Source organism: Nonomuraea sp. NPDC001831 (genome assembly GCF_042892035.1).
Classification (GTDB): Bacteria; Actinomycetota; Actinomycetes; order Streptosporangiales; family Streptosporangiaceae; genus Nonomuraea.
The window spans coordinates 54331-109613 of sequence record NZ_JBIATU010000022.1 but is presented as its reverse complement, the minus strand read 5'-3'; the positions used below and the strand labels follow the sequence as shown (position 1 = coordinate 109613).

Genomic DNA, 55283 nt, shown 5'->3' with positions numbered 1-55283 from the left:
GCGGCCCGGTCGGGTGGTACGGCGGGGTGAGGCGGATGGGACGGCGTGGCCGGGCGCGTTGCAGGCTCGCGCGTTGCCGGATTAGACCGTGACCTCGATAGGCCGTTGCTGGGGCGGGCCGGGCTTCGGTGTGCGGCGTCCTGTGGGGGCAATGCTCCCGGGCCCTCGCTCCCCGGCCCCGGTTTCTGGCTGCGGCCTCGGCCCGGGGCCGGTTCCTGTCTCCGTCCTCGGTCCCGGGTCCGTGCGCCCGGGTTTGTCCGCTCCTGGGACGCTCGGACTCCAGGCCCCGGACTCCCGGGCCCTCAGGACCCCGTCCCCGGACCCCCGGACCAGGGCCCCCGAACCAGGCCCCTCGGACCAGGACCCCCGGACCTCCGAGCTAGCGGGGGCGCGGGGCGAGCGCTCGGGTGCGGGGGCGGTCTTGAGGTAATTGGGCGCCGTTGTTTGTTCGGGAACAGAACTTGTGGATTGTTCGCTTTGTCGAGGCGTTCAGTGAAGGGGCGACTGATATTCGAGGGAATAGCTTCAGTGTGAAATAGGGTTGGGAAATCGGTTCAGGCGTTCGTGGGTGGTGTGGTGGGGGGATTGTTGGAATTCAGGAGGGTGGCCAGTCGGTCCAGGCCGCCTTTGATGAGCCGGCCGTACCCGTCGTCGCCCAGTGCGCCGATCCCCGCTCGGGCCTGGTCGAGGTGGTCGCGGGCGCGGTCCAGGTCGCCCAGTTTGCGGTAGCACTCGCCCAGGTTCAGGTGCAGCGACGGGTACAGCGCCACCACCGGGAGCGCCACCCCGGCCTGCGCCACCTGTTCGTCGGTGACCCGGTCGGCGGCGGCGAGCGCGCGCAGGTCCCACATCAGCTCCTCGTGCACGTCGTCCTGGACGTCGGCCATCGAATGGGCGAGGACGCAGACGTGCAGCGGGTCGCCCTGCTCGCCGCCGATGTCGTCCCAGATCTGCGCGAACAATTCGCGAGCGGCTTCGGGGCGGCCTTGGTGGTGATGTAAGTCCACCCCTTGGCCGATCCTGGCCATCGTCGGATCGGCGGTGGTCATCGGTGCTCCTTCACTGTCGCGTGAAACAGCGGTCAGCGTGCTTGTCCGGACCGATCCGGAGGGCCGTCGAGCCGTGATCGCGGTAATTCGGCGGGGTTCATCCGCGCCGGAGACGTTCGAGGTGCGGCAGTTCCGCCGTGCGCGGGCGGCCGGGCCGGGTGTCCAGGAGCCGCCATCGGGTGATGACCCCGTCCGGGCCGTCGAGCGTGCCCCGCGCCAGTGCGGCGTCGATGCGGGCCCGCACGTCGGCCTCGGCCGCCGCCTCGGCCGCGAACAGGACCCGCACCCGGACGACGTCGCCCACGCGGTCGGCGACCGTGTGGTGCGCCGCGATCGGGCAGGGCGGCTCGTGCTCCCAGTGCCCGCACAGCGCCACGGTGATCGCCGCGCCGGGCGCGCGCACATCGCCGTCCGCGTCCATGACGATCGTCGCCTCATGGGCGAAACCCGTACGCACCCTTCCATGATTCACGTACGCGGACGACGGGTCCAGCGCCCGGCGCCGGTCTCACTCGGGCGCGTACTGGGACGCGTACTCCTGCGAGGGCGGGATCGGGGTGATCACGTCCACGAGGACGCCGTTGGGGTCGGCGACGATGAAGTGCCGCTGGCCGAAGTCCTCGTCGCGCAGCGCCAACTCCGGGGTCAGCCCCTCGCGCCCGACCAGGCGCTCCCACTCGGCGTCGACGTCGGCGACCTCGAAGTTGATCAGCAGCCCCGCGACCGGACGGCGGTAGGCGGCGGGCAACGTCGGGTGACGGTGGTCGAGCAGGGCCAGCTCGTACGGCCCGCGGCGCAGGCTCACGTACCAGTCGGCCTCGAAGGTCACCTCATATCCGAACAGCCGGACGTAGAAGTCCTTCGACGCGGCGAGATCGGCCGTGCACAACACCGGATACACGCTGCTCAGCTCCATTGCGTTCCTCCTCATCAGTTTCACGTACCAACGGTATGTGGGCGTACACTATTTGGGATACCGCCGGTATGTCAAAGGGGACGCAGTGACCAGGACGGAGCAGAAGGAACGCACCCGCCGCACGTTGCTCGCCACGGCGCGGCGCCTGTTCGCGACCAGGGGTTATGCGGGGGTGGGGCTGGCGGAGATCGTCGGCGAGTCCGGCGTCACCAAAGGCGCCCTTTACCACCACTTCGAGGGCAAGCCCGACCTCTTCCGCGCCGTGCTGGAACAGGTGCAGCGCGAGGTGGCCGACCGGGTGGCCGCGGCGGCCGACGCCGAGGACGACCCGTGGGCGCAGCTCAAGGCGGGCTGCGCGGCGTTCGTCGCGGCCGGCGCCGATCCCGACGTGCAACGGATCATGCTGATCGACGGCCCCGCCGTGCTCGGCTGGAACGAGTGGCGGGCGATCGACGAGGCCACCAGCGTCCGGCACCTGACCGAGGCGCTGGCCGCGCTCGTCGCAACCGGCGTCATCCCGGCTCAGCCGGTCGCGCCGCTGGCCCGCCTGCTGTCCGGGGCGATGAACGAGGCCGCGCTGTGGCTGGCGCAGTCCGCCCCCGACGAACTGGCCGACACGCAGGCGGCACTGTCCCGCCTCCTCGACGCCCTGCGCGCCTGAAGCGACGCACCCCCGCCACCGAGCGCTCGCGCTCGCGCTCGCCAAGAGCCTGGCCCACCGGACGGGCGAGGCCGGTCACGCTCGCCACGGTGGCCGATCGGGCCGATGCCGGTCGTGGTCGGTGTCGCTCGCCATGGAGGCCGGTCGGGTTCGGCGAGGCGGCCGGTCGGGCTCGGTGGGGTGGCCGGCTGGGCTCGGCGGGGTGGGGCTGGTGGTCGTTGTGGTCGTCCCCGCCGAGCCGCTGCGGGCCGGAACGTCAGCCGGTGGCGCAGGTCTTTCCGTTGAGCGCGAAGCTCACCGGCGCAGGCAGCGCGCCGCCGCCGTACGCGGCGGTGAACCCGACCTGCGTCTGCGAGCCGACCCCGATGACCTTGTTCCACTGCTTGTTCACGCCGGCCACGCCCGCACCGGCCTGGGTCCAGTTCGCGGACCAGCCCGAGACGAGGCGCACGGCGGCCGCCGCCGGATAGTCGACCGTCAGCGTCCACCCGTCGACCGGGGTCGTGCCGGTGTTGCGCACGATGAGCTCGGCGTCCAGCCGCGGCCCTCCCGTCGTGGCCCGGTACGTCACCGTGCACGGCGCGTCCGACGACGGGGTGGGCGACGGCAGCCCCTCCCTGGCCAGCGCGGACAGCGGGTCCGAGGGCACGCTGAGGTTGCCGCCCGCGTCCTTGGCGACCACGACGTACGTGTAACGCTGCCCGACGACCAGGCCGGGTTCGGCGAAGTTCAGGCTCGGCGGTAGGACCGTGCCGACCCGGCGGTACGCCGTCGCCGTCTCCCGGTACACGTCGTACGCCGTCACCGCCACGTTGTCGGTCGACGGCTGCCAGCAGAACGTGACGCCCGGATAGTCCTGGAGGCAGGCGTCGCGCAGGCCGGTGGGCCTGGACGGGGGCACGTGGTCACCCGGCAGCGGGCTCGGCGAGCCGGTCGGGGTCATCCCGAGCGTCGCCGGCACCGTGATCAGGGCCGACGGCGGGCTGAGGTGCCCCGCCAGGTCCCTGGCCACGACGTACATCGTGTAGAGGCGGTTCAGCTCGCCGGAGAACCCGCCGATCGTGCTGGTCGTGCTGCTGGCGAGGACGAAGCCGTCCGGGTCCAGGCGGTACAGGTCGTACCCGGCGACGCCCGTGTCGTCGGAGGAAGGAGACCAGCAGATGGACGCGTAGCCGGTCGGGTTGGCGGCGAACGGCACCGGGCACGGCCGCAGCCCGCCGGGCCGGGTCGGCGGCGCGTCGTCGGCCGGGCCTGAGACAGCTGCGACAGCCGCGCCGGAGAGGGCCGCCGCGGGGACGGCCGCGTGCGCGACGTCGTGCGCCGCCGGGACGGAGGCCAGAGCCGTCCTCCCGGTCGGGCCGATCGCCAGCGCGGCGAGGAACAACGCCAGAGTGAGGAATCCGAGGGTGAGGCCAACCGCTCCCAAGGATCGTCTGCCAGGCCGCATAGGGCCCCCTTCTGATCGAGCCTGCACCCCCTCGCAGTGATCGTGAACGAGTTTTCAGGTTCCGTAAAGCCGGCAATCCGCCGGGCCGGAGCGGCCGTGTTACCTTTTCCCGCCGCCACTCGTCATGGGGGTGACGACCGAGAACGAACGGTCGTCAGACCCACGAGTGAATCGAGAACAGAATGCTGACCGCCATCATGTACACCACGATCTACGTCACCGATCAGGACCGCGCGCTGGAGTTCTACACCGCAGGGCTGGGCCTGGAGAAGCGCATCGACGTCCGGGGGCCCGACGGCCGTTTCCTCACCGTCGGCGTGCCCGGCAGCCCGGTCCAGATCCTCCTGTGGTCGTATGCGGCGGCCGCCGGGCAGCCGGGCGTCGCGGGCGGGAACGGCGCGCCGGGCCCGCTGATCCTGGAATCCGACGACCTGCGCAAGGACTTCGAGGCCATGCGCGGGCGGGGCGTCACCTTCGAGGAGTCCGAGCCCGTGGACTATCCGTTCGGCGTCCGCGCCGAGGCGGTGGATCCGGACGGCAACCGGATCTCGCTCCGTCAGCAGCGCAGGCCGTGACCGTGCACCCGGCCGGCCCGATGGCCGAGGCGTTCGAGGCCCAGCGCGATCGGCTGCGCGCCGTCGCCTACCGCGTGCTGGGCTCGCACGCCGACGCCGAGGACGTGGTCCAGGAGGCCTGGATGCGGCTGGTCCGTCAGGACGTGTCGGCCATCGGCAACCTGGCGGGCTGGCTGACCACCGTGGTCGGCCGCATCAGCCTGGACCTGCTGCGATCCCGCCAGGCCCACCCCGAGACGGCGTACGGGCAGGAATCCGCGGACCTGCTGGGGACGCCCGGCGACGAGCCCACGCCGGACGAGCAGGCGGCGCTGGCCGACTCGGTCGGCCTCGCCCTCCTCGTGGTGCTCGACTCGCTCACCCCGAACGAGCGGCTGGCGTTCGTGCTGCACGACCTGTTCGGGGTCCCGTTCCAGGAGATCGGCCACATCCTGGGCAAGTCAGCCGACGCCGCCAAGATGATCGCCAGCCGCGCCCGCCGCAAGGTCCGCTCCACGGACCGGGCGGCGGGCCCCGCCCGCGAGCACCGGGAGGCCGTGGACGCCTTCCGCGCCGCCGCGCTCGGCGGGGACTTCGAGGCGCTGCTGCGGGTCCTCGACCCGGACGTGAAGCTGACCGTGGACACCCCCGGCGGCGTGGTGGTCACCCTCGGCGCCACCGCCGTCGCGGCCGGAGCCCGCATGTTCGCCGGCGAGGTCGCCGGGCAGCGGCCCGTGCTGGTGGACGGGCTCCCCGGCCACCTGTCCTGGCGCGCCGACGGGACGCCGCTGTCCGCCATCGCCTTCACCGTCGCCGGCGGCCGGATCACCGGCATCCACATCGTCGTCGACCCGGCCAAGCTCGCCGCCCTCGACCGGCCCACCCCGGCCTGACCCGCCGCCGTCAGGGCCACCCCGGGCCCGGCAACGGTGCCGCCCCGGGCCCGGCAACGGTGCTGGTCGGGGCCTGGGGAAGGTGCCAGGCCGGGCTCGGGAAAGGTGCCGGCCCACGCCTGGCAAAACCATGCGGGCCCGGGCCCGACAGGGTGCTGGCCCACGCCTGGCAAAACCGTGCGGGCCGGGCCCGACAAGGGTGCCGGTCCGGGGCTGGCAAAACCGTGCGGGGGCGGGCCCGGCGAGGCGGTCCGGGCCAGGCCGTCGGCGCTGTGAATGTCGCGTCTGGACCGGTTGACAGGTGCCCCCTACCATGGGCGCGTGCGGCTGAACGTCCTCGGGCCCATGGAACTCGTCGTGGCCGGGCGGGCCGTGCCGGTCGGGCCGCCCAAGCAGCGGGCCCTGCTCGCCCTCCTCGCGATGCACGCCGGCCGCGTGCTCCCCGCCGACCTGCTGGCCGACCGGCTGTGGGCCGGCGACCCGCCGCCGAGCGTCCAGGGCAGCCTGCAGGTGTACGTCTCCAACCTGCGCCGCCGGCTGGAGCCGGACCGGCGGCCGGGCACGACCCCGGCCGTCCTGGTCAGCGCCGCCGACGGTTACGGCCTGATGACCGACGGGCTCGTCCTCGACACGACCGACTTCGGCACGCTCGTGTCGGCCGGCTCCGCCCACCTGACCGCGGGACGGCACGAGCAGGCGGCGGCCGACCTCGCCGAGGCGCTCGGCCTGTGGCGCGGTGACCCGTACGCGGACGTGCGCGCGCAGGAGTGGGCGCAACCGGAGATCGGCCGCCTGGAGCAGGTACGGCTCGACGCGGTGGAGGCGCTGGCCGCCGCCCTGCTGGAACTGGGACGCCACACGGACGTGGTCGCGCGGCTGGACCCGTTCGTCCGCGAGCACCCGCTGCGTGAGCGCGCCTGGGAACTGCTGGTGCTGGCCCACTACCGCGCCGGCCGGCAGGCGGCGGCCCTCGAATGCCTGCGCGGGGTGCGTGACGTGCTCGCCGGGGAGCTGGGCATCGACCCGGGGCCGCGGCTGCGCGAGCTCGAAGCCGCGGTGCTGCGCCAGGACGCCACGCTGTTACCGTTTGGCCGTCCCGCCACCCCGCAGCCCACCCCGCCGAAGTCCCCACCGCCGCCCCCGCCGGTGCCCACGGCGGCGCCCGGCGGCGGCGAGCCCGCGCCGGACCAGCCGGTGTTCGTCGGCCGGGAGAGCCCGCTCGCGTTCCTGACCGAGGCGGCCGCGGCGGCGTCCGCCGCCGGGCAGGTCGTGCTGGTGGACGGCGAGCCGGGCGTCGGCAAGACGAGCCTGCTGAGGCGGTTCCGCGCGAGCGCGGGCGTGCCGGTCGGCTGGGGGGCGAGCCCCGACCACGAGACCGCGCCCGCCCTGTGGCCCTGGGAACGCGTCCTGCGCGACCTCGCCGCCGCGGCCCCGTGGGCCGCCCTGCCCGGCGAGGTCGGCACGTTCCTGTCGGGCGGCCCGCAGGCGGTCCCGGCGTCCGACGCGCAGGGGGCGCGGCTGCGGTTCTTCGAGGCCGTCGGCACGTTCCTGGCCGCGGTCGGCCCGGCGGTCGTCGTGCTGGAGGACCTGCACGCGGCCGACGACGCCACGCTGCGGCTACTGGTCCACGTGGCCGCCACCGCCCGGCCGGGCCTGCTGCTGGTGGCGACCTTCCGGCGGCACGAGGCGTCGGCGCTCACCGCCACGCTGTCGGCGCTGTCCCGGCTCGGCGCGCGCCGGCTCGGGCTGGACGGGCTCGCCGCCGAGGAGGTCCGCGCGCTGGTCAAGGAGCTGTCCGGCCGCGATCCGGGCGGTGACGGGGCCGAGGAACTGCGCCGGCGCACGGCCGGGAACCCGTTCTTCCTCGCCGAGCTGGCCAGGGCCGGCGACGGGCTGCCGCAGGGCGTCCTGGACGTCGTGCTGCACCGGGTGGCGGGCCTGGGGGAGGAGGCGGCCCGCGTGCTGGAGCTGGCCGCCGTGATGGGGGACGAGTTCGAGGCGGTCGTCCTGGCCCGGGTCGCCGGCGGCACGGTCGGCGACCTGCTGCCGTCGCTCGACGCGGCGCTCGGCGCGGGGCTGGTCCGGGAGTCGTCGTACCGGCTGGGCGGCTACGAGTTCGCGCACGCCCTGGTGACCGACGCGTTGTTGTCGCGCCGGTCGCGGCTGTGGCGGGCGCGGGTGCACGAGCAGGTGGCGGCCGCCCTCACCGCCGTGCACGGCGACCGCGACGAGCGCGACGAGCGCGCGGCGGTGATCGCGCGGCACTGGCTGGCGGCGGCGGAGCTGGGCGCGCGGCCCGCCCGCATGGCGATGGACTACGCGGCCCGCGCCGCGCGGGCGGCCCTGCGGCGGCACGCGCCCGACGACGCGGCCGTGTCCTGGCAGGAGGCGCTGGCGGCCGCCGAGCCGGCCGGCGCGAGCGCGGCCGAGCGGTTCGAGCTGGCCGTCGGGCTGGCGGAGAGCCGCTACGCCGCCGGCCGGTTCGACGAGGGCTACGAGGCGGTCGAGCAGGCGCTCGCCATGGCCGGCGACGACCTGGACAAAGCCGTCAGAGCCGCCGACATCGCGATGGGACACGGCATCTGGGTGCCCTTCCGGTACGGCGTCGACGTGGCCGCCGTACGCGACGCGGCGGACCGGGCCGCGCGCGGGCTGCCGCCGTCCACGCCGGCCTGGGCGACGGCGCAGGCCGTCAGGGCCGTCGTGCTCGCCCAGACCGGCCGCGAGGACGAGGTCGGCGCGGTCTCCTCGCAGGCCGTGGAGGCGGCCGAGCGCCTGGACGACCCCGCCCTGCTGCGGCGCGTCCTGCACCTGCGGCTCATCGCGCTGCAGGGACAGGACTTCGTCGAGGAGCGTGCCGGGACCGCCCGCCGCCTGCTGGCCGAACCGGACCTGTCGCCCCAGCTCAGGGTGATCGCGCAGCTGCACCTCGTCGGCCACCACGTGGAGCACGGCAGAGTCTTGCAGGCCCGCGACCTGCTGGCGGAGATCGGCACGCTGCTGCGCGACCTGCACAATCCGACGCTGGCGCTGCAGGCCGCGGTGGCGCACGTGGGGCTCGACCTGTTCCAGGGCGCGCCGGACCCGGCCCGGCACTTCGAGCCCGTCAGGGCGATGTTGTCGTTCGCCGACCTGGCCTACTTCGAGCTCAGCATGCTCGGCGGACGGGCCGAGACGATCATCCAGGAGGAGCGCCTGGGCGAGGAGGCGGCCTGGATCGAGGAGATGGCCCGGCACACCGGCCTGGCGGGGCCCGCCTACGCCTTGGCGTACGCGCTGGCGGAGCTGGGCGAGCCCGAGCGCGCCCGGCGGCTCCTGCGCGAGACGCCCATGCCGCCGCGCGACTACCACTGGGCGATGGCCGCCATGTGCCGGCTGCACGCGGCGATCCGGCTCGGCGAGGCGGACGTCGTCCGGGAGGTCTACGACGCTTTCCGGCCGTTCGCCGGGCTGCTGCACGTCAACGGCGCCTGCACCACCGTCGACGGCGCGTACGACGGCCACCTGGGCGAGGCGCTGCTGGCGCTCGGCGACCGCGAGGGCGCCCGGGCGCACCTGACCGCGGCGGTGCGCCAGCTGGAGCGGGCGGGAGCGGCCTACTGGCTGACAAGGGCCCGCCAAGCCCTCGCCAAGTGCATATAGAGGCCCGGCGCGCACGCTGTTCCCGACACGTGAGGGAACAGACTGATGATCACACCAGAACACCTGACCGGCTTCCTGATGATGCACGCCGGTTTCCGCGCCGAGTTCGGCCGCCTGGCCGAGGCGTGCGGCGACCCGCGTGACGACGCGCACGAGGAGCTGCTGGAGGAGCAGCTCGCGCTCGTGCTGGACATGCTGCACGCCCACCACTCGCACGAGGACGCCACCCTGTGGCCCAAGCTCACCGTCCGCGCTCCGCAGGCGGCGGACGCGCTGGCCGAGCTGGAGTCCGAGCACTCGTTGCTGGACCCCCTGATGGAGGCCGCCGCCGACCGCGGGGTGCCCCTGGCCGGCCGCGCGCCCGTCCTGCGGCGGCTGCACGAGCTCGTCAACGAGCACCTCGACCACGAGGAGCGGGTCGCCGTGCCGCTCATGCTCGCCCACCTCACCCCCGGCGACGTCGAGGCCGACCGGCGTCAGGCGATGGACGACTTCGGCCGCCGCCGGGTCCCCGTCATCCTCGGCTGGCTCGCCTCCGGCGCTGACGCCCGCCTGCTCGCGGCGTCGTACGCGGACCTGCCGGTCGTGGCCCGGCTGATGTTCCGCCTGTTCTGGTGGCCGGCCTACCGGCGGCGTTACACCCGCCTGTACGGCACCACCCCCGCCGACCTGATCCTGGAGCCGTGATGACCGCATCCGCACCGACCGTCTCGCCGCGCCTGGCGGCCGAGGTCTTCGGCCGCGCCCTGGTCTGCGAGTACGCCTCGCTCACCCGCGACGGCCGCCCCGTCACCTGGCCCGTCACGCCGTACGCCGGCGCGGGCGGCACGATCGACGTCAGCACCGGGCTCACCTACCCGGACAAGGCCGAGCGCGCCCGCCGGGACCCGCGCGTCGCGCTGCTGTGCTCCGGCGCGGAGGGCGGCGGGCCTGACCGGGCGCCCGTGGTCCTGGTGCAGGGCCGGGCGGCCGTGCGCGACGCGGACCTGCAGGCCGGCACCGACCGGTACGTCCGCGAGTCGCTGGCCAAGACCGGCGTCGGGTTCGCCGGGATGCCGTGGTTCCTGGTGAGACGGCTGGGCTGGTACTTCGCCCGCATCTGGGTGGAGGTCACCCCCGAGCGGATCGTCTGGTGGCCCGAGGGCGACCTGTCCAGGACGCCGGAGATCTGGACGGCCCCTCCGGACGTCGCCGTGCCCGCCTCCGATCCCGCCCCGACCGGCCCCCGGCTGCCGAGCCGGTCGGCCCCGCCGGCGGACTGGCGGCCGTTCGCCGTCCGCGCCGCCCGTCTGGGCGAGCCCGTCGTCACCATGGTGGCCGACGGCATGCCGCTGGCCGTGCGCACCCGCTCGGCCGTACGGACCGAGGCCGGCTTCGACCTGCGGCTGCCCGCGGGCGTCCAGGCGGCCGACGGGCCGGTGTGCCTGACCTTCCATCGGCACGGCCCGGCCATGGAGTGGCAGGAGAACGTCGTGCTGGTCGGGCGGGCCACCGGCGCGGGCGACCGGCTGGGCGTGCGGGTGGAGCGGGCGCTCAACGACTGGAGCCTCGCGGGGAGCCGCCGGGAGCGCAGCCGTTCGTTCCTCGGTCAGGGCAGGCTGCTGCGGAAGCGGCTGGAGGCCGAGGCCGCCCGCCGCGGCCAGCCCGTTCCCCGCGTCCGCCGCCCACGCGACTGACGCCGCCCACGCGATCGGCCGCTGCCCCCGCGATCGGCCGCTGCCCCCGCGATCGGACGCTGGACGCCGCCCGCCGGTCCCGGCCGGCGGCGGCCCTACGGGGTGAGGATGCTGATGCCCAGCATGCGGGCGCCCGTCTCGGTGCGCGGGCGATGTGTGCTGCCCGGCGCGAACACGACGTAACTGCCCGGCCCGAGCCGGTGCCCCCGGTCGATGAACTCGCCCGAGATCACGTAGTAGCGTTCCTCGCCGTCGTGCACGTCCACCTCGGGCCATTCGGCGCCCGGGGCGAAGTCGTACATCCAGCCGCGGGCCCGGTCGGTGGCGGGCAGCCGCCGCCGGACGATCCCGGGGACGACCTCGACGGCTTCCACCTCGTCGACGTGCAGGATCTGGACGTCGTTCGCGTCTTGCGTCATGTCCCCATCGTCGCGGCGGACGTCCTGCCCCGCCCAGTGTCTGGATTGACGCGTGGCGGTATTTTCCTGCCATGAGCGTTCAGCGAGTGGTGGCGCTGGTCCTGCCGCCGCAGTCCACGTTCGAGCTGGCGTGCGCGGCGGAGGTCTTCGGCGTGCGCCGGCCGGGTCTGCCCGCCCGCTACTCGTTCCAGGTGTGCGCCGAACGTCCGGGCGCCGTGCCGACCCTGGCCGGGTACGACATGGCGGTCAGCTCGGGCCTGCCGGCGCTGGAGGCCGCCGACACGGTGGTGATCCCCGGCTGGCACCGCCGCGACGACCCGGCGCCGCCCGCCGTGATCGACGCGATCCGGCGGGCCCACCGGCGAGGCGCCCGGATCGTCGCGATCTGCTCGGGGACCTTCCTGCTCGCCGCGACCGGACTGCTCGATCACCGCAGGGCCACCACCCACTGGCGGCTCGCCGCCGAGCTCGCGGGCCGCTTTCCCGACGTACAGGTCGAACCCGACACCCTGTACATCGACCTGGGCGACCTCGCCACCAGCGCCGGCACCGCCGCCGGCATCGACCTGTGCCTGCACCTGGCCCGCGCCGACCACGGCGCGGCCTACGCCGCGCACATCGCCCGCCACATGGTCATGCCGCCGCACCGCGAGGGCGGCCAGCTCCAGTACAGCACCACGCCCGCCGCGGACCGCCGGCCGGAGTCGCTGGCGCCGCTCCTCGACTGGGCCGCCGAACGGCTGGACGAGCCCCTCACCCTCGACGACCTCGCCGCACGGGCCGGGGTCTCCCCGCGGACCCTGGCCCGCCGGTTCGCCGGCCAGCTCGGCGTCAGCCCCGGCCGATGGCTGCTCCAGCAGCGCGTCACGGCGGCGCGGGCCCTGCTGGAGGAGACCGACCTGCCCGTGGAGACGATCGCGGTCAGGGTCGGCCTGTCCTCGGCCACCAACCTCCGCAGACGTTTCCACTCCCTGGTGCACACCACGCCCGCCGCCTACCGCCGCTCGTTCGGCGGCCACGACGGCAGCCACGACGGCGGCCTCTCCTCGCGGCCGTCCCCCCGTCAGGGGCGGGGCTCGTCGTCCCAGGCCACCGGCGTGACCTCGCCGGTCTCCCAGTCCGAGCGCAGGATTCCGTAGGCGACCGAGTCGTACAGGCGTCCGTCGCGTCCCGGCCAGGCCCGGCGGTAGTGCGCCTCCTTCACGAAGCCCGCGCCGCGGAAGACGGCCCGCATGGCCAGGTTGTCCTGCCGGGTGGTGCCCTCGATCCGGGTGATCCCCGGCAGCTCGGTGAACAGGTGCCCGGTCAGCCAGCGCACCGCCTGGCCGCCGAGGCCGCGTCCCCGGTGGGCGGCCCTGATGCGCAGGTCGAAGACGGGCCCCTCGTCGGCGAGGTCCTGCAACCTGATCAACCCGGCCCGCTCGCCCTCGGAGACCACCCAGAAGGTGCGTTCGTCCGCGTCGTCGTAGTGCCCGTCGGCGGCCCGCCGCCGGACGGCCTCGGCCTCCGGCCGTCCGACGTGGAAGGGCCAGTCCTCGCCGGTCAGAAAGGCGACCAGGTCGTCGACATCGTCAGGGACGAACCTGATGAACGCTGCTGTCATGATCCAGCGTTCTACCAGATCGCCGCGACCGGCCGGATCACCGGCCCCGCGCCTCCTCGGCAACGCGGTCGACGGCCTGGACGGCGACGGCGGGCTCGTCGACGTAGATGTAGTGCCCGCTGCCCGCGGCGGTGCTCAGCCTGCTGCGGCCGGACAGCGCCAGCCACTTGCGCTGGCCGGCCGCCCACGCCCGCTCCAGGCGCGGCCCGTACTCGGGCAGGGCCTCCAGGTACGGCTTGCCGTGCCGGACGACCTCGACCGGGATGTCACCGGCGGAGCGGACCGCGCCGTCGGCGATGACCAGCTTCTCCGGGTTCTGCCCCTGGAAGATCGCCAGGTTCTGCGCGCGCAGCTCGGCGGCCGGACCCTCGGCGGACTTCGGGATCGCCTTCTCGATGTCGTTCATCATGGTGGGCGGGGTGGCGTCCAGCAGGACCAGCCCCTTGACGCGGTCCTGGTGGTCGGGGGCGTACCGGGTGGCGATCAGCCCGCCCAGCGAGTGACCGGCCAGGACGACCGGGTCCTTGCCGGCGACGCGGTCGAGCACGCCGGTCAGGATCCGGCCACTGGCGGCCAGGTCCTGCGGGCCGTCCGGCGGGTCGCTCTTGCCCGCGCCGAGCCGGTCGTAGGAGCAGACCCGGTGCTTGTCGCTCAACGTCTTCTGCAGGGACGCCATCTTGTCCAGCCCGTCGCCGCCGCCGTGCATCAGAACGACGACCGGCCCGCCCTCGACCGGTTCGCCCGAGCAGGACACGTTCACCGACCGGCCCGCCACGGTGATCTTCTCAGTGCCGGAGATCGGCGCGGCCGCGGACGCCTTCGCGGAGGGCGCGGCGGGCGTGGAGGGCGTGGAGGCGGCGAAGGGGTCCCAGTTCTCCATCGCGTCGCCGTCGCAGCCGGCCACCCCCACGCCGAGGCCGACGCAGCACAGCGCGGCGGCGAGGGGTGTCCTGATCTTGGCGAGCATGAGGTCCTCCAGGGAGCCGGCCGCCGCGAGGGCGATGCGCACGGCGGGGATACGAGCGGGAAGGGCCGGCGGAACGCCGTGGCCGCCCCGCAACGTTACGGACCGTGCGGCGCCGGGATCGTCACCGCACGGTGGACATTCCCCGGTAGCTCGCACGGGGGACAAAGCAGGCTTATCGGCGCCCGCACCACCGCTGTCCCGCTACGCTCGCCCGGTGATCGATCTGCGGCGGGCCACGGAGTTGTGGCGGCGGTGCGACGTCGTGGTCCGGGATCTGCCGTTCGGGCTGCTGGTGGCCGTCGCGTCGCTGCTGCCGGGCCTGCACGACAAGGGCACGCAGGTGGGCGACCTGCCCGCCCGTCCCTTCGACGCGGTGGCCCTGGTGGCGATCGCCCTGGAGTGCCTGCCGCTCGCCGTCCGGCGGCGGTGGCCGGCGGTGTGCCTCGTGCTGGTGTCGCTCGGTTTCGTCCTCGACCAGCTGCGCGCCTACCACCTGTTCGCGAGCAACGTGCTGCCCGTCGCGCTCATCAGCGCGGGCGCCCACCTGGAGCGGTTCCGGCGCGCCACCGTGGTCCTCCTCTCGCTGGCGTACCTGCCGCTGGCCCTCACGCTCGACCGGCTCGGCGCGGACGAGCGGGTCGAGGGGTACGTGGTGTTCTACCTGGCACTGGCGCTCACCTGGGGCATCGGGGCCTGGCTGCGTTCGACCCGGGCCGCCGAGGAGGAACGCCGCCGCCACGTCGCCGAGGCCACCCGCGCCGCCGAACGCACCCGGATCGCCCGCGAGCTGCACGACGTCGTGACGCATCACGTGACGGCGATGGTGGTGCAGGCCGAGGCCGCCCGCTACCTGACCGCCGTCCCGGAACGGCTCGACGCGACGCTGGACGCCGTCACCGACACCGGCCGCCGGGCCATCGCCGACCTGCGGCACATGCTCGACCTGCTCAAGGCCGACCACGACCCCGACGGCCTGCCGTCCGCCGCCGACCTGCACACCCTCGTGGAGCGGACCCGCCGGGCGGGGCAGCCGGTGGAGTTCGCCGAGGAGGGCGGCCCGGCGGAACCGGCGGGCAGCGCCGAGCTGGTCGCCTACAGGGTCGTCCAGGAGGCCCTGACGAACGCCCTGAAACACGCCCACGGCAGCCCGACCACGGTCCGGGTGCGTCACGGCGAGAAGGAGATCAGCGTGGTGGTGAGCACCCACGGGCCCGGCTCCCGGGCCGCCGCCCCCCGCGGGAGCGGGCGGGGCCTGGCCGGGCTCCGCGAGCGCGTGGAGGCCCTGGGCGGCGAGTTCAGCGCCGGCCGGCAGGCGGGCGGCGCCTTCGTGGTGCGGGCCCGGGTCCCCGCGGGCGGCCCGTCGTGAGCGCGCCGATCCGGGTCCTGGTCTGCGACGACCAGGCGCTCATCCGCACCGGCTTCGCGACGATCATCGACGCCCAGCCGGACCTGGAGGTGGTGGGGGAGTGCGGCGACGGCCGCGCCGCGGTGGACCTCGCCCGCCGGCTGAGCCCCGACCTCGTCGTCATGGACGTGCGCATGCCGGTGCTCGGCGGCATCGAGGCCACCCGGCTGCTGGCCGGCGCGGGGGTCGACGACCCGGTCAAGGTGCTCGTGGTGACCACGTTCAACCTCGACGAGTACGTCTACGAGGCGCTGCGCGCGGGGGCCAGCGGATTCCTGCTCAAGGACGCCCCGCCGGCGCAGCTCCTGCACGGCATCCGCACCGTCGCCTCGGGCGCCGCGCTGCTGGCCCCCGAGGTGACACGTCAGCTCGTCGGCCGGTACGCGGCCCGCATCCGTCCGGCCGAGCCGCCGTCCGGGGAGACCGTGCTGACGCCGCGCGAGCTGGAGGTGCTGCGCCTGATCGCCGACGGCCGGTCCAACAGCGAGATCGCCGCCGCGCTGGTGATCAGCCACGAGACCGTCAAGACGTACGTGTCACGCATCCTGGCCAAACTCGGCCTGCGCGACCGGGTGCAGGCGGTGGTCTACGCCTACCGCCGGGGCCTGGCGACCTGACGCCTCACAGCGGCGCGGAGTCCAGGGGGATCGGGCGGAACATCTCCGGCTCGTCCTCGGGGGTCAGCGCCGTCGGGCCGAAGATCCAGTCCACGAACGAGTAGTCGTGGACGTCGCGCTCCCGCAGCAGGGCGTTGCGCTGCAGTCTCCGGACGCCCTCCAGGTGCCACAACGCGCCCCATGCCCGCGCCGTGCCGACCACCCGGCGGCAGTGCTCGGGCCGGACCGCCTCGTAGGCGGCCAGCGCCCGGTCCCAGTCCAAGACCTGTCCGCCCTCGGCGCGCTGGGCGGCGACGTGCTCGCCGAGCACCCAGCCGTCCTCGATCGCCATGATCGCGCCCTGCGCCATGTACTGCAGCGGCGGGTGCGCGGCGTCGCCGAGCAGCGCGATGCGCCCGGTGACCCAGGTCATGATCGGGTCGCGGTCGAACATCCGCCACCACCGGTCGCGCCACATCAGCGGCAGGCCCTGCTGGACCTGGTCGCAGGTTCCCGCGAACGCCGCGTCCAGCTCGTCGGGGGTGCCCCAGTCGTCCTCGCCGGCCAGGGCCTTCGGCGACTCGAACACGGCGACCTGGTTGAACGTCTCCGCGCCCCGCAGCGGGTACTGCACGAAGTGGCAACGCGGCCCGACGTACACGACGACGTCCTTGTCGTGCACGTCGTTGCCGGCGACCTGCTCGAACGGCACCGCGCAGCGGTAGGCGACGTATCCGGAGTTCACCGGCTCGTCCTGGACCAGCAGTTCGCGGGCGATCGAGTGCAGGCCGTCGGCGGCGATCACCACGTCCGCCTCGTCCACGACGCCGTCGGCGAAGCGCACCCGGGCGCCGCCGTCGACGTTCTCGTACCAGGTGCATCGGGCGTCGGTGAGCAGTTCGACGCCCGCCCGCTCGCAGGCGCGCAGCAGGATGCCGTGCAGGTCGCTGCGGTGGATCACCAGATAGGGGTAGCCGTAGCGGCGTTCGACGTCGCGCAGGTCGAGCCGGGTCAGCTCGGCGGCGTCCAGGGCGTCCTTCATGACCATGCTCTCGGGCAGCACGCCGAGCGCGGACGCCTCGGCCAGCAGGCCGTAACGGTCCAGGATGCGGGTGCAGTTCGGGGCGAGCTGCAGGCCGGCGCCGACCTCGCCGAACGCCGAGGCCTGCTCGTACACCCGGACCCGCAGGCCCTGGCGGACCAGGGCGAGGGCGGCGGACAGACCGCCGATGCCGCCCCCGACGACGATCACGTCGGCACGGGTGGAGGGGAGGGTGCCCATAGGATCTTCCTTCTCGTCACAGCCACGGGGGCAGGGTCGGTGGGCGTCCGCCGCCGGCGACGGTCACTCCGCCCGCCGGGCGTCCGGCCAGGTAGGCGGTCACGTCGGGCAGCGACCCCTCGACGTCGGGCACCGCGCCGGGCCCGCGCTTGGCGCGGATGTCCTCCCGCAGCTCCCGCAGGAAGCCGTCGGGAAGGTCGGCGAAGGTGAGCCCGGCGGCCAGGTCCACCGCGTGCACCATGACCTCCCGGCTGCGCATCCAGGGGATCTCGCTCGCCGGCACGGTCCGTCCCTGCGCGGTCACCACCTCGGCCCGCCACGCCTCCTCGGGCAGGGCCGCCATGGCGGCGGCCAGGGTCGCGGCCGACTCGGTGAACCACCCGGTCAGCTCGACGGCGTCCAGCAGGGAACCCCGCTCGATCCCGGCGGCGCGTTCCTGCGGCGAGGCGTACATCGGGCTCGGCTCGCCGGTGCGCGCCCAGCGGACCAGGTTGCCGATCGCCTCGGCGTTCGCCGCCAGGTGCGCCACGACGTGCTTGCGCGTCCAGCCGGGCAGGGCCGAGGCGGCGCCGTACTCGCGCTCGGACAGACCGGCGATCGCCGACGCGCACAGGCCGGTGCCCGTCTCGGCCCACGCGAGCGTGGTGGCGAGGTCGCGCGCCATCACGCGCCCTCGCCGACGACGCGGTTCTCCAGCCGGCCCAGCCCCTCGATCTCGGTCACGACGAGCTCGCCGCCGCGCAGGAAGACCGGCGGCTTGCGGGCGTGGCCGACGCCGCCCGGCGTGCCGGTGGCGATGACGTCGCCCGGGTTGAGGCGGACCATCGTGGAGACGTAGCGGACCAGGTGGACCGGGTCGAAGAGCAGGTCGCCGGTGTTGTCCGACTGCATCACCCGGCCGTCCACCTCGCATCGGACGTCGAGCGCCGGTCGCGGGCCGGTCTCGTCGGCGGTGACCAGGAACGGGCCGATCGGGGTGGTGGAGTCCCAGTTCTTGCCCTGCAGCCACTCCCGGGTCCGGAACTGCCAGTCCCGGCAGGTGACGTCGTTGAGCACGGTGAACCCCGCGATCGCGGCGACCGCCTGCTCCTCGTCCGCCCGCCGCACCGGCCGGCCGATGACCACGGCGAGCTCGGCCTCCCAGTCGAACTGCTCGGTCTCCGCCGGACGCCGGATGTCGTCCGCGGCGCCGATCAGCGTGTCGGCGAACTTGGCGAAGAGCGTCGGGTACTCGGGCAGGTCACGGCCCATCTCCTTGATGTGGTTCTGGTAGTTCAGCCCCACGCAGACGACCTTGCTCGGCCGCGGCACGACCGGGGCCAGGTCGGCGCCGGCGAGCGGGTGGCGCGGGCCGTCGGCCGCCGCGGCGCCCTCCAGGCCGCCGGGCGCGGCCAGCACCGCGCCGACGTCGGCCCGGCCCAGCTCGACGAGCTCGTCCCCCTCGACGCGGACGGCGGCGGTGCGGTGGTCGTCCAGGCGGACGGTGGCGAGCTTCATCGGCTGTTCTCCTCGGTGTGGCTGCGGTACAGGCCGAGCCTGGTGAAGATCGGGGCGTCGCTGAACTGGAACAGGTCGAGCGCGCCGGAGTCGGAGTCGGAGGCCGACGCCTCCGAGCGGATCGACAGCGGCTGCCAGGACGGCACGACGAACAGGTCGCCGCGGCTCACCCGCCAGGACCGGTCCCCGACGGTGACCTGGCCGGACCCGTCGAAGACCTGGTAGACCGACGAGCCGGTCTCCCGGTACGGCGCGGTCTCCACGCCCGTCGTGATCCGGTGGAACTGCGCCCGGATCGTCGGCAGCACGTCGCCGGCGGTCGTCGGGTCGATGTAGCGGACCAGGGCGTGGCCGGGCTCGATCGGGCCCGCGTGCCCCTCCCGCTCCAGCGCGAGCTGGTCGGTCAGCGCGGCGTCGGTGTCGGTCCAGCGGTAGCAGAGCAGCGGCGTGCCCTCGTGCCGGCGGAGCTGGGAGACCGGGGCCAGGCCGGGGTGCCCCCAGAGCCGTTCGGCGCGCGAACGGTCGGGGGTGGCGTGCTCCTCCGCGGTGAGGGTGTCCCGGCCGAAGTCGAAGAACTGCGCCTCGACGCCGTACTGGAAGGGGATGTCGAGCCCGTCGATCCAGGCCATGGGCGTGTCGGCCGCGTTGTGGTGGGCGTGCCAGTGCAGGCCGGGCTGGGGGAGGAAGTCGCCGCGGCGCATCGGCACCGGGTCGCGCTCGACCACGGTCCACACGCCCTCGCCCTCGACGACGAAGCGGAAGGCGTTCTGGCTGTGCCGGTGCTCGGGGGCGTTCTCGCCCGGCATCAGGTACTGGATCGCGGCCCACAGGGTCGGCGTCGCGTACGGCTTGCCGCCCAGGCTGGGGTTGGCCAGCGCGATCGCCCGGCGCTCACCGCCGCGGCCGACCGGGACCAGTTCACCGGCGCGGCCGGCGAGGTCGAGCAGCGTGCCCCACTCCCACCGGTGCGGCTGCGCGCTGGAGCGCGGGTGCGGCGGCATCAGGTCGCCGATCTCCGTCCACAACGGGACGAGCAGCGCCTTCTCGAAGCCTCGGTAGAGGTCCTCCAGCTCGGGGCTGAGCGAGGGCTGGTCCGGCCGGTCCACAGCGGCGAGCTTGACCGGCGAGCCGCCGGCGTTCACGTGGGGCATGGCCCCGACTATCCGCGCAGGCGGCCGGGCTGGAAAAGAGGATTCTGCACAGCGGAATTCTTGTGCCAGGATCGGTTCCATGGCCAAGCCCATGAAGACCCCGCCGGCCTACGCGCCCACCAGCGTCGACCATGCCCTGCGGCTCGCGCAGATCCTCCAGCTCGACGGGGTGATCACCGTCTCGGCCGCCGCCGAGCGGCTCGGCGTGGCCCGCTCCACGGCCCACCGGCTGCTGACCGCGCTGGTGTACCGCGATTTCGCCGTGCAGAACGACGACCGCAGCTACCGGGTGGGCCCGGTCCTCGCGCTGGCCGAGCGCGCGCAGTCCGACGTCGGCGCGCTGCGGGCGGCGGCGCTCGGCGAGATGCGGGCCCTGGTGGACCGGATCGACGAGACGGTGAACCTCAGCATCCGCACCGGACGCAACGTGCGCTTCATCGCCTCGGTCGAGTGCGGGCAGGCCCTGCGGGTGGGCAGTCGTGAAGGCATGGTCTTCCCGGCCCACCAGGCCACCGGCGGCCTGGTGGCGCTGGCGGCCCTGTCGGACGAGGAGCTGGCGCAGCTCTACGCCCCCGACGACCGGGGTGACCCGGCCGAGGAACTGCCCGACCTGGCGCGGCTGCGCCGGGACCTGCGGTCCGTGCGGCACAGCGGGGTCGCGCTCAACCTGGAGCGCACCGAGCGGGGCGTGGTCGCGGTGGGATGCCCGGTGAAGGGCCGCGACGGCGCGACCGGCGCGGCGCTGTCGATCTCGATGCCCAGCGTCCGCTACTCCCCGAAGGAGATCAAACCCCTCGTCACAGCGCTCACGGCCGCGGCCGACGCGATCAGCCGCGCCCTCTGAGCCACCGGTACACCGTCCGCCTCACCGGAGGAGGTCACCGGAGGAGGTCGCGCCGGGTGAGCGTGCTGCCGAGCGCGGCCGCCGCCGCGCGCACCGCGGCGACGTGCCCCTCGGGCCGGAACCGGCCGGTAGGGCCGGCCACGCTGATCGCGGCGAGCGGCTCGTCGCCGCGCCCCAGCACCGGCGCGGCGACGCACACCAGCCCGACGGCCGACTCCTCCGCCTCGAACGCGACCCCGGTCTCCGTGACGCGCCGCAACTGGCCGCGCAGGATGCTCGGCACGACGACGGTGTGCGGCGTACGCCGTTCCAGCGGCCCGGTCAGCACCTCGCGCCGCAGGTCGGGCCCGGCGTAGGCGAGCAGCGCCTTGCCGATCGCGGTGCAGTGGAGCGGCATCCGGCCGCCCGTGCGCGACGGCGCCCTGGCCTGCCGGTGGCCGCCGATCTTGGCGACGTAGACGACGTCGTGCCCCTCGCGCACGCCGAGGTGCACGGTCTCGTGGGTGCGTTCGTAGAGGTCCTGCAGAAACGGCATGGCCAGCTCCAGCAGGCTGCGTTCGAGCGAGGCGAGCATGCCGAGCTCGAACAGGCCGCGGCTGAGCCGGTAGCCGCCGTCGGCGCGGTCGAGCAGGCGGTTGGCGACCAGATCGCCCGACAGCCGGTGGACGGTCGCCTTGTGCAGGCCGGTACGCCGCACCAGCTCGGCGAGGCTGACGACCCGGTCGTCGGGCCGGAAGGCGCGCAGGATCGTCACCGCCTTGCCCAGCACGGTGTCGAGGTCGGCCCGATCGGTCACCCGAACAGCGTATCGCTGAACGAGACGATGTGCTGGTTGGGGCGGCATCCTGCCTGCACAGTGGGGGGATGAACGAAACCAACGGGCCCGCCGCCGCGAGCCCGTCCGACATCGCCGCGGCGGCCGGGCGGCTGGCCGGCGCCGCCGCGTCCGGCGTGCCGTGCGCCCCCGTGCGGGACCTGATCGGCCGCGACGACTTGGCCGCCGCGTACGCCGTCCAGGCCGCGCTGACCGCCTCCCGGCTGGCCGCCGGCGCGCGCGTCACCGGACGCAAGATCGGCCTGACGTCGGAGGCGGTGCAACGCCAGCTCGGCGTCGACCAGCCCGACCTGGGCGTGCTGTTCGAGGACATGGCCTACGCCGACGGCGACGCGATCCCGGTCACGCGGATCCTCCAGCCGCGGGCCGAGGCGGAGATCGCGTTCGTGCTCGGCGCCGACCTGGACGAGGGCCCGCTCGACGCCCCCCAGGTCCGCGCCGCGCTCGAGTACGCCGTCGCCGCGCTGGAGATCTGCGGCAGCCGGATCGCCGGGTGGGACATCTCCTTCGGCGACACGGTCGCCGACAACGCCTCCGCGGGCGCCTACGTCCTCGGGACGGAACGCCGCACCCTCGGCGAGTTCGACCCGGTGGAGGTCGCGATGTCGATGAGCATCGGCGGCCAGGAGGTCTCCACCGGCACCGGCGCGGCCTGCCTGGGCGACCCGATCGAGGCGGTCGTGTGGCTGGCCCGCATGGCCCGCGACCTCGGCGAGCCGCTGCGCGCTGGCCAGGTCGTCCTGTCCGGCGCGCTCGGCCCGATGCGGCCGGTCGCCGCCGGCGACACCGTCACCGCCACCCTGTCCGGCCTCGGCACGGTGACGGTCCGCTTCACCGAAGGAGCAGCAGCATGAGCAGGACGAAGGTCGCGATCATCGGCTCGGGCAACATCGGCACCGACCTGATGATCAAGGTGTTGCGCGGCTCGCGGCACCTGGAGATGGGCGCCATGGTGGGCATCGACCCGGCGTCCGACGGTCTGGCCCGCGCCGCCCGGATGGGCGTCCCGACGACGTCCGAGGGCGTCGACGGCCTGATCGGGCTGCCGGGCTTCGACGAGATCGGGATCGTCTTCGACGCCACCTCGGCCAAGGCGCACGAGGTGAACGCCGCCAGGCTGCTCCCGCTCGGCAAGCGGCTGATCGACCTGACCCCGGCGGCGATCGGCCCCTACGTCGTCCCCGCCGTCAACCTCGACGAGCATCTCGACGCGCCCGACGTGAACATGGTCACCTGCGGCGGCCAGGCCACGATCCCGATCGTCGCCGCCGTCAGCCGGGTGGCGCCCGTCGAGTACGCCGAGATCGTCGCGTCCATCGCCTCGAAGTCGGCCGGGCCGGGCACCCGGGCCAACATCGACGAGTTCACCGAGACCACCTCGGCCGCCATCGAGCAGATCGGCGGGGCGCGCCGCGGCAAGGCGATCATCATCCTCAACCCCGCCGACCCGCCGCTGATCATGCGGGACACCGTCCTGTGCCTCGTCGCGGCGCCGGACCCGGCCGTCCACGACGAGATCCGCCGGTCGGTCGAGAAGATGGTCGCCGACGTCGCCGCCTACGTCCCCGGCTACCGGCTCAAGCAGCAGGTGCAGATCACCGAGGTGCCCGCCGACCAGCCGGTGGAGACGCTGCTGGCCGCCGGCGCGGCGCGGCCCACCCACCAGGTGTCGGTCTTCCTCGAGGTCGAGGGCGCCGCGCACTACCTCCCGGCCTACGCCGGCAACCTCGACATCATGACCTCCGCCGGCCTGCGGGTCGCGGAACGCATCGCCGCACGGAAGGCGGGCCTTCGATGACCACCCCGATCTTCGTCCAGGACGTCACCCTGCGCGACGGCATGCACGCCGTCCGCCACCGCATCGGCCTGGAGGACGTCAAGCGCATCGTCACGGCGCTGGACCGGGCCGGCGTCGACGCGATCGAGGTCGCGCACGGCGACGGTCTGGCCGGCGGGTCGCTCAACTACGGTCCCGGCTCGCACACGGACTGGGCGTGGATCGAGGCGGCGGCGTCGGTGCTGGAGAACGCCCGCCTGACCACGCTGCTGCTGCCCGGCGTCGGCACCGTCCACGAGCTGAAGCGCGCCTACGACCTCGGCGTGCGGTCCGTCCGGGTCGCCACGCACTGCACCGAGGCCGACATCTCCGCCCAGCACATCGCCGCGGCCCGCGAGATCGGCATGGACGTGTCCGGCTTCCTGATGCTCTCCCACATGGCCCCGCCCGAGGAGCTGGCCCGGCAGGCCAAGCTCATGGAGTCCTACGGCGCGCACTGCGTCTACGTCACCGACTCCGGCGGCCGGCTCACCATGAACGACGTGGCCGCGCGGGTCCGCGCGTACCGCGACGTGCTCGACGACGGGACCGAGATCGGCATCCACGCCCACGAGAACCTCTCGCTGTCGGTCGCCAACTCCGTCGTCGCGGTCGAGAACGGCGTCTACCGGGTGGACGCGTCGCTGGCCGGTCACGGCGCGGGCGCCGGCAACTGCCCGCTGGAGGCGTTCGTCGCGGTCGCCGACCTGTCGGGCTTCGAGCACCGGTGCGACCTGTTCCAGCTCCAGGACGCCGCGGACGACATCGTCCGCCCGCTGCAGGACCGTCCGGTGCGGGTCGACCGGGAGACGCTGACCCTCGGGTACGCCGGCGTCTACTCGTCGTTCCTGCGGCACGCGGAGGCCGCCGCCGCGCGGTACGGCGTCGACGTGCGCGGCATCCTCATGGAGTGCGGCCGCCGCCGGCTGGTCGGCGGCCAGGAGGACATGATCGTCGACATCGCCCTCACGCTCGCCGCCGGGCGCGAGCAGCAGTCCGCCTGACCGTCAGCCGCCGGGCGCGAGCAGCAGTCCGTCTGACCGTCAGCCGCCGGGCGCGCCCCGGCGGCCGGCGACCAGCGACTCGCCGATCGCCACCAGGGCGTCGGCGAGCTGCTCCATGAACTCCGCGATCGGCTTGCCGTCCCCGGACTGCAGCGAGACGAAGGCGCCGTCGAATCCGGCCATGCCGAAGTGGGCGAGGGCGTCCGCGACCGCGTCCGCGGTCTCCTCGCCCTCGCCGGCGAACGACGAGCGGATCATGTGCCGCATGAGGTCGCGGCCCTCGCCGCGGACGTCGGTGACGGTCCGCGTCGCCTCCGGGGCCTCGGCGGCCTCGTCGCTCATCACCAGCACCAGCAGCAGGCGGAGGAACTCCTCGCGGTGCACGAAGACCTCGCCGGTGCGGCGCAGGTACCAGCCCAGGCGTTCGCGGGGGGTGCCGCCCGCCGGCGGGTCGCGGTGGGCCTCGCGCATGGCCTCGAAGAAGCCCCGCGCCCCCTGGGCCATGACGGCCGACAGCAGCCCCGCCTTGGACTCGAAGTGGTGGTAGAAGGCGCTCTTGGGCAGGCCCGTCTCCTTCACGAGCGTCGAGATCGACGTCCCGGCGTAGCCGCGCACGGACATCACCCGGGCGGCCGCGTCGAGGATCTCCTGCCGGGACCGGCGGCCGCGGCTGTTTCCGATGTGCGCCTCCTGCGCCGACTTCTCCACCAGCCGAATTCTAGGGACCCCGGAACAGCGGCCCGTCCGGCGGTCCGGGCGCGGCGCGGGCGCCGGGCGGGCGCCGGGCGGGCGCAGTCCGGGTAACCGGTTCGTGAACAGGTCTTGACACGTCGCCGCAGGTCGTTGTTAGTCTCCTCACAATTGGACCGAACGTTTGGTCCAAAAGTGCCGCATCGGATCACCGGCGGCCGAGAACGGAGTCAGCGCATGACCGACAGCTACGACGCGGACGTCGCGATCGTCGGGTACGGCCCGACCGGCGTGATCGCCGCGCTCACCCTCGCCAGGTACGGCGTGTCCGCCGTCGCTCTGGAACGGGACACGGACATCTACCCCCGGGCCCGGGCCGTGACCGTCAACGACTGGACGATGAGGATCTTCCAGGACCTGGGCATCGACGAGCGGATCGAGAAGAAGATCGACCCCCAGCGGGCCCTGCGCTGGGTCACCTACGGCGGCCGGGAGATCATGCGGATCGAGCACCCGCCCTCGACGCTGGGCCGCAAGGCGCGCTTCTACAACATCTACCAGCCGACCATGGAGGCCGAGCTGCGCGCGGCCGCGCAGGACCACGGCGACCGCATCACCGTCCACTACGGCGCCGACGTCACGGGCGTCGCCCAGGACGCCGACGGCGTCACCGTCACCTCCACGGACACCGCGACCGGCCGGACGCGCACCACCCGCGCCCGGTACGCGATCGCCGCCGACGGCGGCGCCAGCACGATCCGCGGCGAGGTGGGCTGCCGCCTGCTGGGCGACACCAATGACGTCACCTGGGTGGTCATCGACTGCCGCGTCAAGCGCTGGTGGCCCGACCGGGACTTCCTGACGTTCTGGTCGGACAAGGAGCGGCCGGTCGTCGACATCGCGCTCTCCGCCGGCAACCACCGGTGGGAGATCCCGCTCAAGCCGGAGGAGTCCCCCGCGGACTACCCGACCAGCACCGAGGTCTGGCCGCTGCTGAAGGCGCTGGGCGTCACTGAGCAGGACGTCGAGATCCACCGGCACGCCTTCTACAAGCACCACGTCCGGATGTGCGACACCTGGCGCCAGGGCCGGGTGTTCCTGGCCGGGGACGCGGCCCACCTGATGCCCCCGTGGGCCGGCGCCGGGATGCAGTCCGGCATGCGCGACGCCCACAACCTGGGCTGGAAGCTCGCCCGCGTGATCAAGGGCGAGCTGCCCGAGAGCTGGCTGGACACCTACGAGGCCGAACGGCGCCCGAACACCGCCTTCTACACCGGCCTCGCGGTCCAGCTCGGACGGGTCATCAAGCAGGAACTGTCCGAGGAGGAGCAGGCCGCGATGAACGCCGTCCCGCAGGACACCGTCACCCCGTACGAGCCGCCGCTGACCGCGCCGCCCGTCCTCGAAGGCGGCTGGATCAGGGGGCCGCTGGGCGACGCCAGCATCGTCGGCCGGATGGTCCCGCAACCGGTCGCCGGCGACACCACGGGCCGGATGGCCCGCCTGGACGACCTGCTCGGCGACGGCTTCGTGCTGCTCGGCGACGACGTCGACCCGGCGGCCCTGCTGACGGCGGAGGAGAGGGCCGGCTGGGACGCGCTCGGCGCCCGCTACCTGGCCGTACGGCCGAAGACGGCCTACACGCAGGGCCCGGAGGAACTGGTCGACCTCGACGAGGTCCTGCTGCCCTGGCTGCGCAGGTACGGCGCCCGGGCCGTGGCCGTCCGGCCCGACAAGTTCGTCGCCGCGGCCGACGTCAGCGGCCTGGCCGTGCCCGCCTGAACCGCTTACCGAGAGGAGAACAGAGATGTCCGGAGTCAAGGAGCTCGGTTACGTCGTCTACGAGGTCAGCGACCTCGCCGACTGGGAGCACTTCGCCGTCGAGCTGCTGGGGATGCGCTTCGGCGAGAAGACCGACGGCGGCTTCACCCTGCGCACCGACGAGAAGGCCCACCGGTGGATCGTCACCGGCGGCCCCGCCGACGACCTGGTGGCCACCGGCTACGAGGTCTCCGACGCCGCGGCGCTGGACGCCCTGGTGGACAAGGTCCGCGCGGCCGGCGTCGAGGTCACCCAGGGCGACGACGCCCTCGCCGCCGCCCGCAAGGTCGAGCGCGTCTACGTCACCGCCGACCCCATGGGGAACCGGATCGAGCTGGTCACCGGCCTGGCCGGCGCCGCCACGCCGTTCGAGTCGCCGAAGCTGCTCGGCGGGTTCGTGACCGGCGCCGGCGGCGCGGGCCACCAGGTGCTGCTGGCCCACGGCGTCTCCCGGGAGGAGTACCTGCACTTCTACATCGACCTGCTCGGCTTCAAGGTCAGCGACGTCATCGTCGAGGAGCTGGCCCCGGGCGTCGTCGCCGACCTGATCTTCCTGCACTGCAACGGCCGCCACCACACCGTGGCCTTCGGCGACCTGCCCTCGCCGAAGAAGACCCACCACTTCATGGTCGAGGTGACCGACATCCGCGACGTCGGCCTGGCCTACGACCGGTGCATGGACGCCAGGCAGCCGTTCGAGATGACGCTCGGCATGCATCCGAACGACCACATGTTCAGCTTCTACGTCCACACCCCCTCCGGCTTCAGCGTCGAGTACGGCTGGGGCGGACTGATCATCGACGACGCGACGTGGGAGGTGAAGACGCTCGACAAGCTGCACAGCTGGGGCCACCGCCCCCCGGGCGTCGTCGCCGGGCTGCTGGCCGCCGCGCCCGCGCCGAACGGGGAGGACCACTGATGGCACTCGACGCCAAGGACATCGCGCGCACCGCCCGGACCAAGGACTGGAAGCTGCGCTACTACGAGGCGGGCTCCGGCCATCCGGTCGTGCTGCTGCACGGCAGCGGGCCCGGCGCCACCGGATGGAGCAACTTCGCCGGCAACATCGAGGCGCTGGCCGAGCACTTCCACGTCCACGCCGTCGACATGCCCGGCTGGGGCGAGTCCGACCCGGCGACCGTCGACCGGCTCGACCACGTGGAGGCGGCGATCCAGTTCCTGGACGCCCTCGGCATCGAACGGGCCGCGTTCGTCGGCAACTCGATGGGCGGGCAGACCTCGCTGCGGCTGGCCACCGAGCACCCCGGCCGGATCTCGCACCTGATCACCATGGGGCCGCCAGTCGGCCGGATCCCCACGCTGTTCGGCGCCGGCGACGGCCCGTCCGAGGGGCTGAAGGTACTGATCGAGGCGTACCGGGACGCGAGCCCGGAGAACATGCGCCGGCTCGTCGAGATCATGGTGTACGACAAAGCGCGGTTCGCCACCCCCGAGCTGTGCCAGGCCCGTTCGGACGCCGCCCTCGCCCGCCCCGACCACCTGCGCAACTACGTGGACGGCCTGCCGAAGGGCGCCCCGCTGCCCAAGTGGGTCAAGCCCGAGCTGCTGCCGAAGATCCAGGTGCCGACCCTGCTCATCCACGGCCGCGACGACCGCGTCGTGTCGTTCGAGACCTCCCTGTACCTGCTGGCCAACATCCCGGACAGCCGGCTGGTGCTGCTCAACCGCTGCGGGCACTGGGCGATGATCGAGCACGCCGACGAGTTCAACCGGCTGGTCACCGACTTCATCGCGAACAACTGACCCCCGGGCGCGGGCGCCTGCCCGCCCGCGCCCAGGACCGCCGCTCGCCCGGCGACGGCGAGCTCTGTCGCGTCCGGCCTCGCCCGGGAACCAGAGACCTAGGACCATGGACGGACCGGGCGCCGCCTTCACGGGACCACCGGCCGATGCCGTCCCCATGAGCGCCTGACAACACTGGTCACGTGGCTTCCCCCACCCTCACGAGTGTCGTCGGCGTACGCCCGTTCCTGGTCGGCATGTTCGTCGACGCGCTCGGCAACGGGCTGTACGTGCCCCTGACCCTGCTGTTCATCCACGAGGTGACCGGCCTGCCCATGACGACCGTCGGGCTCGGGGTCACCGCGGCGGCGGTCGTGGGGCTGGCGGCCAACCCGCTGGCCGGGACCCTCATCGACAGGTTCGACGCGCGCCGCGTGCTCATGGCCACGTACGTGCTGCGTGCGGCGGCCTTCGCCGCCTACCCCCTCGTGGACGGGGTCGTGGCCCTGCTGATCGTCGCCGCCCTGGTCGCGGCAGGCGACCGCGCCTACTACCCCGCCTCCGGCGGCTACGTCTCCGCGCTGGCCGAGGGCGCGCTCAGGGACCGGCTGTACACCCTGCTCGCCACGGCGAGGAACGTCGCCTTCGGCCTGGGCGGCCTGCTGTCGGCGGGGGTGGTCTCCCTCGCCGGCACCACCGGGTTCGCGGTCGTCGCCCTGATGAACGCGGCGAGCTTCGCCCTCGCGGCCGCCTGCCTGATGCTCTCCGGACGGCGCGCGCCCGCACCGCCGCCCCGCAATCCGGGCGGTTACCGGCAGGTGTTGGCCGACCGGCCGTTCCTCGCCCTGGTGGCGGCCGAGCAGGCATACACCCTGATCCACCTCGTCCTGCCCGTCGCCCTGCCGGTGTACGCGGTCACGGTGCTCGGCGTGCCACCGGCCCTGTTGGGCGTCCTCTACGCGGTCAACACGGTCCTCGTGGCGGCGGGCCAGCTCCCGGTCCGGAGGTGGCAGCGGCACGCCCGCCGTACGCACGCCATGGCCCTGAGCGGCCTGATCATGATGGCGGCGTGCGCCGCCTACGCCGCGACCGCGCTGCTCCCCGCCGGACTCCCGCGCGTCGGCGGGCTGCTCGCCGCCACGCTCGTCCTCACCTTCGGCGAGCTCATGCACACCGTGCCCAGCTGGGCCCTGGCGGCCGCGACCGCGCCACCGGCCCTGCGGGGCCGCTACCTGGCGATCTACCAGCAGACCTGGGCGCTCGCGGCGGTCCTCGCACCCGCCGCCTTCTCGGCCCTGCTCGACACGGCCCCGCCGCTGCTGTGGCTGACGCTGGCAGCCCTCGTGGGACCGGCCGGACTCGCGCTGCTCCACTTGGCCCGCCGCCTGCCTCCCGACGCCGTGGCGCCACCCGAAGCTTGAGTCGTCCCCGAGCGAGCCGGTGCTCGGGGCGGACAGACGGCCCTGGCGGTCCGATGTCGCAGGGCCTTGCGACGTCCTCCGCCGAGGCGCGCGCCCCCGCGAGGCGCGCGCCGGGGCCCGGCCGATCCCGTCCCCGTTCCGCACGCCGTCAGGCCGTACGCACGGCGCGCCGACCGCCGGTGGCGTTGACCGGCCGCCGTGGAGTCACGGGGAGGCCGCGTGGTGGGCGGTGGCCAGTTCGGCGAAGGCGACGGCTGCGGGGAGCGGGTCCGCGGGCAGGGCGAGCAGGACGGTCCGCTCGGCGGCGGGCTCCAGCGGGATCGCGTGCACGCCGGCGAGGTGGGCGGGCAGCGACAGCTCGGGGACGACGCTCAGCCCGAGCCCTTCGGCGACCATGGCGAGGATGCTGCTGGTGTCACGCACCCGGTAGTGACACTTCAGGCTCACCCCCGCCGCCCGCGCGATCGCCGTGATCAGCGGCTCGCACCCGCCCGTGGACATGATGAACGGGTGCCGCGCCAGCTCGGCCACCGGCAACGAATGCCGGACGCTCAGCTCATGCCCGCTGGGCAGAACGGCCAACATCCGGTCGACGGCCAGCGGCCGCGCCACCGCCCCGGCGGGAAGCGAGACCACGCCGACCGGCCGCGCCACCGATCCGACGGGAAGCGGGACGTCGTCGACCGACAGCGCCACCGCCCCGGCGGGACGCGGGACCTCGCTGACCGCGGCCGACACGGTGGCGATGTCGGCTGCACCGGTCGCGAGCCACTCCAGGACCTCGTCGTCCGAGCCCTCCATGACCGCGAGCCGCACCCGCGGATGCGCTTCGGCGAACCGGCGCAGAAGGGGCGGCAGCAGCCGGGCGTTGGCGCTGGGGATGACGCCGACGCGCAGGCTGCCGCGCTCCTGCCCGCGGATCGCGGCCACCTCCTGTTCCAGCGCCTCCGCCTGGGTGAGGATGAGCGTCGCGCGGCGGCACACGGCCCGCCCGGCCGCGGTCAGGCGCACTCCCTGGCTGCCTCGTACCAGCAGCGCCACCCCGAGCTCGCTCTCCAGCGCGCGCAACGCGTGACTGACGGCGGACTGGGTGGTGGCCAGCTCCTCCGCGGCCCTGGTCATGTTGCCGGCCCGCGCGACCGCCTGCAGGATCCTGAGCTGGGTGAACGTCACAGCGCCGCACGCAGCAGCCCGGCCACCAAGGGGTGCGGCTCCTCGGGACGCGAGCGGGCCTGCGGCACGAACAGCGTCGCCACGTAGTACGGATGCCCGGGGATCTCCAGCACCCGGGCCTCCCCGTCGCCGTCCACGCCGGTGACCAGGAAGCCGCCGTCGTGCAGGACTGCTTGCCGGCCGGGGGCGAGGCCGAAGTTGCAGTAGTACTCCTCCTCGACCTCGGTCCGCCCGTACAGCGCGGCCACCCGGGAACCGGCAGCCAGAGTCACGGGCATGGTCCTGCCCGCCAGCGAGCAGGTCAGCTCCGACACGAACAAGGTCGAGGCGTACGGGTCGTATTCGGCGTGCTGGGCGTCCTCGTAGCCGAGCACGTGGCGTGCGTACTCGATGACCATGTGCTGGCAGCCGCCGCACGTCCCCAACGTGGGGACGCCGTGCTCGCGGCCGTGCCGGAGCGCGGCCAGCGCGCCGCTCAGGCTGCGGTACGGGCTGCCGGGCGCACACCACAACACGTCGGCGGCCTGGACCTCGGCCAGGTCGGACTCCAGCGGTTCGGTGGCGAGCCAGCGCACGTCCACCGTGATGCCGAGGTGCGCGGCGGCGTGGCGCAACGCGTCGTCGGTGGCCAGGTGCGGCGGAAACGCCGGGTCGCGGTCGCCGATGACCGCGACGCGCAGGGATCTGTGCATGGCCCTCACTATGCGACGGCCCAGCCACGAGCGCCAATGCCGAACCACGCCCCCGCCATGAGCGATCACTCATGCTCACCACGCGACGGGACGACAGCTTCGACGATCTCCTCGATGGCTCACAGAGCTCGAAACCATCGATCAAGCACGGCGAAGTCCTCGTCGGCGAGTCCCCTGGCCCTCATGGCGAGGCCGGCCGGGCCCGTCCGGGCGCCGGCCGGCCGTGCGAGCCGCGGGTCAGGGGTTGTCGTAACCGATCCACTGGATGTACCAGCCGAACTGCTGGGCGGTGCCCGGGGACAGCGCCGACGCGTCACGCCACTGCACGTAGACGCGGAACTTGGTGGCGGTGGCGTCGTAGACCGCGCTCGGGCCGACCAGGTTCCACTGGTTGCCGCCCGTGCTGCTAACGGAGGTGACGTAGACGGGACGTCCGGTGAAGTGCGCGGAGCTGGTGTCGACGTCGATGTAGATGCCGTTGGAGCCGTAAGCCTGCCAGCCCTGTCCGGGGGTGGTCTGACCGGCGGCGATGCGGGCGGTGGGCATGGGGGGATCCTTCCGTCCGAGGAGTTTGTCACGCTCAGTATTCGATTCGACACGAAAAGTGTCGAGGCCAGGAATGCTTGGCCCCGCGGGCACAGGAATCGAGCCGGAAAAGGGTCTGGCCACGTGGCGGGACCCGTGCGTTCCTACCGCCGGCCGGTCTTTCGCCAGTGCGCCAGCTCCTCGCGGGCGGCCACGGTGTAGGGATGGCCGGGGCCCAGCACCCGCAGGAGATCGGTCAGCAACCGTTCGTAGGCGCCGGCCGCACCAGCGGCGTCTCCCGCCTCGCCTCGCCATCTCGCCAGGTTTCTGCGGGTGGTGAGGGTGCTGGGGTGATCGGGGCCCAGCACCTTCAGGCGATCGGCCAGCAACTCCTCCAACGCGGCGTACGCATCCGCCACGTCCCCCGCCTGGCCCCTGAACGACGCCAGGTGAGCGCGGGCCCCCAGGGTGGCGGGGTGGTCGGGGCCCAGGACGCGTTCCATGTCGGTCAGGAGTTCGGCGAAGGCGGCGGCCGCGCCGGCCGCGTCCCCTGCTTGGCCACGCCATCCGGCCAGGTTGGCGCGGGTGGCGAGGGTTTCCGGGTGGTCGGGGCCCAGCACCCGCTCCATGTCGGTCAGGAGTTCGGCGAAGGCGGCGGCCGCGCCCGCCACGTCCCCCGCGTCGCCCCGAAAGAAGGCCACGTGGCTGCGGGTGGCCAGAGTGTCGGGGTGGTCGGGGCCCAGCAGCCGTGAGCGATCGGCCAGCAACTCCTCGAACGCGGCGGCCGCGCCCGCCACGTCCCCCGCCTCGCGCCGCGCGGACGCCACGTTGTGGCGGGCGGCGAGAGTGTCGGGGTGGTCGGGGCCCAGCACCCGCTCCATGTCGGTCAGGAGTTCGGCGAAGGCGGCGGCCGCGCCCGCCACGTCCCCCGCCTGGCCCCGCGAGCCCGCCAGGTTGGCGCGGGTGGCCAGGGTGGCGGGGTGGTCGCGGCCCAGGACGCGTTCCATGTCGGTCAGGAGTTCGGCGAAGGCGGCGGCCGCGCCGGCCGCGTCCCCTGCCCGCCCCCGCCATCCCGCCACGTTGCCGCGGATGGCCAGGGTGTCGGGGTGGTCGGGGCCGAGGTCGCGCAGGCAGGTGGCGTGCAGGCCGGCGGAGGCGGCGACGGCGGCGCTGACCCGTCCGGCGTGACCGAGGCTGGCGGCGGCCTGGAACAGCACAGGATGGGCGCCGGCGCCGGGATTGCACAGGACGGTTCCGGCGGCCTGGTGCAAGGCGGCGGTGTTGGCGCGCAGGATCTCGCCGAGCCGGTCGCGTTCGACCGGCGGCCAGACGCGTAGCAGGGCGTCGGCGGCGGCGCCGGCGACTTCGGCGAACAGGCGAGGGCCGAGCTCGCGCCGGGCGATGAGGTTCTCGCGGGTGGCGCGCTGCACGAGCCGGTGGACGCGGATCTCGCGGTGGGCTGCGGTGCGGTCGTGGTCGAGCAGGCTGTGCCGGTGCAGCACCCGCAGTACCTCGTCCACGATCCCCTCGTTCACGCTGCCACCGCCGCGGGCCGCGTGGGCGGACAGGTGGCCGGTCAGGTACGCCAGGGCGGGCGGGCTGGTCAGCACCGCCTGCGGGATGCCGGCCGCGTCCAGGACGCTGGTCAGGCACAGCAACGGGCGGGCGAGCCCGGCGGGCGCGGCCCGGCCCGCCTCGTCGATCGACAGCTCCCAGGTGGCCGTGACGATCCGGCGATGACCGTCGGGCAGATGGTCCTCGCCGGGCACGGCGTGGTCCAGCAACCTCGTGGCCAGCCGTCGCCGGTACTCGGCGCAGCCGATGGCGGCGTTGGCGACGTAGGCCGCCGCCTGGGCCAGTGCCAGCGGCAGGAACCCCAGGTCGGCGGCCAGGTCGTCCAGGTCGGCGACCGGGACGTCGTCGCCGAGCTTGGCCCTCAGGTAGGAGCGGGCCTCGGCCGCGGTGAAGGTGCCGACGCCGACCGTACGCCGGTCCGCCCCGGCCAGGGCCGCCTCCCGCAGCCGGGTGGTGACCAGCACCCGTCCGCCCGCCGCCGAAACCGCCGACGGCGGCCACAGGCCGGCCAGATCCTTGGGACGCCGCACGTCGTCCAACACCACCAGCCAGGACCGGCCGGTGGTCTCGGCCCAGACCAGGAACTCCCGCGCCGCCTGGTCGGGATCGTCCAGGCCGGCCGGTGACAGGCCCAGGCGCGCCGCGGCGCGGGCGTAGGCGGACACGATGCCGTCGCGGGTGGCGGCCTCCACCCACACCAGCACCTGCACCCCCTGCCGCCAGGCGCGACGGGCGTGGGCGGCGGCCAGCTGGGTCTTGCCCACCCCGCCCGTCCCCGCCAGCACCTGGGCGGGCGTCCCGCGCTCGCCGGCCGCCGCCTCCACAAGCTCGGCCACCTGCCGGTCCTGGAAGCAGTCGGCGGGCTGCGGGATCACGCCCACCCGAACCCGTTCCGCGGGCGAGGGCGGAGGCGGGCCGATCCCGGCCGGGGCGATCCCGACTGGGCCGTTCCCGGCCGGGGCGGGAGCCGGGCGGGCACGGTCGGCGGCCATCAGCCGATCCCAGTCCCGCGCCGACGGGAGGGGCTCGTCCGCCCATGCGGCCAAAGTCGCGCCGACCTGGACGAGCTGGTCCAGATTCCGCGGCTCGGCGGTCCCGGTCGCCCATCCGTTCACCGTCGTGTGCGGCACCCCCGAGACCCGGGCGAGCTCCTTCTGCGTCACCCGGCCGGGATTGTGGACGCGGGCCTGGTCCCACAGCCGCGCCAGCTCGGCCAGGACCCGTGAGCCCGACCCCTGCGGCCGGAACGGTGAGTCCGCCACCACGTCCGCCTCTCCGCCCAGCGAGGACCGCCCTTCCGGATCCGGGACGGACCGCTCCGGATCACCGCCACCAGCAGCTTAATCCCGCGAATCCGGACCTGTCCGTCATATCTTCACCCTCGCCGCCGGCCCCGGTGTCATGGCCGGCATGACCGACAACCGAGCACCCCGCCGCGCCCCCTCCGCGTCGCGACGCCGTTCCGCCCGCCTCCGCCGCACCCTCGCCGTCGCCCTGGCCCGCGGGGCCGCGGAGGCCGCCGGCGGCGGCCTCGTCGGCCTGCTGTTCTGGTGGATCACTCATCGCTGAGCCGGGCGTCCAGCCCCGGTGCGGGGTCGGGCTTGTGGCCGACACACGCCCGCGCGCTGCGCGCCGGGGTTCACGCGGGCGGGGTGTAGCCGGCGGAGCGGACGAAGTCACCGGTGAGCTCGGTGAAGGCGCGGGCGGCGGCGCTGCGGTAGGCGCCCTCGCGGTGCAGCAGGGTGACGGTGCGGCTGGGCAGCGGCGGGTCGAGGGGGACGGGCGTGAGGTGCGGGTGCCCGTGGGCGATGGCGTCGGGCAGGACGGTGGCCAGCGTGGTGCGGCGCACGATCTCAGTGAGCGCCTGGATGGAGTTGGCCTCGACCGCGATGCGGGGAGCGGCCCGGTGGCGGGCGAAGTAGGCGTCGATGTGGCCTCGGGTGGCGAAGTCGCCGCTGAGCAGGGCGAGCCGCTCGCCCTTGAGCGCGCGCACCGGTAGGGGAGCGGCCGGCGTCCGGGCGTGCGGGGTGCCGATGACGAGGCTGAGGGTCTCGGTGAACAGCGCGGTGGGGGTGACGCCGGGCAGGTGCGGGCCGGCGAAGGCGATGCCGAGGTCGAGGTCGTCGGCGAGCAGGGCCGCTTCCATGCGGTCCTGGGTCATCTCCGTCAGAGTGAGGTCGACGGCCGGGTGGCGCACGTGCAGCTCGGCGGTGAGCGGGCCGACCAGGTAGGCGGTGAAGGTCGGGGTGACGCCCAGCCGCAGGTGACCGCGGGAGAGATCCTGGACGTCGTGCACGGCGCGCTCGGCGGCGGCCAGGTCGCGAAGCGCGCGCCGGGCGTGGTCGGTGTAGACGGCTCCGGCGTCGGTGAGCCGTACCGCGCGGCCGGTGCGGTCCAGCAGTTGCACGCCCACGGTCCGCTCCAGCTGCCTGATCTGCTGGGAGAGCGTGGGCTGCGAGATGTGCAACTCCTCGGCGGCGCGGGTGAAGTTGCCGTGTTCGGCGACGGCGAGCAGGTAGCGCAGGTGACGCAGTTCGAGAGCGGCCATGGACAAACTATAGATGAGACCAATGGGTTCCAGGCGGAACGCCTCTTGGACACTATAGGACCAGGTCAGGCATGCTGGATGACAGCAGCCCGCAAGGGCCGGCCATCGCCGAAGGGAGTGACCATGCAGGACCTCGCCGAGGGCGTCGCCCGCTTCCAGCGGGACGTCTTCCCGGCCAAGGCGGAGCTCTTCGCCCGTCTGGCCACCCAGCACACACCGCACACGCTGTTCATCGGCTGCTCCGACGCCCGCGTCGTCCCCGAGCTGATCACCGGCACCGAGCCGGGTGACCTGTTCGTCATCCGCACCGCCGGCAACCTGGTGCCCGCCTACCGTCCCGAAGCCGACGGGGTGGCCGCGAGCATCGAGTACGCGGTCGCCGCCCTGGGCGTGCGGGACGTCGTCGTCTGCGGCCACTCGGCGTGCGGCGCGATGACCGCGCTCGCCGAGGGGCACGACCTCAGCGGCGCCCCGACCGTGGCCGCCTGGCTGCGGCACGCGGACGCCTCCCGGGCCCGCACCGCCGCCCACGGTGACGTGTCGGCCCTGGTGCGGCAGAACGTGCTCGCCCAGCTGGCGAACCTGGCCACCCACCCCTCGGTCGCCCGCGCGCTGGCGGCGGGGAAGGTCGCCCTGCACGGCTGGGTCTACGACATCCCGACCGGCCGCGTCGAGGACCTGACCGCCGTAGGCGCCGCGCGCACGGCCTGACCCGGCTGCTGGAAGCCCGCATCCAACCTGAAGACAAGGACGTACCGACACATGGTGCACGCACAGTTCGACCCCACCGCCCGCCAGGCCCTGGCCGCCGCCGCCGTCGAGGCCAAGACCCGCAAGGACCTGTCCTGGCAGCAGATCGCCGACGCCGCCGGCCTGTCGGTGGCCTTCACCACCGCCGCCGTCCTCGGCCAGCACCCGCTGCCGGAGAGCTCCGCCCGGGCCGTGGCCGAGCTGCTGGACCTGGGCGAGGACGCGGCTTCGCTGCTGCAGACCATCCCGATCCGCGGCTCGATGCCGGACCGCATCCCGACCGACCCGACCATGTACCGCTTCTACGAGATGCTCCAGGTCTACGGCACGACCCTCAAGGCCCTGATCCACGAGCAGTTCGGCGACGGCATCATCTCCGCGATCAACTTCCGGCTCGACGTGAAGAAGGTGGCCGACCCCGAGGGCGGCGAGCGTGCCGTCATCACCCTGGACGGCAAGTACCTGCCGACCAAGCCCTTCTGACCGAGCCGTCCCGACCGATCCCTTTGCACGGGCCCGGTCCCGGGCCCGTCTCCCGTCCCCGCGGGGCCGCCCCGACGGCGGCCCGCCCGGCCACTTCCGGAGGACCTTCATGGACTTCGTCCAGCGCACCATCGACCTCGCCCGCCAGAACGTCGCCGAGGGCGGCCGCCCGTTCGCGACCGTCATCGTCAGGGACGGCGAGCTCCTGGCCGAGAGCGCCAACAAGGTCGCCCAGACCGGCGACCCGACCGCCCACGCGGAGATCCTCGCCATCCGCGAGGCCTGCACCAGGCTCGGCACCGAGCACCTGACCGACGCCACCATCTACGTGCTGGCCCACCCCTGCCCGATGTGCCTGGGCGCGCTGTACTACTGCTCCCCGGCCGAGGTCGTCTTCCTCACCACCCGCGACGCCTACGAGCCCCACTACGTGGACGACCGCAAGTACTTCGAGCTGGGCACCTTCTACGGCGAGTTCGCCAAGCCCTGGCAGCAGCGCCGGCTGCCGATGCGCCACGAGCCGCGCGCGGACGCCGTCGAGGTGTACCGGTTCTGGCAGGAGCGCAACGGCGGCGAACGCCGCGTCGCGGGCGCGCCCACCCCCGCGTAGGGCGGCCCAGGAGCAGGCGTGCCGGTCCCTCGGCCAGGCACGGCGTCGCTCACCAGCCGGCGGCGAAGTAGTCGATGCTGGTGTCTTTCCAGGCCAGCGCGTACAGCAGGACGGCGTCGACGGCCATGACCAGTAGCGCCGTCAGCACCGCCGGGCCCACGTCGGGTGGCGCGGAGGCCGGCAGTTCATGCCGCGGGATCGAGGCCAGCCACAGGCCGATCACCGTGACCGTCCCGCCTGCCAGGGCGAGGGCGAACACGGTCACCGCATAGGCGCGCGCCCACAGCCTGCCCCTGAGCAGCCCCCTGACCAGCGCCACCGCCATGGCGGCTATCGCCAACGGCGGTATCGCGGATCCGCCGGCGTTCACCACCAGGTCCACCGTGGCGATGACACCCGCCACAGCGGCCGCACCCAGGCAGACGGCCGCCAGGACGACGCCACCCGGCGCCCGCCCCCGGGTCCGCGCGGCGGCGCGGGCCTCGGCCCTGCTGAGGCCCCGTCCCCGCAGGTACGCGTCGGCGTCCTGGCCGTAGGGCAGCCTGGCCACGACGACGGCCGCGGCGGCGTTCACCAGGACGGACAGCCAGACCGTCGCCGGCACCGAGGAGAGCCCCATCACGCCGATCGCCACGATGACCAGGAACGCCGCCAGCAGCCAGGCGGCGACGGCCAGTACCGGCCTGGCCTGACGCACGCCCCAGTGCACGCCCACCGCCGCCGCGAGCATCGGCAGCGCCAACAGCAGCACGACGGGCTGTATGCCGTCCCAGTCGTCGGCCGCCAGCAGCCCCAGCTCGATCAGGTGATCCACGAGCGACAGCTCCGCGAGCAGGCCGCCGGCCAGCAGGTAGGCCAGGAACGCGCACGCGTGCACGGTCTCGGGCACCACGCGCCGCCCGTCCGTCGGGGGAGGCGGAGCCGTCATGCCGGGCATTCCTGCTTGATGCTCCACCCGGCGGACCTGCCCCAGCCGATCTTCACGGGGTGACGCTGTCCGTTGTCGTCACCGAACCAGATGCGCGTCACTTCCGCCTTCCTGGCGACGACGCGCCACGACCAGACGGGCCCTTCGTCGAGAGCGACGACGTCGGAACCTCTGGGGGGCCGCGCGTTGCCGTACTCGAAGTGGAAGTTGATCTGCCCGGTGGCGAGGCTGCCCTTGGGCACGTAGAAGGAGTAGGCGCACGTCTCCTTGCGGAAGTAGGGCTGGAAGCCCACCTCCAGGCAGCGGTGGGAGCCGTTGGCGTAGGTCCAGTTCACCGATGTGCCATTGTCGTCGACGCCGGTGCTGTACTGGGCGTCCTTGCCGCCCGCACAGCCCTGGGCGGCGTTGCCGAAGTCGAGCACCGTCACCTTCGGCGCCAGGAAGGAGACTCGGGGCCAGGCGGCCTCGGCGGGTGCTGCGGCGATGGACCTCAGGAGCAGGACGGGGACGGTGAGCGCCAGGGTACGGGGCAAGATGATCATGACTCTCCAGTGGTGGTGTCGTGAACGCGTGCCGGTGATGGGGGATCCACCGTCTGGTCGCCGCGCCGGTTCAGAAGGTGACGGCGGCGGCCAGCTCGAAGGTGAGGCCGAGCGGTTGGCCGGTCTCGACGAGGGTCTTGAGGTTGGCCAGTCCCATCGGCCATGCCCGTGCGGTGAGGCCGGCCGTCACGCTCGCGGGATCGAGCTGGTCGTGAACCACTCGCAGGTGCGTCAGGTGGGCCAGTTCGGTGAAGGTGTAGGTGACGCGGGAGGCCGGCTCGGCGCGTGCGGCCGGATCCCACAGCTCCTGCCAGGTGCGCACCAGCCGATGAGGCGCCCTCGCCTCCAGCACGATGCCGTCGACCATGACGGGGCCGTCGCCGATGCGGCTCGGCAGGCGCGAGCCGACCTCCCAGTCCGAGTCGATGGTGGCGCCGAAGTTGACGTGCGGGCTGAGCCCGGGATCGGTGAAGGTCTGCCACACCTGCTGAGGTGTGGCGCGGATGTAGCTGTCGAAGGTGTAGGTCACGGGGACTCCGCAGACAACGAGGCAGGGAAGCGGGGCGCGTCATCCAGGTGGTCGTGTACGAGGGTGAGCAGGCAGGATCCGCCTTCTCGCTCGGGCTTCATGGATGCCAGTGTGGGGAGGAAGATCAGATCCGAACAGTCAGGAAAAAGCTGGACATCTGCGGTGGCGTCATCGGGGGACACGCAGTTCGATCAGGGTCCCCTCCCCGGGGGTGGACTCGATCGCGGTCGTGCCGCCGATGTCGATGATCCTGGCCTCGATCGACTCCCGCAGCCCCATCCCCGCGCCACGCGACTCGAAGCCGTTGCCCTGGTCCAGCACGCTGACCACGACGTCGCTGTGGCGCACCTGCCCGTGCACGACAGCCTGGTCGGTGCCGGCATGCTTGCGGACGTTCGTCAGGGCCTCCCGTACGGCTCCGGTCACCGCCTCGACCGTCGCGATCGGCAGGACCACACCGGCGGACTTCAGGCCGGCGGCGTGCAACTGCACGCTCAGCCCCGCCTGGTTGGCGTGTTCGACCACCTCTTCCAACGCGGTGACGAGGTTGTTGCCGGCGCTGTCGTGCTCGCCCCGCACGTAGCGGCGCAGCCACCTGGCCTCTGCGGCCACGTGCCGCTTGACCTGCTCATCGTTCACCCAGCCGTCGCGGACCAGAGCCTCCAAGGTCTGCAGGACCCGGTCATGCAGGATTCGGCCGTTCCTCGCGCGTTCCTGTTCGGCGGCCAGCCTGGCCACCTGTCCCCGCGCCTCGTCCAGTTCGGCGGCGTTCCTGCGCAGCAGCGAGGTGACGAACCAGGCGATGCCTGCGTTGACCCAGAAGCCGATCGTGTGCGGCAGCGCGCCCAGCCAGAAGAAGCCGCCGGCGGCCTGCATGTAGAGATAGGCCACGGCCAGCGGCGCGGTGGCGGCCAGCGCACCGGGCAACGTGCGCACGCACACGCCGATGCCGATGGCCACCAGCAACATGTACGGCAGCAGGAAATCCGGACCCGACCCCTGCGGTGCGGCGCCGGCGACCACCGTCATCCCCACCCCGACCCCGGCGGTCAGCACGGCGTCAGCCGCGACGAGCCGCCCGGCCGGAGGCCGGCGGCGAAGCCGGCACACCATGACCACCACGGTGCTCGTCAGCCCGAGCACCGCCAGCGCGGCGCCGAAGCCGGGAATGTGCCTCCGCCACCCGCTGTCACCCACGTAGTTGAGCGCGACCACCTCGGCCAGGGCTCCGACGCGGAAGAGGATCACCGTCCAGGCCAGCACGGCCTCGGTACGGGCGCCGGCCTCACCGGCCACTCATGCCCCGCTCCGCGATCCGCTCCAGGGCGGCGGCGATCAGCTGGGCCTTGTTGCCCACCTGGAGCTTGCGCCTGATGCGCTCGACGTGGGTGTCGACCGTGGACTTCTTGATGCCCATCCGACGAGCGATCTGGTCGTAGGTGAAGCCTTGCGCGATGTGGGTGAGCACCTCATCCTCGCGCGGCGCCAGCGGCACGGCCGGGGCGGGCGCGGTCAGCGTCGACATCCTCGCGTGCAGGATGTCGGCCAGTTCGGCCGACAGGTAGAAGCCGCGGGCCGCCACGACCCGGATGGCGCTGGACAGGAGCTCGGCAGGCTCGCTCTTGGTGACGTAACCCCGTGCCCCGGCTCGGACGGCGGCCACCAGATCGGCGGGCCGGGCCGAGGCCGATATCACCAGGATGTTGTACAGCTGCGACAGTTCGGCGATGGCGGGCACGCACGGCTCGTCGCCCGCCAGGTAAAGGTCGAGCACCAGCACGTCGAGTTCCGGCTGGGTGCCGATGGACGTCAGATCGCGCCCGCTGAGCACGACTGCGAAATCCTCCGACTGCGCCAGGACGTGCTCAAGCCCGTGTCGGATGAGATCGTGATCGTCGATGACACCGATCGTGATCATGTCCCGCTCCTGCATATGCCACCCTGATCCAGGAGATGATCTCACGGCAAGTCCCCATTTGGAGGGACAAGAGGGGACAAGAAGCGGGCGCGACAGCCGCTACAGCTTGCGGACGTTCTCGGCCACGTAGTCGAAGCTGTCCTGCGACCGCTTGACGACGTCGAACTCGACCTCGTCACCTGCCTCCAGAACGCGATACCCACTCGCCGCGATATCGCTGAAGTGCACAAACGCATCACGATCTGCCGGAAGGTCGGGGGAGGAGATCGCTCCCCACCCCTTTTCAGTGTGAAAGAACTTCACCGTGCCTCTAGTCGTGATCGTATTCTCGCTGTCCGTCTCCGGAACGGCCACCGGATTTCGAAGCGGCTCAGGGGCGTTCGGGCGGGCTACGGTTCGCCGAGGTTGCGGAGCAGGGCGCTTTCCAGGTGGGCGGGGATGTCGGCCAGCCGCCAGCCCTCCTGCTGGGCGCGGCGGGCCAGGTTCTCGTGCAGTTCGGCGCTCACCGGGACGACCTGGTGCCGCGAGTCGAGGATGGGCTGGTACTTGCGGCGGATCTCGTGGTCCTGGCGGCGGATGAAGTCGAGCAGCCCCTCATGGTCGTGCGTCAGGTCGGTGACCGCGAGCACCGCGCGGTCGGCGAGCCAGGCGGGCATCGGGTAGTGCGCCCTGACCTCCTCGGCCACCTCGGCGGCGTCGGCGCGGCCGTCGTCCTGTCCGGGCGGCGGGAAGGTGCCCGCGAGCACCACCATCAGCCGGTCGGTGGGGAAGCCGCCGGGCAGCGGACGGCCCTCGACGAGGGGCCTGATCACGCCCGTCAGCGCCCGCCCCGAGCGCCCGGCGAGCAGGACGTCGACGGCGTCCACCAGCACGACGCCCCGGTGGATCGCCGCCGGCCGGCCTGAGGAGCGGGAGACCAGCTCCTCGACGATCTCCGTCACCCACCACGGCTGCCCGCCGCCCTCGTTGACCGCCTCCGCGTCGCCCGCGGTCAGCGCGGAGCCGTCCAGCACCGCCCACGGGACGTCCCAGACCTCGGCCAGCGCCCTGACCAGGGCGGTGCGCTGGCCGGTGCGCGGGTCGACCAGGACCACGCACTGGCGGGCGGCGTCGCCGCCGGGGGAGCCGTAGTGCCTGCTGCTGACCACCGCCAGGGTCTCCCTGGCGCGGGCGGCCCCCGGCAGCAGGTCGCCGAGCTTCCTCGCCACCTGGTGCGGCGTCAGCGGGCGGCCGCCGGCGGACGGGGAGGCCAGGGCGGCGGCGTTCAGCCCCCTGCCCACCAGCGCCGCGTCGACGATCAGCGGCGGCGCGCCGGGCTCGGGCCGCTCGAACATCGTGGCGGCCAGCGCGTTCTCCAGGACGCCGCGCAGCCCGCGCGCCCCGACGCCGCGCAGCAGCGCCTCCTCGGCGACGCGCTCGACGCCGTCCTGGGTGAAGACCGTGCCGTTCCTGCCCTGGAGGGCCAGCAGTCCGGCGTACTCGTGGGTGAGGCCGTTGTGCTCGTTCTGCAGGATCCTGACGAGCTCGGCGTGGCCGAGGGGGAGCGTCGCGGTGATCACCGGGAAGCGGCCGACCAGCTCGGGCAGGAAGCCGTACTCGATGACGTCCTCGGGCAGGATGTGGTCCATGAGCGCGGCCCGGTCGCCCAGGGCGTTCTCGGGCAGACTGAGCCTGCGGGCCACGTGCTCGGCGAGTCCGTTGAAGGCGCCCAGGCACACGAAGAGCACGTTCTTGGTGTCGAACTGGTAGAAGTCGAGATTGGCCGACAGCTCCGAGCCGCCCTTGGGGACGTCCACCACCGACCCCTCGACGAGCTTGAGCAGCTCCTGCTGCACGGCCCCGCTGGAGGCTCGGCTGCGCTCGCCGTGCCCGAGGGCGAGCTTGTCGAACTCGTCGACGCAGACGATGCCGTACTCCGCCCGGCGCAGGTTGAAGGAGCTGGCGATCAGCAGCCGGTAGAGCATCTTCTCCACCGTCGTCCCGCCGTAGCCGGTGCTGCTCAGCACGGTCGCGTTGGTGATGACGAACGGCACGTCGAGCAGGCGGGCGATGGTCTCGACCAGCATCGTCTTGCCGGTGCCCGTCGGGCCGAGCATCATCACGTTCGCCTTGCGGATGGCCACCGGCGGCGCCTCGAACCGGTTGGCCATCGTCAGTCGCAGGTAGTGGTTGCTGACCGCGACGGCCAGCCGCTCCTTGGCGGTGCGCTGGCCCTCGATCCTGCTGTCCAGGTGCCGCACGATGTCGGGCGGGTCGCGCAGGTCCACGCGCGGCAGGATGCGCGTCTTGGCGTCGATGAAGTCGTCCAGCGTCAGCCGGGCGGACGCGCGGGCGCCCGCGGCGGCCGCCGCCCACTGGACGAGCTGCCGCAGCTCGGCGCCGGTGAACCCGGCGACCCCCGCGGCGATGGCCTTGAGGTCCACGGCCGCGGTGAGGTCGTGCTCGGCCAGCAGCAGCCGCAGGATGTCGGCGCGCTGCGCCTCGTCCGGCGGCTCCAGGTCGATGCGCAGGCCGAAGCGGGCGGGGGCGAACAGCGCCCGGTCGATCACCCGGGGCCTGCTGGTGGCCGCGATGACGTAGACCCTGCCGTTGGCGCCGAGGTCGTCCATGGCCGTCATCAGCTGCGCCATCGTGCGGTGGGCCTCGGACTCGCCGCCGACGCCGGAGCTGGGCTCGCTGCTGCGCTCGACGGCGATCAGGTCGATCTGGTCGATGAAGACGACGACCGGGCTGCCGCTCCCGGCGCTCCCGCTCGCCTCCTGGAAGGCCTGCCGCATCCGGCTGGAGCCCATGCCGATGAGGATCTCGTGGAACTCGGCGCCCGAGTAGGCGTACAGGCGGACGTTCGCCTCACCGGCGACGGCCCGGGCGAGCACGGTCTTGCCGCACCCGGACGGCCCGGTGATGAGGACCGCGCGCGGCACGTCCGCGCCCAGCTTGCCGTGCGGCTTGCGCAGCCAGGCCACGACCGGTTCGAGCTGCGCCTTCACCTCGTCGAGCCCGCCCAGCCGGTCGAAGCGCTCGTCCGGCTTCTCCGCCGGCCGGCCGAGGGTCTGCCCCTGTTTGGGCTGGTTGGCGGCGAGTTGTTGCAGGCCGCCGGCCAGCATCCTGATCGCCAGCCCGACGAAGATCAGCGGAAGGCTCACCGCCAGCACCAGCGCCCACGGCACGCCGAGGAGCCAGGTGACCGCCGTGCCGACCCACGTCCCCAGGTTGCGCCATTCGCCGCTGAACAGCAGGTAGAACGCGAACGCGAGAGCGGGCACCGCCAACGACCGCAGGAACTTCACAGGGGCCTCCCCGCTCAGGGTCCGGTATGAGTGAACAACGCCCAGACGAGCGGCGCGTACGGCATCCGCTCGCGCAGCTCCAGCACGGCCTCGTGGAGCGCCCCTGCCGTGCCGGACGGGTCCAGGCCGCCCTGCCCGTCGCCCAGCCGCCGGTAGACGCGGTCCGCGACGTCGGGCGCCGTGCTGTCCTCCAGCTGCCACTGCGCGCCGATCACGTGGCGGAACCCGGCCAGGTGAACGGCCGACGACAGCGTGATCGCCTCGTCGGAGAGCCGCTCGTCGCCGCGCGAGGTGTCGCAGCCGGACAGGAACGCCAGCCGCGCGTGCTCGGACAGGTCGAGCGCGGCCAGGTCGCGAACCGTCAACGGCCCGTCCTGGAGCACCAGCCAGGCGTGGAACGGGCTGGCCGTGTCCTGCGCGCCGTGGCAGGCGAAATGCGCCCAGGGGCTGGCCTGCAGCACGGTGAGCACGGCCTCGCGGGTGGCGCTCGCGCCGCGCAGCAGGCGGGCGCCGGGGAAGCGGCCGAGGAAGATCTCCTCCTCGCGGGCCGCGCCCGGCAGGTCGGCCGCGCCCGGCGTCACCGGCATGGACACGACCAGCGGCCGGCCGTCGGGCCGCGACACGGGCGGCGGCAGCGCGCGGATGTGGGCCAGCGCGCGCACGGTCGGCGTGTAGGAGGACACCACGCGGTCCATCACCGTGCTCGGCCGGGCGTCGTGCCGGGTGCGGTGGTCGCCGGAGGCGTGCAGCGGCAGGAAGACCGCCGGCCCGGTCGGGCACCACCACACCCGCCGCGCGCCGGGCAGCCGGTCGAGCACCGGCCCGGTGACGGCCTCCCAGGTCCAGTGCAGGGTGTCCTGGACGGTCTGCCGGGCGGTCAGCCGCTCCTCGAACTCCACCGCCGCCCCGCCGAGCGTGTCGATCGCCTCGGTGAGGCCGGTCACCTGGGCCTCGGCCGCCTCCGCCGTCAGGCGGGGCAGCGGCACGACGGTCACCTCCCCGGCCTCGACGACGAGCGCGTCGCAGCGGTAGGTGCTGACGTTGACCACGACCACGGGCCCGTCCGAGGCGGCCGCCGCCAGCCGCCCGAAGTCCATCGACCGCTGGAAGTCCGCGAACCCCGGCTGCCGGCGGACCTCCGCCACCAGCGCGGCGTGCCGCCGGGCCGCGAGGTGCCGGCGGTCCATGTCGGCGGAGCGGACGTCGAGCTCGGCGTACACCTCGGCGAGGCGGCCGGCCAGTTCGGGCAGCTCCCGGGCCAGCCGGTCCCGGTCGGCCCGGGCGTCGAGCGCCTGCGCCAGCAGGACGCCCCGGCCCTGCTCCAGCAGCTCGACGGCCAGGCGGGCGTCGCCGGTCTCCAGCGCGCAGGCGGCCGCGTCGCTCGCCGCCCCCTGGAACTCCGCCAGCAGCCGCTCCTGGTCCCCGCGGTTCAGGCCGCGCCAGGCCAACGCCTCCAGCAGCCGGACCATGATCGCGAAACCCTGGACGGCCAGCGCGAAATCCCCTTGGCCCGCGGCGAGACGCCCCCAGAACCGGGCCGCGCCCGCGCGCGTGGTCGCCGGGGCCGCCTCGACGGCCGCGCTCTCGCGCAACGCCTCGATCGCCTCCGCGCGCAGGCGCCGCGCGTCGGCCGGCTCGTCGTCGGCCCACCGGTCGAGCAGCAGGGCCAGCTGGTTGAGCACGCTGGCCCTCAGCGGCTGCCCGGGGGAGATCAGGTCCAGCGTCTCGCGCAGCAGGCGCACCGTCTCCGCGTACGGGGCCGGCTCGCCGGTGGCCCTGGCCCTCATCGACAGGCAGAGGCCGAGCATCGACAGCCACAGGGGATACTCGGCGTGCGTGACGGGCCCGGCGGCAACCGCGTCGCGCAGCATGTCGGCGGCCTCGTCGAGATCGTCGGCCACGTGGGCCGGCCGGGGGCCGTCCCGCAGCTCGTGGACCATCCGCGCCAGCGCGTCGGCGTCGGCCGGCGCCGGGCTCTCGTCGCCCTTCAGCCGCAGCAGCAGGCGGGCGACCCTCCGCTCCTCGTCCGTCACCAGCGACGCCTCGGCCCGCGCGACCAACGCCATCCCCAGGCTGGCCATCATGCCCGCCCGGCTCACGTGCGTCCGGCCGAGCCTGGCCAGGGCGGCGCGGAGCAGCTCCACCGCGTCACCGGACGCCGCCGCCTGGTCGTGGACCATGAGCGCGTTGGCCAGGTTCCGGCTGGCCAGACCGCTGTCCGGCGTGTCCTTCGGCACCGAGGCGACGGACTCGCGCAGGATCAGCCGAGCCTCCTCCAGCGCCGCCGTGTCGTCGTACTGGACGTAGCGGCGGAACAGGGCGCTGCCGAGGTTCGACAGGTAGGAGCCGCGCAGGGAGTGCTCGGGCGGGGTCAGCCGCACGCACTCGCGCAGCGCCTCGATCGCGTCGTCCAGGTCCTTCTCCACCCCGAGGTCCTCGAACCGGGCGAGCAGGGAGCCGCCCAGGTTGGCCCGGTAGAGCGCGGCGTCGTAGTGATGGTCGGGGGTGGCCCGCACCGCCTCGGAATGCGCCCTGACGGCGGCGTCGATGTCCTGCTCGCGGTGCCCGCGTTCGAAGGCGGCGTGCAGGGCGCTGCCCAGGCCGGTCAGGGCCATGCCGCGGTTGGCGTGGTCGGGCGGCGTCGCCGCCACCCCCTCCCGGCACAGCCGCAGGCACTCCGCCAAGTGCTCCTCGCGCCCGGTGATCCGATAGGCGATCAAGTACGTGTTGGCGAGGTTGGCCAGGTGCAGGCCGCGCTCCGGGTCGCCCTCGGGCAGGCGCTCGACGCCCGCCAGGAGCAGGTCCTGGGTCGCCTGGAGGTCGGCGGCGGACCCCGTCGCCTGCATCCTGCGTCCCATCGCGGTGCCCAGCGCGGACAGCAGCTCGCCGTGCGCGGGGTGCCCGGCGGGCAGGCCGGCCAGGGTCGCCCTCATGGCCGCGATGACCTCGTCGAGCAGCGTGAGCCGGCCCGACATCATCGCGATGATCGAGGCTTGGTAGGCGATCTCGACCAGGTGGGCGGTCCGCAGGGCGTGCTCGGGCGGCAGCAGCGTCAGCTGCTCGCGGATGTGGGGGATGAGCCGGTCCGCCGTGAAGGTCTGCTCCGAGACCTCGATGCCGTGGTCGAGCAGCCAGCCGAGCCCCGCCCTGATGCTGCGCCGCTCCAGCTCCGAAGCCGTGGGGAAACGCCGCCGCACGATCTCCAGCAGGTCGCGCAGGCGCCGGTCGCGGCCGGGCAGGTCCGGTCGCCGCGCGAGCAGCATGGCCAGCTTGACCACCCGCGACAGGTAGTAGGTGTGGCCGGGGTCGGTCTCGGCCACCAGCCGGCTCAGGATCGTGTGGGTCTCGTCCTGGTACTGCCTGAGCCGCTCCGGGTCGAGCTCGGCCTGCCTCTCCAGCGCCAGGACCAGGTTGGCCATCGCCGAGTCGCGCAGCTCGGGATCCAGCTCCGGGCCGTCGCGCAGCTCGCGCAGCAGCGCGACCGCCTCCTCCAGCACCTTGCGGTTCTCCGCCGCCATGCCGTGGTCCGGGCGGTGCAGGTCGTAGGTGTTCAGCAGCGCCGCGGCGCGGCTCAGCCGGGCCACCGCCCCGGCGTCGCCGCCGCCGGCCAGCCGCACGACATCGCGGTGGGCGGTGAGTGAGTCGTCGATGTCCTCGATCCGTCCTCTGTGGTCGAACCGCATCGACAGCCCGTCGCCGAGCGCCGACAGCCACTCCGCCCGTTCGGGATGGTCGTCGGGCAGCCGGTCGAGGGCGTCCCTGAGCGTCGCGAGCGCCTGGTCGAGCTGCTCCAGGTCCTGGCTCGACGGGTGCTCGCGGATGACCCACACCGCGTGCCGGGCGGCTCGGACGGCTCGGCTTCGTCGGAGCATCGGTGTCCTCCCGCCGGGGCCGTCCTCGTCGCATCGCGTATGAGCGCATCGGAGCGCTCTCCTGCGCTTCGCTTTGCGCGACGTGGGTGTTACCGTCCGTCCGTCTTGCCCGCGTCGCCGGGCGGGTGGTAGACACCGAGCCATGGCAGATCCGCCGGACGACGGCCGCGCGCTCGCGGCCCTGTGCGAGAGCCTTCCCCGACTGGTCCGCATGGCCGGGGCGGAGGGGTGGTCGGCCGAGCTCGACGAGGCCAGGCGCGCCCTGCGCGGCGGCGAGCGCCGTCCCCGGGAGGTCGTCGACGACCTGAGCCGCATGCTCGGCCTCGACGTCCTGGCCCGCGGCAAGCCGGTCGTCCCCGCCCTGCCGTCGGCCGGCGACCTGCCGCCGCCGCCCGGCGGGTACCGCTGCCCGCTGGGCCGCTGCCGGCGCGAGGCGCGGCCCGAGCCCGGCGGCGCGATACCGGCGTGCGACGTCTACGAGCTGCCGCTGAGATACGCGCCGGGATGACGGGGTTCCTGTCGAGCCTCGGGCAGAAGCTCGCCGAGCGCTGGCTGACCGTGCTCGTCCTGCCCGGCGCGCTGTTCGAGGGCGTGCTCTGGGTCGCCGCCGTCCTCGGCCACCGGCGCCCGTGGGACGTCCCGTTCCTGGCCGCCCGGGCCACCGCCCAGACCAAGGCCCTGGACGGCCAGCCCGTCGCGCAGGCGCTGCTGCTGGTCGCCCTCCTGCTCGGCGCGTTCGGGGCGGGGCTGGCCGCGAACGCGCTGGCGGGGCCGGTCGTGCGCTGCTGGTTCGCGCGGGGGCCGCGCCCGCTGGCCCGCCCCCTGGTCGAACGCCGCAGACGGCGCTGGGACGACGCCCACCGCGCCTACGAGTCGGCGACGGTGGCCGAGGGCGAGAGCACCGCGGACTTCGAACGCCGCCGGGGCGAGCTGGCCGCGCGCCGTAACGCCATCGCGCTGGCCCGCCCGTTCCGGCCCACCTGGATGGGCGACCAGCTCGACGCCGTCGCCGTCCGCGTGCGCAACCGGTACGGCATCGACCTCGACGCCGCCTGGCCGCGCCTGTGGCTGGTCGTCCCCGACCACGCCCGCACCACGATCGGCGACGCCCGCGCCGCCCTGACCGGCGCCGCCACCACGGCCGCCTGGGGCATGCTGTACCTGGCTGTCGCGGCGGTCACCCTGTGGTGGCCGGCGGCGCTGGCCGGCGCGGTGACGATCGCGGTCGGCCACCACAGGGGCAGGTCGGCGACGGCCACGCTGGCCCAGGTGTGCGAGGCCACCGCGGACCTGTACGGGGCGGAGCTGGCCAAGGCGCTCAACGTGCCGCTCGCCGACGGCCAGGTGTCCCAGCGCGTCGGCTTCACCATCACCGAACTCCTCCGCAAGGGCGCCTGAGACCGGCCTGCCCGGCAGCCGGCGCTCGGGCCCGCATCCGCGCGCTGGGAAGAACGGCAGGTTCCCGTGGGACGCCGGGTTGATCGACAGCAGCGGTCCGGCCGTACGGCCACGCGCGCGCTCGGTCGCCCCAGCGGAGGCTTGGACTCGGGTCTGCCTCGCCACTGCGGCGCGAAGAGCCACACCGAACTGGTCCGGTGCGTCCAGCCATGGATGGTGCCCCGCGTCGGGCATGATGATGGCTTCTAAGTTGAGGCGGGTTCCCAGACGTTGCAGAGCATCAGCCGGGCGGCTGTCTCCGGCCCGCGCTCGGTCGGTTCGTGGGCCAGGTTGAGGTACTCGCGCATGTTGCGCCCGAGCCGGTCCAGGGTGACGACGGTGATCCGGTGACCGGCGTTCGGCGGGACGCGGCGCAGCAGGTCCTCCAGGCCGTCGCGGATCATCGTGGCCCCGGCCGGGGGTGCGCCCGGGTCGCGTCTCGAAAGCATGGATTCGAGACCGGCAGAGCCCTGTCACCCAGGGTGACGCCCGGCCGGCGACGGGTGGACAGTTGGTTCCGATGACGAGAGCATCGCGGGCGAACAGGCGGTGACTGAACGGATCTGGACAGCCTCGGGCGGACATGGGCGACAGGCTCAGCGACCGTCCGTGAAAGCAGCAAGGCACTTCGGGCAAGAAAGGGCGACCATCGTTCACTTGACCCAGCGGAGACGCCTGCATGGCCGTTCCACCTGACCTGGCCGACCCACCCGATCTACGGGTGGACTTCGAGCAGATCTTCAATGCGCACTTCTCCGAGATCCACCGCTACATCGTCAGGCGGTTGTCCGACGACGTCGCTGACGACCTGGCCGCCGAGGTGTTCCTGGCGGCTTATCGGGGTGGCTATGACGCCTCGCGCGGCGGGGTGCGTCCGTGGCTGTACGGCATCGCCACCCACCTCATCGCACGGCACCGCCGTACCGAGATCCGTAGATGGAAGGCGCTCAGCCGGACGGCTGAGCGTGCCGGGCACAGTTCCGAGCACAGTCCCGAGGACGCAGCCCTGGCCCGCGTGGCCGCGGGCCAGCTGACCGGCAAGCTGGCGGGGGCGCTGGCCGGGCTCAATCGCGGGGACCGCGACGTCGTGCTGCTGAGCGTGCTGGGCGACCTCAGCCACGCCGAGGTCGCCGCCGCCCTGGGGGTCCCAGCGGGGACGGTGGCCTCCCGGCTCAACCGCGCTCGCAAGCAACTCCGCAAGGCACTCGGCGACGTCAACCCTCTGGAGGAGATCCATGGATGAGCTGAGACTCCTGGCGAGAGCGCTGCCTGACGCTCCGCCGCCCTCGGCGGAGGTGGTCGAGAAGGCCCGCCTCCGGCTTGCCGCCGCCCAGCGCGAGCCGGTACGGCCAGGTCGAGCGAATCGGCGGGGCCTCACGTGGGGATGGACCCTGGGAGCGGCCGCGACAACGATCGCCGTCGTCATGGCCGTCGTCACGCTGGTGTCGAACATGACCGCTGTTCCCCCAACGGTGCTCGCGCCCCCGGCCGGCAACGATGCCCTGCTCCAGCTGGCGGACCGGGTCGCGAAACTGCCGGACGAACGCGGCGACTACTGGCGCAGGCCGCTGCTCAACAATGGGCTGATAAGGGTCCGGGCGGGCGGCGAGACGTTCAACGTCCTGTCCTCGTCACGGATCGACCTCTGGCAACCGCGCGACCCCGGCGACCCCGTTCAGGCGGAGCAGCGGCAGCAGTTCGTCCGTCCCGCCACCGAGGCCGACGAGCGTGCGTGGCGAGCGGCGGGTTCTCCGGTCACGGTCCAGCGCGTGTGCACGCCGGGCGGCATGGCAGGCGATTGCGCGAAAGTCCAGCTGCGGTCCAAGCCGTCACAGTGTGTTTACACGCGCGCGGCCGAGCCGGGCGGCGTGCTCGGTGACAGACGGCTCGGTGAACTCACGCTGGCCGACCTCGCGGCGCTGCCCGGCGACGCCGAGCAACTCCGGGAGAAACTGCGGACCTACTGGAAGACCCGAAAGGCCAGCCGGCCCAAGGAGAGCTTCGAAGAATTCCTCTCCACCTCCTCCCACCTTCTGGAGCTCCCGGTCAAGCCCTCGGTCAGGGCGGCCACCCTGCGTCTGCTCGCCGGACTGCCGACGACCAAGGTGCGCGGCTCGATCACCGACCCTCTGGGACGGACGGGAATCGAGGTCACCTTCATCAAGAGCGAGGGCTTCACCGCCGGATTCGGTACCGATGACGAGGTGGCGCAGCGGTACACCACCATCCTCGACCCGCGGACCGGCACCGTCTTGGCGGTAGACGTCGCGATCGCGGCCGAGAGCACGGAGGGGCTCGCCAAGGGGACGTTCATGGACTATCAGGCATGGGCACCTGAGGCGGGCTGGACCAGCGAACGCCCCGAGCGGCCACGCGGCTGCCGGCTCAGCCACCGTCCGCTCCCGTGACGGGCCGCCCCGGGCACGCACGCTCACCACCTTCCTTTCTGTCAGCGCCTGCGGGCGACGGAATTGCGTCCAGCTTGTCAGCGCGCAAGCGTTTCTCCGGAGACTCGCGCGGACAAGGGGCTTAACGCACGACCCGGTTCCGATGTATCAGGTCCCAGCCCCGTCGCTACGGGTGAGATGCGGCCAAATAATGTTGCAGACTCCCGGTCAAGCTGCGTTGCAGGTCACAAACGTCTCCGGCCTCGCGCGCGCCCGCGCGTAAGCCGGGCCGGAAAGTCCCGAACTCCCCTCGCGTACGCGCGTGGACCTGTCGGGAAAGTCCGGGAACCCTCCGCTCCTGGCGGGGGAGAGCCGGGTGCGGGCATGCCGAGGTGGATCGGGGCGACTCTGGCGAGTTGACGGGTCTGGTCCCGCGTCTGACTCAGGAAGGTGAGGGTGAGGTCGATGCCTTCGACCTCGCCGAGCCGCCACTCATGATGTTGAATATCCGCGTGGTGGACTGGACGCAGTCGCAGGACGTCTTCGGGACGGCCGATCAGAATCAGTCAGCCACCACGGCGGTCGTCGACGGTCATGACCAGGCCAGGCCAGGCATTCGCGAAGCGGCCCAGGTCGTCGGCAAGTGGGGGCAGATGCACGCCGGGCAGAAAGTGCACAGTCGTCCCTGTGGCGCCGTCGCCGGCGATGGGCTCCAGGCCGGTGACGGGCACGCCGTGCTCGTACCGCTGGGTCCAGGACCCGTTCAGGCGGCGGTTGGTGTGGATGAGCCACTCGCTGAGCGCGGCGACGACGGACATGCCGCGGCGCGGATGCCCGTCAGGGAGAGTCTCCGCGCCGGGGTCGTCGAAGAAACGCAGGTCCTTGGACGCCATGACGGGCTTCTTCACCGGCCGCCTCTGCTCATCGAGACGAGTGTCGGTGCCTCGCCCTTCGTCGGCCACGGACACCGAGCCGTCGGGGTGAAGGGTGACGGTGCAGCGTCCGGCGCCCATGCTCGCCGCCTCGTCAGCCGGGTAGGCGAGGACTTCGAGGATCAGGTGCCGGACGCCGCCAGGGGCGAACTCGGCCGGGTTCCCCCGGATGTCGGCGAGGTGGCCGAGGTCGACGTCGGCCGCCCAGTCATGGGTGGTGTTGCGCCAGGAGGATCGGGATGTGCTCACCACAGCACCCTAGTCACGGCTCAGAAGGGTTGGTGAGCGTGCTGGGTGACCAGCAGGTCCATCCGAGCCGTGCCCTGCCGGCTGGGGCATGGCTCGCCACCGGCCCCTTGGCCACGTCCACAAGCTGGAGGAACGCCGCTTGCCGCCGCCGCCGCCCGCACGCACTCAGAACCGGTAGCGGAGAATGCGCGCCCCTTGGCGGGACAGGGCCGTGCTGCCGGCGGTGAGCCGGGTCAGCGCGCGCAGCGGTTGCGGGAACAGGGCCACTTCCGGCGCGCGGGTGAGGATCTGCTCCTCGACCAGTTCGAGGCCGGCCTCCCACGACTCGGGTTCGTGCGGGTCGTCGAAGCCCTGGGCGGCCTTGATGCCGAGTGCCTTGATGGTCGGGTGGTACTTCATGGCCCAGGCGGCGAAACGGGTGTAGCCGTTGAGCGCGAGCTCCCCCGAAGGGAAATGGCCGGTCAGCGCGCGGGTCATCCTTTGGAAGGAGTCGCCGGGCATGAAGGGGAGCAGCCCCTCGGCGACGATCATCGCCGGCCGGTCACCGGGGATGGCTGTGAGCCAGTCGGAGCCGATGAGGTCGGCTCCGACCAGATGGGAGCGGCCGGGCAGGCATTCCGATCGCAGGTCGATCACTTCGGGGAAGTCGATGTCGTACCAGTCGACGCCGGGCGGGGGATCACAACGGGACATCCTGGTGTCCAGGCCGCAACCCAGGTCGAGCACCACGCATCCGGGATGAGCGGCGACGTAGGCGCGGACGACGTCGTCGAGCTTCTTGGCGCGCAGTGCCGTGGTGAGGACGAGGCTGGGCTTGACCTTCAGCTTGCCGAAGTCGTAATCGATCCTGCGGGCCAGTTCGGCGGAGAGCGTGTCGCCGAGGATGGGGCTGGGCAGTCCTGCGTCCAGGG

Annotated in this window: 54 protein-coding genes (1 of these 54 running past the window's edge); 25 read left to right on the top strand and 29 right to left on the bottom strand. The window is 73.4% G+C overall.

Translation table 11 applies throughout. The annotated features are described in order from the left end of the window. Positions 1 to 554: 554 nt before the first annotated feature. The 3 genes from ACFYYW_RS44130 to ACFYYW_RS44120 all read right to left on the bottom strand — a co-directional run bounded on the left by ACFYYW_RS44130 (position 555) and on the right by ACFYYW_RS44120 (position 1965). On the bottom strand, positions 555 to 1049 hold the full coding sequence (locus tag ACFYYW_RS44130) for a tetratricopeptide repeat protein (RefSeq protein ID WP_352330436.1): 495 nt from the start codon (positions 1047 to 1049) through the stop codon (positions 555 to 557). Positions 1050 to 1146: 97 nt separating this feature from the next. Next, a complete protein-coding gene (locus ACFYYW_RS44125) occupies positions 1147 to 1506 on the bottom strand; it encodes a hypothetical protein (RefSeq protein WP_387659291.1) in 360 nt (119 codons plus the stop codon). A gap of 51 nt (positions 1507 to 1557) precedes the next feature. Then, a complete protein-coding gene (locus ACFYYW_RS44120; protein WP_387659289.1) occupies positions 1558 to 1965 on the bottom strand; it encodes a VOC family protein in 408 nt (135 codons plus the stop codon). Between the two features lie 85 nt (positions 1966 to 2050). Between ACFYYW_RS44120 and ACFYYW_RS44115 the strand changes: the two genes are divergently transcribed. Then, positions 2051 to 2626, top strand: a complete 576-nt coding sequence (locus tag ACFYYW_RS44115) for a TetR/AcrR family transcriptional regulator (RefSeq protein WP_387659286.1) — start codon at positions 2051 to 2053, stop codon at positions 2624 to 2626. A gap of 256 nt (positions 2627 to 2882) precedes the next feature. Here ACFYYW_RS44115 and ACFYYW_RS44110 read toward each other — a convergent pair whose 3' ends face one another. Then, positions 2883 to 4052 (bottom strand): cellulose binding domain-containing protein, encoded by a 1170-nt coding sequence (locus ACFYYW_RS44110; RefSeq protein WP_387659284.1) that lies wholly within the window; start codon positions 4050 to 4052, stop codon positions 2883 to 2885. 203 nt (positions 4053 to 4255) lie between these two features. On the opposite strand from ACFYYW_RS44110, the gene ACFYYW_RS44105 reads away from it, so the two are divergent. The 5 genes from ACFYYW_RS44105 (at position 4256) to ACFYYW_RS44085 (ending at position 10838) form a co-directional block, all read left to right on the top strand. After that, positions 4256 to 4648 carry a VOC family protein gene (locus ACFYYW_RS44105; RefSeq protein ID WP_387659281.1) on the top strand — a complete coding sequence of 131 codons (393 nt, stop codon included), beginning with the start codon at positions 4256 to 4258 and terminating at the stop codon, positions 4646 to 4648. Further along, entirely contained in the window at positions 4645 to 5520 is an 876-nt protein-coding gene (locus tag ACFYYW_RS44100; protein WP_387659278.1) for a sigma-70 family RNA polymerase sigma factor, read from the top strand. The genes ACFYYW_RS44105 and ACFYYW_RS44100 overlap by 4 nt, the downstream gene beginning before the upstream one ends. Before the next feature lie 321 nt (positions 5521 to 5841). Continuing rightward, on the top strand, positions 5842 to 9162 hold the full coding sequence (locus ACFYYW_RS44095; RefSeq protein ID WP_387659275.1) for a BTAD domain-containing putative transcriptional regulator: 3321 nt from the start codon (positions 5842 to 5844) through the stop codon (positions 9160 to 9162). 45 nt (positions 9163 to 9207) lie between these two features. Beyond that, entirely contained in the window at positions 9208 to 9849 is a 642-nt protein-coding gene (locus ACFYYW_RS44090; RefSeq protein ID WP_387659271.1) for a hemerythrin domain-containing protein, read from the top strand. Next, complete coding sequence (locus ACFYYW_RS44085) at positions 9849 to 10838, top strand: hypothetical protein (RefSeq protein WP_387659268.1); 990 nt, start codon at positions 9849 to 9851, stop codon at positions 10836 to 10838. Before ACFYYW_RS44090 ends, ACFYYW_RS44085 begins: the two co-directional genes overlap by 1 nt. Positions 10839 to 10933: 95 nt before the next feature. Here the strand turns inward: ACFYYW_RS44085 and ACFYYW_RS44080 are convergent, their stop codons facing one another. Beyond that, positions 10934 to 11257, bottom strand: a complete 324-nt coding sequence (locus tag ACFYYW_RS44080) for a cupin domain-containing protein (protein ID WP_387659265.1) — start codon at positions 11255 to 11257, stop codon at positions 10934 to 10936. A gap of 71 nt (positions 11258 to 11328) precedes the next feature. Here ACFYYW_RS44080 and ACFYYW_RS44075 point away from each other — a divergent pair, with 71 nt between their 5' ends. Then, a complete protein-coding gene (locus ACFYYW_RS44075; RefSeq protein WP_387659262.1) occupies positions 11329 to 12396 on the top strand; it encodes a helix-turn-helix domain-containing protein in 1068 nt (355 codons plus the stop codon). Here the strand turns inward: ACFYYW_RS44075 and ACFYYW_RS44070 are convergent. Together ACFYYW_RS44070 and ACFYYW_RS44065 are read right to left on the bottom strand one after the other, a co-directional pair. Then, positions 12321 to 12860 (bottom strand): GNAT family N-acetyltransferase, encoded by a 540-nt coding sequence (locus ACFYYW_RS44070; protein WP_387659259.1) that lies wholly within the window; start codon positions 12858 to 12860, stop codon positions 12321 to 12323. The two genes, ACFYYW_RS44075 and ACFYYW_RS44070, sit on opposite strands and share 76 nt — an antisense overlap. A 37-nt stretch (positions 12861 to 12897) precedes the next feature. Next, entirely contained in the window at positions 12898 to 13869 is a 972-nt protein-coding gene (locus tag ACFYYW_RS44065) for an alpha/beta fold hydrolase (RefSeq protein ID WP_387659256.1), read from the bottom strand. 172 nt (positions 13870 to 14041) lie between these two features. Between ACFYYW_RS44065 and ACFYYW_RS44060 the strand changes: the two genes are divergently transcribed. Together ACFYYW_RS44060 and ACFYYW_RS44055 are read left to right on the top strand one after the other, a co-directional pair. After that, positions 14042 to 15193, top strand: a complete 1152-nt coding sequence (locus ACFYYW_RS44060) for a sensor histidine kinase (protein ID WP_387659253.1) — start codon at positions 14042 to 14044, stop codon at positions 15191 to 15193. After that, positions 15190 to 15849, top strand: coding sequence for a response regulator (locus tag ACFYYW_RS44055; RefSeq protein WP_387659250.1), 660 nt, complete (start codon positions 15190 to 15192; stop codon positions 15847 to 15849). The genes ACFYYW_RS44060 and ACFYYW_RS44055 overlap by 4 nt, the downstream gene beginning before the upstream one ends. Positions 15850 to 15853: 4 nt before the next feature. On the opposite strand, the gene ACFYYW_RS44050 is transcribed toward ACFYYW_RS44055, so the two are convergent. The 4 genes from ACFYYW_RS44050 to ACFYYW_RS44035 are packed head-to-tail and all read right to left on the bottom strand — an operon-like array spanning position 15854 to position 19758. Continuing rightward, a complete protein-coding gene (locus ACFYYW_RS44050) occupies positions 15854 to 17110 on the bottom strand; it encodes an FAD-dependent monooxygenase (protein ID WP_387659247.1) in 1257 nt (418 codons plus the stop codon). 16 nt (positions 17111 to 17126) lie between these two features. Further along, positions 17127 to 17774, bottom strand: coding sequence for a maleylpyruvate isomerase family mycothiol-dependent enzyme (locus ACFYYW_RS44045; protein ID WP_387659244.1), 648 nt, complete (start codon positions 17772 to 17774; stop codon positions 17127 to 17129). Further along, positions 17774 to 18607, bottom strand: a complete 834-nt coding sequence (locus ACFYYW_RS44040) for a fumarylacetoacetate hydrolase family protein (protein ID WP_387659241.1) — start codon at positions 18605 to 18607, stop codon at positions 17774 to 17776. The genes ACFYYW_RS44045 and ACFYYW_RS44040 overlap by 1 nt, the downstream gene beginning before the upstream one ends. Further along, a complete protein-coding gene (locus ACFYYW_RS44035) occupies positions 18604 to 19758 on the bottom strand; it encodes a cupin domain-containing protein (protein WP_387659238.1) in 1155 nt (384 codons plus the stop codon). The genes ACFYYW_RS44040 and ACFYYW_RS44035 overlap by 4 nt, the downstream gene beginning before the upstream one ends. Positions 19759 to 19837: 79 nt before the next feature. On the opposite strand from ACFYYW_RS44035, the gene ACFYYW_RS44030 reads away from it, so the two are divergent. Beyond that, complete coding sequence (locus ACFYYW_RS44030) at positions 19838 to 20602, top strand: IclR family transcriptional regulator (protein ID WP_387659235.1); 765 nt, start codon at positions 19838 to 19840, stop codon at positions 20600 to 20602. Positions 20603 to 20636: 34 nt separating this feature from the next. Here ACFYYW_RS44030 and ACFYYW_RS44025 read toward each other — a convergent pair whose 3' ends face one another. Further along, entirely contained in the window at positions 20637 to 21398 is a 762-nt protein-coding gene (locus tag ACFYYW_RS44025) for an IclR family transcriptional regulator (RefSeq protein ID WP_358301814.1), read from the bottom strand. A 68-nt stretch (positions 21399 to 21466) separates the two neighbouring features. Between ACFYYW_RS44025 and ACFYYW_RS44020 the strand changes: the two genes are divergently transcribed. Genes ACFYYW_RS44020 through dmpG form a run of 3 tightly spaced genes read left to right on the top strand, consistent with a single transcriptional unit; the run spans position 21467 to position 24257 of the window. Beyond that, positions 21467 to 22291, top strand: coding sequence for a 2-keto-4-pentenoate hydratase (locus tag ACFYYW_RS44020; RefSeq protein WP_387659231.1), 825 nt, complete (start codon positions 21467 to 21469; stop codon positions 22289 to 22291). Next, on the top strand, positions 22288 to 23235 hold the full coding sequence (locus ACFYYW_RS44015) for an acetaldehyde dehydrogenase (acetylating) (protein ID WP_387659228.1): 948 nt from the start codon (positions 22288 to 22290) through the stop codon (positions 23233 to 23235). The genes ACFYYW_RS44020 and ACFYYW_RS44015 overlap by 4 nt, the downstream gene beginning before the upstream one ends. Further along, positions 23232 to 24257 carry a 4-hydroxy-2-oxovalerate aldolase gene (gene dmpG / locus ACFYYW_RS44010; protein ID WP_352331091.1) on the top strand — a complete coding sequence of 342 codons (1026 nt, stop codon included), beginning with the start codon at positions 23232 to 23234 and terminating at the stop codon, positions 24255 to 24257. The genes ACFYYW_RS44015 and dmpG overlap by 4 nt, the downstream gene beginning before the upstream one ends. A gap of 39 nt (positions 24258 to 24296) precedes the next feature. Here dmpG and ACFYYW_RS44005 read toward each other — a convergent pair whose 3' ends face one another. After that, positions 24297 to 24965, bottom strand: coding sequence for a TetR/AcrR family transcriptional regulator (locus ACFYYW_RS44005; RefSeq protein WP_387659224.1), 669 nt, complete (start codon positions 24963 to 24965; stop codon positions 24297 to 24299). Positions 24966 to 25184: 219 nt separating this feature from the next. On the opposite strand from ACFYYW_RS44005, the gene ACFYYW_RS44000 reads away from it, so the two are divergent. The 4 genes from ACFYYW_RS44000 to ACFYYW_RS43985 all read left to right on the top strand — a co-directional run bounded on the left by ACFYYW_RS44000 (position 25185) and on the right by ACFYYW_RS43985 (position 29932). Next, a complete protein-coding gene (locus tag ACFYYW_RS44000) occupies positions 25185 to 26729 on the top strand; it encodes a bifunctional 3-(3-hydroxy-phenyl)propionate/3-hydroxycinnamic acid hydroxylase (protein ID WP_387659221.1) in 1545 nt (514 codons plus the stop codon). A gap of 25 nt (positions 26730 to 26754) precedes the next feature. Continuing rightward, positions 26755 to 27687 carry a VOC family protein gene (locus tag ACFYYW_RS43995; RefSeq protein ID WP_387659218.1) on the top strand — a complete coding sequence of 311 codons (933 nt, stop codon included), beginning with the start codon at positions 26755 to 26757 and terminating at the stop codon, positions 27685 to 27687. Then, complete coding sequence (locus tag ACFYYW_RS43990; protein ID WP_387659215.1) at positions 27687 to 28532, top strand: alpha/beta fold hydrolase; 846 nt, start codon at positions 27687 to 27689, stop codon at positions 28530 to 28532. The genes ACFYYW_RS43995 and ACFYYW_RS43990 overlap by 1 nt, the downstream gene beginning before the upstream one ends. 182 nt (positions 28533 to 28714) lie before the next feature. Further along, on the top strand, positions 28715 to 29932 hold the full coding sequence (locus ACFYYW_RS43985; protein WP_387659212.1) for an MFS transporter: 1218 nt from the start codon (positions 28715 to 28717) through the stop codon (positions 29930 to 29932). Between the two features lie 204 nt (positions 29933 to 30136). Here the strand turns inward: ACFYYW_RS43985 and ACFYYW_RS43980 are convergent, their stop codons facing one another. The 4 genes from ACFYYW_RS43980 to ACFYYW_RS43965 form a co-directional block, all read right to left on the bottom strand. Next, complete coding sequence (locus ACFYYW_RS43980; RefSeq protein ID WP_387659209.1) at positions 30137 to 31105, bottom strand: LysR family transcriptional regulator; 969 nt, start codon at positions 31103 to 31105, stop codon at positions 30137 to 30139. Beyond that, positions 31102 to 31797 carry a hypothetical protein gene (locus tag ACFYYW_RS43975; RefSeq protein ID WP_387659206.1) on the bottom strand — a complete coding sequence of 232 codons (696 nt, stop codon included), beginning with the start codon at positions 31795 to 31797 and terminating at the stop codon, positions 31102 to 31104. Before ACFYYW_RS43975 ends, ACFYYW_RS43980 begins: the two co-directional genes overlap by 4 nt. Positions 31798 to 32034: 237 nt before the next feature. After that, on the bottom strand, positions 32035 to 32343 hold the full coding sequence (locus ACFYYW_RS43970) for a hypothetical protein (RefSeq protein WP_352331471.1): 309 nt from the start codon (positions 32341 to 32343) through the stop codon (positions 32035 to 32037). A 143-nt stretch (positions 32344 to 32486) separates the two neighbouring features. Continuing rightward, the gene (locus ACFYYW_RS43965; RefSeq protein WP_387659203.1) at positions 32487 to 35159 is read right to left on the bottom strand and encodes a tetratricopeptide repeat protein; all 2673 of its coding nucleotides are present in this window, start codon (positions 35157 to 35159) and stop codon (positions 32487 to 32489) included. 148 nt (positions 35160 to 35307) lie between these two features. Between ACFYYW_RS43965 and ACFYYW_RS43960 the strand changes: the two genes are divergently transcribed. Next, positions 35308 to 35466: a hypothetical protein gene (locus ACFYYW_RS43960; protein WP_352327936.1), complete on the top strand. Its 159-nt coding sequence runs from the start codon at positions 35308 to 35310 to the stop codon at positions 35464 to 35466. A gap of 70 nt (positions 35467 to 35536) precedes the next feature. Here ACFYYW_RS43960 and cynR read toward each other — a convergent pair whose 3' ends face one another. Then, entirely contained in the window at positions 35537 to 36445 is a 909-nt protein-coding gene (gene cynR / locus ACFYYW_RS43955) for a transcriptional regulator CynR (RefSeq protein WP_387659199.1), read from the bottom strand. 123 nt (positions 36446 to 36568) lie between these two features. On the opposite strand from cynR, the gene ACFYYW_RS43950 reads away from it, so the two are divergent. From ACFYYW_RS43950 to ACFYYW_RS43940, 3 genes are all read left to right on the top strand, one after another. Then, positions 36569 to 37156: a carbonic anhydrase gene (locus tag ACFYYW_RS43950; RefSeq protein WP_387659196.1), complete on the top strand. Its 588-nt coding sequence runs from the start codon at positions 36569 to 36571 to the stop codon at positions 37154 to 37156. Positions 37157 to 37207: 51 nt separating this feature from the next. Beyond that, the gene (gene cynS, locus ACFYYW_RS43945; RefSeq protein ID WP_352327933.1) at positions 37208 to 37678 is read left to right on the top strand and encodes a cyanase; all 471 of its coding nucleotides are present in this window, start codon (positions 37208 to 37210) and stop codon (positions 37676 to 37678) included. Positions 37679 to 37787: 109 nt separating this feature from the next. Continuing rightward, positions 37788 to 38288: a nucleoside deaminase gene (locus ACFYYW_RS43940; RefSeq protein WP_387659193.1), complete on the top strand. Its 501-nt coding sequence runs from the start codon at positions 37788 to 37790 to the stop codon at positions 38286 to 38288. A gap of 49 nt (positions 38289 to 38337) precedes the next feature. Here the strand turns inward: ACFYYW_RS43940 and ACFYYW_RS43935 are convergent, their stop codons facing one another. The 8 genes from ACFYYW_RS43935 to ACFYYW_RS43900 all read right to left on the bottom strand — a co-directional run bounded on the left by ACFYYW_RS43935 (position 38338) and on the right by ACFYYW_RS43900 (position 49367). Beyond that, on the bottom strand, positions 38338 to 39216 hold the full coding sequence (locus ACFYYW_RS43935; protein ID WP_387659190.1) for a hypothetical protein: 879 nt from the start codon (positions 39214 to 39216) through the stop codon (positions 38338 to 38340). Then, a complete protein-coding gene (locus ACFYYW_RS43930) occupies positions 39213 to 39758 on the bottom strand; it encodes a hypothetical protein (RefSeq protein ID WP_387659187.1) in 546 nt (181 codons plus the stop codon). Before ACFYYW_RS43930 ends, ACFYYW_RS43935 begins: the two co-directional genes overlap by 4 nt. Before the next feature lie 70 nt (positions 39759 to 39828). After that, positions 39829 to 40287, bottom strand: a complete 459-nt coding sequence (locus tag ACFYYW_RS43925; RefSeq protein ID WP_387659185.1) for an SRPBCC family protein — start codon at positions 40285 to 40287, stop codon at positions 39829 to 39831. 168 nt (positions 40288 to 40455) lie between these two features. After that, entirely contained in the window at positions 40456 to 41583 is a 1128-nt protein-coding gene (locus tag ACFYYW_RS43920; RefSeq protein ID WP_387659182.1) for a sensor histidine kinase, read from the bottom strand. Next, the gene (locus ACFYYW_RS43915; protein WP_387659180.1) at positions 41573 to 42205 is read right to left on the bottom strand and encodes a LuxR C-terminal-related transcriptional regulator; all 633 of its coding nucleotides are present in this window, start codon (positions 42203 to 42205) and stop codon (positions 41573 to 41575) included. Before ACFYYW_RS43915 ends, ACFYYW_RS43920 begins: the two co-directional genes overlap by 11 nt. Before the next feature lie 99 nt (positions 42206 to 42304). Next, positions 42305 to 42508 (bottom strand): cold-shock protein, encoded by a 204-nt coding sequence (locus tag ACFYYW_RS43910; RefSeq protein WP_387659178.1) that lies wholly within the window; start codon positions 42506 to 42508, stop codon positions 42305 to 42307. An 86-nt stretch (positions 42509 to 42594) separates the two neighbouring features. Beyond that, the gene (locus ACFYYW_RS43905) at positions 42595 to 45495 is read right to left on the bottom strand and encodes an AAA family ATPase (protein WP_387659176.1); all 2901 of its coding nucleotides are present in this window, start codon (positions 45493 to 45495) and stop codon (positions 42595 to 42597) included. Between the two features lie 14 nt (positions 45496 to 45509). Next, complete coding sequence (locus tag ACFYYW_RS43900) at positions 45510 to 49367, bottom strand: CHAT domain-containing protein (RefSeq protein ID WP_387659173.1); 3858 nt, start codon at positions 49365 to 49367, stop codon at positions 45510 to 45512. A gap of 142 nt (positions 49368 to 49509) precedes the next feature. Between ACFYYW_RS43900 and ACFYYW_RS43895 the strand changes: the two genes are divergently transcribed. Together ACFYYW_RS43895 and ACFYYW_RS43890 are read left to right on the top strand one after the other, a co-directional pair. Continuing rightward, positions 49510 to 49875 carry a hypothetical protein gene (locus ACFYYW_RS43895; RefSeq protein ID WP_352330362.1) on the top strand — a complete coding sequence of 122 codons (366 nt, stop codon included), beginning with the start codon at positions 49510 to 49512 and terminating at the stop codon, positions 49873 to 49875. Continuing rightward, complete coding sequence (locus tag ACFYYW_RS43890) at positions 49872 to 50765, top strand: hypothetical protein (RefSeq protein ID WP_387659171.1); 894 nt, start codon at positions 49872 to 49874, stop codon at positions 50763 to 50765. The genes ACFYYW_RS43895 and ACFYYW_RS43890 overlap by 4 nt, the downstream gene beginning before the upstream one ends. A gap of 245 nt (positions 50766 to 51010) precedes the next feature. On the opposite strand, the gene ACFYYW_RS43885 is transcribed toward ACFYYW_RS43890, so the two are convergent. Continuing rightward, positions 51011 to 51253, bottom strand: a complete 243-nt coding sequence (locus tag ACFYYW_RS43885; protein WP_387659168.1) for a recombinase family protein — start codon at positions 51251 to 51253, stop codon at positions 51011 to 51013. Positions 51254 to 51483: 230 nt separating this feature from the next. Here ACFYYW_RS43885 and ACFYYW_RS43880 point away from each other — a divergent pair, with 230 nt between their 5' ends. Together ACFYYW_RS43880 and ACFYYW_RS43875 are read left to right on the top strand one after the other, a co-directional pair. Further along, the gene (locus tag ACFYYW_RS43880) at positions 51484 to 52047 is read left to right on the top strand and encodes an RNA polymerase sigma factor (protein WP_387659165.1); all 564 of its coding nucleotides are present in this window, start codon (positions 51484 to 51486) and stop codon (positions 52045 to 52047) included. After that, the gene (locus tag ACFYYW_RS43875; RefSeq protein ID WP_387659162.1) at positions 52040 to 53212 is read left to right on the top strand and encodes a CU044_5270 family protein; all 1173 of its coding nucleotides are present in this window, start codon (positions 52040 to 52042) and stop codon (positions 53210 to 53212) included. The genes ACFYYW_RS43880 and ACFYYW_RS43875 overlap by 8 nt, the downstream gene beginning before the upstream one ends. A gap of 545 nt (positions 53213 to 53757) precedes the next feature. On the opposite strand, the gene ACFYYW_RS43870 is transcribed toward ACFYYW_RS43875, so the two are convergent. Both ACFYYW_RS43870 and ACFYYW_RS43865 read right to left on the bottom strand, forming a co-directional pair. Then, positions 53758 to 54372 (bottom strand): hypothetical protein, encoded by a 615-nt coding sequence (locus tag ACFYYW_RS43870; RefSeq protein WP_387659159.1) that lies wholly within the window; start codon positions 54370 to 54372, stop codon positions 53758 to 53760. A 165-nt stretch (positions 54373 to 54537) separates the two neighbouring features. Next, positions 54538 to 55283, bottom strand: the 3' portion of a protein-coding gene (locus ACFYYW_RS43865) for a class I SAM-dependent methyltransferase (RefSeq protein WP_387659156.1). It continues 67 nt past the right edge of the window; the window shows 746 of its 813 coding nt (coding positions 68-813); its start codon lies beyond the right edge, outside the window; the stop codon is at positions 54538 to 54540.

Bases quoted from the DNA above. Each gene is read 5' to 3' on its own strand.
- ACFYYW_RS43940 (WP_387659193.1), top strand. From the start codon at position 37,788: ATGGACTTCGTCCAGCGCACCATCGACCTCGCCCGCCAGAACGTCGCC.
- ACFYYW_RS44090 (WP_387659271.1), top strand. From the start codon at position 9,208: ATGATCACACCAGAACACCTGACCGGCTTCCTGATGATGCACGCCGGT.
- cynR (WP_387659199.1), bottom strand. From the start codon at position 36,445: ATGGCCGCTCTCGAACTGCGTCACCTGCGCTACCTGCTCGCCGTCGCC.
- ACFYYW_RS44020 (WP_387659231.1), top strand. From the start codon at position 21,467: ATGAACGAAACCAACGGGCCCGCCGCCGCGAGCCCGTCCGACATCGCC.
- ACFYYW_RS44070 (WP_387659259.1), bottom strand. From the start codon at position 12,860: ATGACAGCAGCGTTCATCAGGTTCGTCCCTGACGATGTCGACGACCTG.
- ACFYYW_RS44000 (WP_387659221.1), top strand. From the start codon at position 25,185: ATGACCGACAGCTACGACGCGGACGTCGCGATCGTCGGGTACGGCCCG.
- ACFYYW_RS44030 (WP_387659235.1), top strand. From the start codon at position 19,838: ATGGCCAAGCCCATGAAGACCCCGCCGGCCTACGCGCCCACCAGCGTC.
- ACFYYW_RS44015 (WP_387659228.1), top strand. From the start codon at position 22,288: ATGAGCAGGACGAAGGTCGCGATCATCGGCTCGGGCAACATCGGCACC.
- ACFYYW_RS43900 (WP_387659173.1), bottom strand. From the start codon at position 49,367: ATGCTCCGACGAAGCCGAGCCGTCCGAGCCGCCCGGCACGCGGTGTGG.
- ACFYYW_RS43975 (WP_387659206.1), bottom strand. From the start codon at position 31,797: ATGCACAGATCCCTGCGCGTCGCGGTCATCGGCGACCGCGACCCGGCG.
- ACFYYW_RS44050 (WP_387659247.1), bottom strand. From the start codon at position 17,110: ATGGGCACCCTCCCCTCCACCCGTGCCGACGTGATCGTCGTCGGGGGC.
- ACFYYW_RS43915 (WP_387659180.1), bottom strand. From the start codon at position 42,205: ATGATCACGATCGGTGTCATCGACGATCACGATCTCATCCGACACGGG.
- ACFYYW_RS44085 (WP_387659268.1), top strand. From the start codon at position 9,849: ATGACCGCATCCGCACCGACCGTCTCGCCGCGCCTGGCGGCCGAGGTC.
- ACFYYW_RS43895 (WP_352330362.1), top strand. From the start codon at position 49,510: ATGGCAGATCCGCCGGACGACGGCCGCGCGCTCGCGGCCCTGTGCGAG.
- ACFYYW_RS44035 (WP_387659238.1), bottom strand. From the start codon at position 19,758: ATGCCCCACGTGAACGCCGGCGGCTCGCCGGTCAAGCTCGCCGCTGTG.
- ACFYYW_RS43960 (WP_352327936.1), top strand. From the start codon at position 35,308: ATGACCGACAACCGAGCACCCCGCCGCGCCCCCTCCGCGTCGCGACGC.
- ACFYYW_RS43880 (WP_387659165.1), top strand. From the start codon at position 51,484: ATGGCCGTTCCACCTGACCTGGCCGACCCACCCGATCTACGGGTGGAC.
- ACFYYW_RS43990 (WP_387659215.1), top strand. From the start codon at position 27,687: ATGGCACTCGACGCCAAGGACATCGCGCGCACCGCCCGGACCAAGGAC.
- ACFYYW_RS44080 (WP_387659265.1), bottom strand. From the start codon at position 11,257: ATGACGCAAGACGCGAACGACGTCCAGATCCTGCACGTCGACGAGGTG.
- ACFYYW_RS43970 (WP_352331471.1), bottom strand. From the start codon at position 32,343: ATGCCCACCGCCCGCATCGCCGCCGGTCAGACCACCCCCGGACAGGGC.
- ACFYYW_RS43885 (WP_387659168.1), bottom strand. From the start codon at position 51,253: ATGCTTTCGAGACGCGACCCGGGCGCACCCCCGGCCGGGGCCACGATG.
- ACFYYW_RS43890 (WP_387659171.1), top strand. From the start codon at position 49,872: ATGACGGGGTTCCTGTCGAGCCTCGGGCAGAAGCTCGCCGAGCGCTGG.
- ACFYYW_RS43995 (WP_387659218.1), top strand. From the start codon at position 26,755: ATGTCCGGAGTCAAGGAGCTCGGTTACGTCGTCTACGAGGTCAGCGAC.
- ACFYYW_RS44105 (WP_387659281.1), top strand. From the start codon at position 4,256: ATGCTGACCGCCATCATGTACACCACGATCTACGTCACCGATCAGGAC.
- ACFYYW_RS44120 (WP_387659289.1), bottom strand. From the start codon at position 1,965: ATGGAGCTGAGCAGCGTGTATCCGGTGTTGTGCACGGCCGATCTCGCC.
- ACFYYW_RS43950 (WP_387659196.1), top strand. From the start codon at position 36,569: ATGCAGGACCTCGCCGAGGGCGTCGCCCGCTTCCAGCGGGACGTCTTC.
- ACFYYW_RS44040 (WP_387659241.1), bottom strand. From the start codon at position 18,607: ATGAAGCTCGCCACCGTCCGCCTGGACGACCACCGCACCGCCGCCGTC.
- ACFYYW_RS44045 (WP_387659244.1), bottom strand. From the start codon at position 17,774: ATGGCGCGCGACCTCGCCACCACGCTCGCGTGGGCCGAGACGGGCACC.
- ACFYYW_RS43930 (WP_387659187.1), bottom strand. From the start codon at position 39,758: ATGATCATCTTGCCCCGTACCCTGGCGCTCACCGTCCCCGTCCTGCTC.
- dmpG (WP_352331091.1), top strand. From the start codon at position 23,232: ATGACCACCCCGATCTTCGTCCAGGACGTCACCCTGCGCGACGGCATG.
- cynS (WP_352327933.1), top strand. From the start codon at position 37,208: ATGGTGCACGCACAGTTCGACCCCACCGCCCGCCAGGCCCTGGCCGCC.
- ACFYYW_RS43875 (WP_387659162.1), top strand. From the start codon at position 52,040: ATGGATGAGCTGAGACTCCTGGCGAGAGCGCTGCCTGACGCTCCGCCG.
- ACFYYW_RS43935 (WP_387659190.1), bottom strand. From the start codon at position 39,216: ATGACGGCTCCGCCTCCCCCGACGGACGGGCGGCGCGTGGTGCCCGAG.
- ACFYYW_RS44130 (WP_352330436.1), bottom strand. From the start codon at position 1,049: ATGACCACCGCCGATCCGACGATGGCCAGGATCGGCCAAGGGGTGGAC.
- ACFYYW_RS44075 (WP_387659262.1), top strand. From the start codon at position 11,329: ATGAGCGTTCAGCGAGTGGTGGCGCTGGTCCTGCCGCCGCAGTCCACG.